This is a genomic window from Pseudomonas sp. GD03862 (assembly GCF_029840855.1).
GTDB classification, from domain to species: domain Bacteria; phylum Pseudomonadota; class Gammaproteobacteria; order Pseudomonadales; family Pseudomonadaceae; genus Aquipseudomonas; species Aquipseudomonas alloputida.
In genome coordinates this window covers 1-56,013 of record NZ_JAOCDI010000021.1, presented here as the reverse complement: position 1 = coordinate 56,013, position 56,013 = coordinate 1, and the positions used below count along the sequence as shown (strand labels likewise).

Annotated in this window: 51 protein-coding genes and 1 pseudogene (1 of these 52 only partly in view); 33 read left to right on the top strand and 19 right to left on the bottom strand. The window is 63.4% G+C overall.

Annotated features, from left to right (window positions below):
• From N5D53_RS15310 to N5D53_RS15265, 10 genes are all read left to right on the top strand, one after another.
• Positions 1-1,763: the 3' portion of a hybrid sensor histidine kinase/response regulator gene (locus N5D53_RS15310; protein ID WP_198747634.1), read on the top strand. The gene continues 526 nt to the left of window position 1, outside the view; 1,763 of the gene's 2,289 nt are visible here — the last part of the coding sequence; its start codon lies beyond the left edge, outside the window; it ends in the stop codon at positions 1,761-1,763.
• Positions 1,760-2,773 carry a Wsp signal transduction system protein-glutamate methylesterase WspF gene (gene wspF / locus N5D53_RS15305; RefSeq protein WP_010952586.1) on the top strand — a complete coding sequence of 338 codons (1,014 nt, stop codon included), beginning with the start codon at positions 1,760-1,762 and terminating at the stop codon, positions 2,771-2,773. The genes N5D53_RS15310 and wspF overlap by 4 nt, the downstream gene beginning before the upstream one ends.
• A gap of 51 nt (positions 2,774-2,824) precedes the next feature.
• Positions 2,825-3,829, top strand: a complete 1,005-nt coding sequence (wspR, locus tag N5D53_RS15300) for a Wsp signal transduction system regulator diguanylate cyclase WspR (RefSeq protein ID WP_029615556.1) — start codon at positions 2,825-2,827, stop codon at positions 3,827-3,829.
• 136 nt (positions 3,830-3,965) lie between these two features.
• Positions 3,966-5,061 (top strand): peptide chain release factor 2 gene (gene prfB, locus N5D53_RS15295; protein WP_061405587.1). Its coding sequence is split into 2 segments (ribosomal slippage): positions 3,966-4,037 and positions 4,039-5,061, totalling 1,095 coding nucleotides; the frame shifts between segments, so codons are not numbered across the junction.
• Between the two features lie 93 nt (positions 5,062-5,154).
• Complete coding sequence (lysS, locus tag N5D53_RS15290; RefSeq protein ID WP_010952588.1) at positions 5,155-6,657, top strand: lysine--tRNA ligase; 1,503 nt, start codon at positions 5,155-5,157, stop codon at positions 6,655-6,657.
• A gap of 190 nt (positions 6,658-6,847) precedes the next feature.
• The gene (locus tag N5D53_RS15285) at positions 6,848-7,552 is read left to right on the top strand and encodes a TetR family transcriptional regulator (RefSeq protein ID WP_019437363.1); all 705 of its coding nucleotides are present in this window, start codon (positions 6,848-6,850) and stop codon (positions 7,550-7,552) included.
• Positions 7,553-7,582: 30 nt separating this feature from the next.
• On the top strand, positions 7,583-8,131 hold the full coding sequence (locus N5D53_RS15280) for a hypothetical protein (RefSeq protein WP_064491441.1): 549 nt from the start codon (positions 7,583-7,585) through the stop codon (positions 8,129-8,131).
• A 135-nt stretch (positions 8,132-8,266) separates the two neighbouring features.
• Positions 8,267-9,544 (top strand): flavohemoglobin expression-modulating QEGLA motif protein, encoded by a 1,278-nt coding sequence (locus N5D53_RS15275; protein WP_003252215.1) that lies wholly within the window; start codon positions 8,267-8,269, stop codon positions 9,542-9,544.
• Positions 9,516-10,439: an alpha/beta hydrolase gene (locus N5D53_RS15270; RefSeq protein WP_020190166.1), complete on the top strand. Its 924-nt coding sequence runs from the start codon at positions 9,516-9,518 to the stop codon at positions 10,437-10,439. The genes N5D53_RS15275 and N5D53_RS15270 overlap by 29 nt, the downstream gene beginning before the upstream one ends.
• Positions 10,436-10,762, top strand: a complete 327-nt coding sequence (locus tag N5D53_RS15265) for a hypothetical protein (protein ID WP_003252219.1) — start codon at positions 10,436-10,438, stop codon at positions 10,760-10,762. Before N5D53_RS15270 ends, N5D53_RS15265 begins: the two co-directional genes overlap by 4 nt.
• 177 nt (positions 10,763-10,939) lie before the next feature.
• On the opposite strand, the gene N5D53_RS15260 is transcribed toward N5D53_RS15265, so the two are convergent.
• The 3 genes from N5D53_RS15260 to N5D53_RS15250 form a co-directional block, all read right to left on the bottom strand.
• Positions 10,940-11,731 (bottom strand): OmpA family protein, encoded by a 792-nt coding sequence (locus tag N5D53_RS15260; protein ID WP_020190165.1) that lies wholly within the window; start codon positions 11,729-11,731, stop codon positions 10,940-10,942.
• Positions 11,732-11,781: 50 nt separating this feature from the next.
• Positions 11,782-12,195: a DUF4398 domain-containing protein gene (locus N5D53_RS15255; protein ID WP_020190164.1), complete on the bottom strand. Its 414-nt coding sequence runs from the start codon at positions 12,193-12,195 to the stop codon at positions 11,782-11,784.
• A gap of 276 nt (positions 12,196-12,471) precedes the next feature.
• Positions 12,472-12,816, bottom strand: a complete 345-nt coding sequence (locus N5D53_RS15250) for a hypothetical protein (RefSeq protein WP_021785939.1) — start codon at positions 12,814-12,816, stop codon at positions 12,472-12,474.
• Positions 12,817-12,997: 181 nt separating this feature from the next.
• Here N5D53_RS15250 and ppc point away from each other — a divergent pair, with 181 nt between their 5' ends.
• The 8 genes from ppc to N5D53_RS15210 all read left to right on the top strand — a co-directional run bounded on the left by ppc (position 12,998) and on the right by N5D53_RS15210 (position 20,190).
• Entirely contained in the window at positions 12,998-15,625 is a 2,628-nt protein-coding gene (gene ppc / locus N5D53_RS15245) for a phosphoenolpyruvate carboxylase (RefSeq protein ID WP_104887127.1), read from the top strand.
• 31 nt (positions 15,626-15,656) lie between these two features.
• Complete coding sequence (locus N5D53_RS15240; RefSeq protein WP_104887128.1) at positions 15,657-15,872, top strand: hypothetical protein; 216 nt, start codon at positions 15,657-15,659, stop codon at positions 15,870-15,872.
• Between the two features lie 10 nt (positions 15,873-15,882).
• A complete protein-coding gene (adk, locus tag N5D53_RS15235) occupies positions 15,883-16,533 on the top strand; it encodes an adenylate kinase (RefSeq protein ID WP_004575467.1) in 651 nt (216 codons plus the stop codon).
• A 139-nt stretch (positions 16,534-16,672) separates the two neighbouring features.
• Positions 16,673-17,347 (top strand): tRNA (adenosine(37)-N6)-threonylcarbamoyltransferase complex dimerization subunit type 1 TsaB, encoded by a 675-nt coding sequence (gene tsaB, locus N5D53_RS15230; protein WP_014592162.1) that lies wholly within the window; start codon positions 16,673-16,675, stop codon positions 17,345-17,347.
• 131 nt (positions 17,348-17,478) lie between these two features.
• On the top strand, positions 17,479-17,769 hold the full coding sequence (locus N5D53_RS15225) for a hypothetical protein (protein ID WP_064491439.1): 291 nt from the start codon (positions 17,479-17,481) through the stop codon (positions 17,767-17,769).
• Between the two features lie 3 nt (positions 17,770-17,772).
• Entirely contained in the window at positions 17,773-18,642 is an 870-nt protein-coding gene (locus N5D53_RS15220) for a DUF72 domain-containing protein (protein WP_064491438.1), read from the top strand.
• Between the two features lie 28 nt (positions 18,643-18,670).
• Positions 18,671-19,501, top strand: a complete 831-nt coding sequence (locus tag N5D53_RS15215) for an isocitrate lyase/phosphoenolpyruvate mutase family protein (RefSeq protein ID WP_014592159.1) — start codon at positions 18,671-18,673, stop codon at positions 19,499-19,501.
• Positions 19,501-20,190, top strand: coding sequence for an extensin family protein (locus N5D53_RS15210; RefSeq protein ID WP_279840518.1), 690 nt, complete (start codon positions 19,501-19,503; stop codon positions 20,188-20,190). The genes N5D53_RS15215 and N5D53_RS15210 overlap by 1 nt, the downstream gene beginning before the upstream one ends.
• A gap of 2 nt (positions 20,191-20,192) precedes the next feature.
• Here N5D53_RS15210 and N5D53_RS15205 read toward each other — a convergent pair whose 3' ends face one another.
• Positions 20,193-20,813, bottom strand: coding sequence for a hypothetical protein (locus tag N5D53_RS15205; RefSeq protein ID WP_010952603.1), 621 nt, complete (start codon positions 20,811-20,813; stop codon positions 20,193-20,195).
• Between the two features lie 104 nt (positions 20,814-20,917).
• Between N5D53_RS15205 and N5D53_RS15200 the strand changes: the two genes are divergently transcribed.
• The gene (locus N5D53_RS15200; RefSeq protein ID WP_190870036.1) at positions 20,918-21,694 is read left to right on the top strand and encodes a class I SAM-dependent methyltransferase; all 777 of its coding nucleotides are present in this window, start codon (positions 20,918-20,920) and stop codon (positions 21,692-21,694) included.
• A 69-nt stretch (positions 21,695-21,763) separates the two neighbouring features.
• Here N5D53_RS15200 and N5D53_RS15195 read toward each other — a convergent pair whose 3' ends face one another.
• Positions 21,764-22,405 (bottom strand): TetR/AcrR family transcriptional regulator, encoded by a 642-nt coding sequence (locus N5D53_RS15195; protein WP_190870037.1) that lies wholly within the window; start codon positions 22,403-22,405, stop codon positions 21,764-21,766.
• Between the two features lie 250 nt (positions 22,406-22,655).
• Here N5D53_RS15195 and N5D53_RS15190 point away from each other — a divergent pair, with 250 nt between their 5' ends.
• Together N5D53_RS15190 and N5D53_RS15185 are read left to right on the top strand one after the other, a co-directional pair.
• Positions 22,656-23,756 carry an efflux RND transporter periplasmic adaptor subunit gene (locus N5D53_RS15190; RefSeq protein ID WP_012053558.1) on the top strand — a complete coding sequence of 367 codons (1,101 nt, stop codon included), beginning with the start codon at positions 22,656-22,658 and terminating at the stop codon, positions 23,754-23,756.
• 6 nt (positions 23,757-23,762) lie between these two features.
• The gene (locus N5D53_RS15185) at positions 23,763-26,828 is read left to right on the top strand and encodes an efflux RND transporter permease subunit (RefSeq protein ID WP_190870038.1); all 3,066 of its coding nucleotides are present in this window, start codon (positions 23,763-23,765) and stop codon (positions 26,826-26,828) included.
• Between the two features lie 444 nt (positions 26,829-27,272).
• On the opposite strand, the gene N5D53_RS15180 is transcribed toward N5D53_RS15185, so the two are convergent.
• The 3 genes from N5D53_RS15180 to plsB all read right to left on the bottom strand — a co-directional run bounded on the left by N5D53_RS15180 (position 27,273) and on the right by plsB (position 30,954).
• Positions 27,273-27,959, bottom strand: a complete 687-nt coding sequence (locus tag N5D53_RS15180; RefSeq protein ID WP_003252248.1) for a DUF4197 domain-containing protein — start codon at positions 27,957-27,959, stop codon at positions 27,273-27,275.
• A gap of 33 nt (positions 27,960-27,992) precedes the next feature.
• Positions 27,993-28,391 (bottom strand): YbaY family lipoprotein, encoded by a 399-nt coding sequence (locus tag N5D53_RS15175; protein WP_003252249.1) that lies wholly within the window; start codon positions 28,389-28,391, stop codon positions 27,993-27,995.
• 76 nt (positions 28,392-28,467) lie between these two features.
• On the bottom strand, positions 28,468-30,954 hold the full coding sequence (gene plsB, locus N5D53_RS15170) for a glycerol-3-phosphate 1-O-acyltransferase PlsB (protein WP_180689358.1): 2,487 nt from the start codon (positions 30,952-30,954) through the stop codon (positions 28,468-28,470).
• A gap of 233 nt (positions 30,955-31,187) precedes the next feature.
• Here plsB and N5D53_RS15165 point away from each other — a divergent pair, with 233 nt between their 5' ends.
• Positions 31,188-31,397 (top strand): cold-shock protein, encoded by a 210-nt coding sequence (locus tag N5D53_RS15165; protein ID WP_003252255.1) that lies wholly within the window; start codon positions 31,188-31,190, stop codon positions 31,395-31,397.
• Between the two features lie 122 nt (positions 31,398-31,519).
• On the opposite strand, the gene N5D53_RS15160 is transcribed toward N5D53_RS15165, so the two are convergent.
• From N5D53_RS15160 to N5D53_RS15145, 4 genes are all read right to left on the bottom strand, one after another.
• Positions 31,520-31,897 (bottom strand): hypothetical protein, encoded by a 378-nt coding sequence (locus tag N5D53_RS15160; protein ID WP_010952612.1) that lies wholly within the window; start codon positions 31,895-31,897, stop codon positions 31,520-31,522.
• A 17-nt stretch (positions 31,898-31,914) separates the two neighbouring features.
• On the bottom strand, positions 31,915-32,727 hold the full coding sequence (locus N5D53_RS15155; RefSeq protein WP_190870039.1) for a putative RNA methyltransferase: 813 nt from the start codon (positions 32,725-32,727) through the stop codon (positions 31,915-31,917).
• Entirely contained in the window at positions 32,727-33,878 is a 1,152-nt protein-coding gene (dapE, locus tag N5D53_RS15150) for a succinyl-diaminopimelate desuccinylase (protein ID WP_004574734.1), read from the bottom strand. Before dapE ends, N5D53_RS15155 begins: the two co-directional genes overlap by 1 nt.
• Positions 33,879-34,068: 190 nt before the next feature.
• Complete coding sequence (locus N5D53_RS15145) at positions 34,069-36,660, bottom strand: glycosyltransferase (RefSeq protein WP_190870040.1); 2,592 nt, start codon at positions 36,658-36,660, stop codon at positions 34,069-34,071.
• 119 nt (positions 36,661-36,779) lie between these two features.
• Between N5D53_RS15145 and tcdA the strand changes: the two genes are divergently transcribed.
• Positions 36,780-37,589, top strand: coding sequence for a tRNA cyclic N6-threonylcarbamoyladenosine(37) synthase TcdA (gene tcdA, locus N5D53_RS15140; RefSeq protein WP_162490563.1), 810 nt, complete (start codon positions 36,780-36,782; stop codon positions 37,587-37,589).
• 108 nt (positions 37,590-37,697) lie between these two features.
• Here the strand turns inward: tcdA and N5D53_RS15135 are convergent, their stop codons facing one another.
• The 4 genes from N5D53_RS15135 to N5D53_RS15120 all read right to left on the bottom strand — a co-directional run bounded on the left by N5D53_RS15135 (position 37,698) and on the right by N5D53_RS15120 (position 40,805).
• Positions 37,698-38,108: a SufE family protein gene (locus N5D53_RS15135; RefSeq protein WP_003252266.1), complete on the bottom strand. Its 411-nt coding sequence runs from the start codon at positions 38,106-38,108 to the stop codon at positions 37,698-37,700.
• Complete coding sequence (locus tag N5D53_RS15130) at positions 38,105-39,310, bottom strand: cysteine desulfurase (protein ID WP_104962437.1); 1,206 nt, start codon at positions 39,308-39,310, stop codon at positions 38,105-38,107. The genes N5D53_RS15135 and N5D53_RS15130 overlap by 4 nt, the downstream gene beginning before the upstream one ends.
• 81 nt (positions 39,311-39,391) lie before the next feature.
• On the bottom strand, positions 39,392-40,426 hold the full coding sequence (dapD, locus tag N5D53_RS15125; protein ID WP_019437665.1) for a 2,3,4,5-tetrahydropyridine-2,6-dicarboxylate N-succinyltransferase: 1,035 nt from the start codon (positions 40,424-40,426) through the stop codon (positions 39,392-39,394).
• A gap of 31 nt (positions 40,427-40,457) precedes the next feature.
• Positions 40,458-40,805 (bottom strand): ArsC family reductase, encoded by a 348-nt coding sequence (locus tag N5D53_RS15120; protein WP_003252272.1) that lies wholly within the window; start codon positions 40,803-40,805, stop codon positions 40,458-40,460.
• A 676-nt stretch (positions 40,806-41,481) separates the two neighbouring features.
• Between N5D53_RS15120 and N5D53_RS15115 the strand changes: the two genes are divergently transcribed.
• Positions 41,482-43,128, top strand: coding sequence for a Na+/H+ antiporter (locus tag N5D53_RS15115; RefSeq protein ID WP_020190561.1), 1,647 nt, complete (start codon positions 41,482-41,484; stop codon positions 43,126-43,128).
• Between the two features lie 103 nt (positions 43,129-43,231).
• Here the strand turns inward: N5D53_RS15115 and dapC are convergent, their stop codons facing one another.
• From dapC to map, 3 genes are read right to left on the bottom strand one after another with little or no spacing between them, the layout of a single operon-like run.
• Positions 43,232-44,428, bottom strand: a complete 1,197-nt coding sequence (gene dapC, locus N5D53_RS15110; protein WP_010952672.1) for a succinyldiaminopimelate transaminase — start codon at positions 44,426-44,428, stop codon at positions 43,232-43,234.
• A gap of 30 nt (positions 44,429-44,458) precedes the next feature.
• On the bottom strand, positions 44,459-47,161 hold the full coding sequence (locus N5D53_RS15105; RefSeq protein ID WP_010952673.1) for a [protein-PII] uridylyltransferase: 2,703 nt from the start codon (positions 47,159-47,161) through the stop codon (positions 44,459-44,461).
• Between the two features lie 41 nt (positions 47,162-47,202).
• The gene (map, locus tag N5D53_RS15100; protein WP_003252286.1) at positions 47,203-47,985 is read right to left on the bottom strand and encodes a type I methionyl aminopeptidase; all 783 of its coding nucleotides are present in this window, start codon (positions 47,983-47,985) and stop codon (positions 47,203-47,205) included.
• 345 nt (positions 47,986-48,330) lie between these two features.
• On the opposite strand from map, the gene rpsB reads away from it, so the two are divergent.
• The 9 genes and pseudogenes from rpsB to N5D53_RS15055 all read left to right on the top strand — a co-directional run.
• Complete coding sequence (gene rpsB, locus N5D53_RS15095) at positions 48,331-49,068, top strand: 30S ribosomal protein S2 (RefSeq protein WP_003252287.1); 738 nt, start codon at positions 48,331-48,333, stop codon at positions 49,066-49,068.
• Between the two features lie 185 nt (positions 49,069-49,253).
• Positions 49,254-50,117, top strand: a complete 864-nt coding sequence (gene tsf / locus N5D53_RS15090; RefSeq protein ID WP_010952674.1) for a translation elongation factor Ts — start codon at positions 49,254-49,256, stop codon at positions 50,115-50,117.
• 181 nt (positions 50,118-50,298) lie between these two features.
• Positions 50,299-51,042 carry a UMP kinase gene (gene pyrH / locus N5D53_RS15085; protein ID WP_003252294.1) on the top strand — a complete coding sequence of 248 codons (744 nt, stop codon included), beginning with the start codon at positions 50,299-50,301 and terminating at the stop codon, positions 51,040-51,042.
• Positions 51,039-51,596, top strand: coding sequence for a ribosome recycling factor (gene frr / locus N5D53_RS15080; protein ID WP_003252296.1), 558 nt, complete (start codon positions 51,039-51,041; stop codon positions 51,594-51,596). The genes pyrH and frr overlap by 4 nt, the downstream gene beginning before the upstream one ends.
• Positions 51,597-51,611: 15 nt before the next feature.
• The gene (uppS, locus tag N5D53_RS15075; RefSeq protein WP_010952675.1) at positions 51,612-52,367 is read left to right on the top strand and encodes a polyprenyl diphosphate synthase; all 756 of its coding nucleotides are present in this window, start codon (positions 51,612-51,614) and stop codon (positions 52,365-52,367) included.
• Complete coding sequence (locus tag N5D53_RS15070) at positions 52,367-53,182, top strand: phosphatidate cytidylyltransferase (RefSeq protein WP_003252301.1); 816 nt, start codon at positions 52,367-52,369, stop codon at positions 53,180-53,182. Before uppS ends, N5D53_RS15070 begins: the two co-directional genes overlap by 1 nt.
• Positions 53,179-54,369, top strand: coding sequence for a 1-deoxy-D-xylulose-5-phosphate reductoisomerase (ispC, locus tag N5D53_RS15065; protein ID WP_049587431.1), 1,191 nt, complete (start codon positions 53,179-53,181; stop codon positions 54,367-54,369). Before N5D53_RS15070 ends, ispC begins: the two co-directional genes overlap by 4 nt.
• 71 nt (positions 54,370-54,440) lie before the next feature.
• Entirely contained in the window at positions 54,441-55,793 is a 1,353-nt protein-coding gene (rseP, locus tag N5D53_RS15060; protein ID WP_104962913.1) for an RIP metalloprotease RseP, read from the top strand.
• A gap of 73 nt (positions 55,794-55,866) precedes the next feature.
• Positions 55,867-56,013 (top strand): annotated as a pseudogene (locus tag N5D53_RS15055) (outer membrane assembly protein); the annotation flags it as partial.

Below are 56,013 nucleotides of genomic sequence, written 5' to 3'. Positions count from 1 at the left end.
GCGCTGGCGAAGGTACCGAGCGGGTACTGCGTGTCACCGCCGACCGCCTCAATAGCCTGCTTGACCTGTCCAGCAAGTCGCTGGTGGAAACCCAGCGGCTCAAGCCATATCTGGCTACCCTGCAGCGCCTCAAGCGCATGCACGGCCAGGGTATGCAGGCGCTTGACGGCTTGCGCATGCAGCTGGAAGACACGGGGCAGGGCAACGAGGTGCTCGAAGCCTTGGCACAGACCCAGCGCCTGCTGGCAGAGACCCAGCAGATTCTGCAGCAGCAGGCGGCCGACCTGGATGAGTTCGGCTGGCAGGCCAGCCAGCGTGCGCAGTTGTTGTATGACACTGCCCTGGCCTGCCGGATGCGGCCGTTTGCCGACGTGCTGACCGGGCAAAGCCGCATGGTCCGCGACCTGGGCCGTTCGCTGGGCAAACCGGTGCGGCTGGTGGTGGAAGGGGAGAAGACCCAGGTCGACCGCGATGTGCTGGAAAAGCTCGAAGCACCGCTGACCCACCTGTTGCGCAATGCCGTCGACCACGGCATCGAATTGCCCGAGCGGCGCCTGCTGGCGGGCAAGCCGGACGAGGGTGTGATCCGCCTGCGGGCTTCGCACCAGGCGGGCATGCTCAGCCTGGAGCTGATCGACGATGGCGCCGGTATCGACCTGGAGCGCCTGCGCAGCAGCATCGTCGAGCGCGCCCTGTCGCCCGCTGACACGGTGGCGCGGATGAGTGAGGCGGAGCTGCTGACGTTCCTGTTCCTGCCCGGTTTCAGCCTGCGTGACAAGGTTACCGAAGTGTCCGGGCGCGGCGTGGGGCTGGATGCGGTGCAGCACTTGATCCGCGAGCTGCGCGGCTCGATCGAGTTGACCCAGGTGGCAGGGCAGGGCTGTCGCTTCCATCTTCAGGTGCCGCTGACCCTGTCGGTCGTTCGCAGCCTGGTGGTCGAGGTGGGCGGTGAGGCTTACGCCTTCCCGCTGGCCCATATCGAACGCACGCTGGAAGTGACCGCCGAACAGATCGTGCAGATCGAGGGGCGCCAGCATTTCTGGCACGAAGGCCGGCATATTGGCCTGGTGGCGGCCAGCCAATTGCTCAATCGCCCGGCTGGGCAAAGCGATGAAGCCAGCCTGCGGGTAGTGGTGATTCGTGAGCGCGAGCAGCTGTATGGCGTGGCCGTGGAGCGGCTGGTGGGGGAGCGGGTGCTGGTCGTGATGCCACTCGACCCACGCCTGGGGAAGGTGCAGGACATTTCCTCCGGCGCCTTGCTCGATGATGGCTCGGTGGTCCTGATCGTCGATGTCGAAGACTTGCTACGCTCGCTGGAAAAACTGCTCAGCACGGGCAGCCTGGAGCGCATCGAGCGCGGCAGCAGCGGAGCCCGTGGCGTAGTCCGCAAACGCATCCTGGTGGTCGACGACTCGCTGACCGTACGCGAACTGCAGCGCAAGCTGCTGGGCAACCGTGGCTACGACGTGGCGGTGGCGGTGGATGGCATGGACGGCTGGAACGCCCTGCGCAGTGAGGACTTCGACCTGTTGATCACCGACATAGACATGCCGCGCATGGACGGTATCGAGCTGGTTACCCTGGTGCGTCGCGACCAGCGCCTGCAGTCATTGCCGGTGATGGTGGTGTCCTATAAAGACCGTGAGGAAGACCGACGGCGTGGCCTGGACGCCGGCGCCGACTACTATTTGGCAAAGGCCAGTTTCCACGACGATGCGTTGCTGGATGCTGTTGTGGAACTGATCGGAGGTGCTCAGGGATGAAGATCGCCATCGTCAATGACATGCCCCTGGCCGTCGAAGCGTTGCGCCGGGCGGTCGCCCTGGAGCCCGCACACCAGGTCGTGTGGGTGGCCAGTAACGGTGCCGAGGCGGTGCAGCGTTGCACCGAGCAGTTACCGGACCTGATCCTCATGGACCTGATCATGCCGGTGATGGACGGTGTCGAGGCAACCCGGCGGATCATGGCCGAAACCCCGTGCGCCATTGTCATCGTCACGGTCGACCGTAAGCAGAACGTACACCGGGTATTCGAGGCCATGGGCCATGGCGCCCTCGATGTGGTCGACACCCCGGCGTTGGGCGCTGGCGATGCCCGCGAAGCGGCGGCGCCCTTGCTGCGCAAGATCCTCAATATCGGCTGGCTGGTCGGCCAGCAGCGGGCACCTGCCGCAAGGTCGGTCGCTGCGCCGCTGCGCGAGGCTTCCCAGCGCCGCGGGTTGGTGGCAATCGGGTCTTCGGCAGGTGGCCCTGCAGCACTCGAAGTATTGCTCAAGGGCTTGCCGGCAGCGTTTCCGGCGGCCATCGTGCTGGTCCAGCATGTGGACCAGGTGTTTGCCGCAGGCATGGCCGAATGGCTCAGCAGCGCAGCAGGCCTGCCGGTGCGCCTGGCCCGTGAAGGCGAACCGCCGCAGCCAGGGCAGGTACTCCTGGCCGGTACCAACCACCACATTCGCCTGCTACAGAATGGCCAACTGGCCTACACTGCGGAACCTGTGAATGAAATCTACCGGCCCTCGATCGATGTGTTCTTCGAGAGCGTGGCACGTTACTGGAATGGTGATGCAGTGGGCGTGCTGCTCACCGGCATGGGCCGCGACGGTGCCCAGGGCCTGAAGCTGATGCGTCAGCAGGGCTTTCTGACCATTGCCCAGGACCAGGCCAGCAGCGCGGTGTACGGCATGCCCAAGGCTGCTGCGGCTATTGATGCCGCCGTGGAAATCCGCCCGCTGGAACGCATTGCCGGGCGCTTGACTGAATTTTTCGCAAAATGACGAAATGTATTGAATCACGCCGCCAGGCCGGTAGTGATCGGGTGAACAATGATGAATGATTTACCGATCGAAGGTTTCGCGACCACCAACGAAAACTCGGCGATGGTGCTGCTGGTCGACGATCAGGCCATGATCGGCGAAGCGGTGCGGCGTGGCTTGGCCAATGAAGACAACATCGACTTCCACTTCTGTGCCGACCCGCACCAGGCGGTGGCCCAGGCCATGCGCATCAAGCCCACGGTCATTCTTCAAGACCTGATCATGCCTGGCCTGGACGGCTTGACCCTGGTGCGCGAGTACCGCAACAACCCGGTGACCCAGGACATCCCGATCATTGTCCTGTCGACCAAGGAAGACCCGCTGGTAAAGAGTGCGGCATTTGCCGCCGGGGCCAACGATTACCTGGTCAAGCTGCCTGACACCATCGAACTGGTGGCCCGCATCCGCTACCACTCGCGTTCCTACCTGACCCTGCTGCAGCGCGACGAGGCCTACCGTGCCCTGCGCGTCAGCCAGCAGCAGCTGCTTGATTCCAATCTGATGTTGCAGCGGCTGATGAACTCCGATGGCCTGACCGGGCTGTCCAACCGCCGGCACTTCGACGAATACCTGGAGCTGGAATGGCGCCGGGCGATGCGTGAACAGCAGCAGTTGTCGTTGCTGATGATCGACGTGGATTACTTCAAAGTCTACAACGACAGCTTTGGCCATCTGGCCGGTGACGAGGCCTTGCGCCAGGTCGCCGAAGCCATCCGTAGCTCGTGCTCGCGGCCGACCGACCTGCCGGCGCGCTATGGCGGCGAAGAGTTTGCCCTGGTGCTGCCCAACACCTCGCCAGGCGGGGCGCGGCTGGTGGCCGAAAAACTGCGCCAGACCGTGCTGGGCCTTGGCATCCCCCATACTGCGCCGACGGCTGATACGTTCTTGACCGTGAGCATCGGCCTGGCCACCCAGACTCCGGCTATCGGCAGCCATTGCCGGCAGCTGATTTCGGCGGCCGATAAAGGTCTTTACCTGGCCAAGAACGGTGGGCGTAACCAAGTCGGCATCGCCTGAGCTCCTGGAGACGCGCGGCCTGTGTGGGAGCGCAGGTTGCCCTATCGACATACGACCGCCCGGCGGGTCTGCCGCCATGCTGCGGACTCGGTTATACTCGCGGGCTTTTCACCGAATTCGCACGAGTAGCCCGCCCATGGAAATCCAACCGATCCTGAACACCATCAAGGACCTCACCGAGCGTTCCCAGTCAATTCGGGGGTATCTTTGACTACGATCACAAGCATGACCGCCTGATCGAAGTCAACCGCGAGCTGGAAGACCCCAACGTCTGGAACAAGCCTGAGTACGCCCAGGCTCTGGGCCGCGAGCGTGCCATGCTGGCCCAGGTCGTCGAGACCCTGGACAAGCTGTCCAACGGCCTGGGTGACTGCCAGGACCTGCTCGACATGGCCGTCGAAGAAAATGACGAAGGCGCCGTCGGCGACGTCGTGACCGAGCTGGAAAGCCTGGAAGAAAACCTGGCCCAGCTTGAGTTCCGTCGCATGTTCAGCGGCGAGATGGACATGAACAACGCCTACCTGGACATCCAGGCCGGTTCCGGTGGTACCGAAGCGCAGGACTGGGCCAACATCCTGCTGCGCATGTACCTGCGCTGGGCCGACAAGCGTGGTTTCGATGCCACCATCATCGAGCTTTCCGAAGGTGAAGTGGCCGGTATCAAAGGTGCAACCGTGCACATCAAGGGCGAATACGCCTTCGGCTGGCTGCGCACCGAAATCGGCGTGCACCGCCTGGTGCGCAAGAGCCCGTTCGACTCCGGTGCCCGTCGCCACACGTCGTTCTCGGCGGTGTTCGTATCGCCCGAGATCGACGACAAGGTCGAAATCGAGATCAACCCGTCCGACCTGCGCATCGACACCTACCGCTCCTCCGGTGCCGGTGGTCAGCACGTGAACACCACCGACTCGGCGGTCCGTATCACCCACGTACCGACCAATACCGTGGTGGCTTGCCAGAACGAACGCTCCCAGCACGCCAACAAGGACACCGCCATGAAAATGCTGCGGGCCAAGTTGTACGAACTGGAAATGCAGAAGCGCAATGCCGCCTCGCAGGCGCTGGAAGACAGCAAGTCGGACATCGGCTGGGGCCACCAGATCCGCTCTTACGTACTGGATGACTCGCGTATCAAGGACTTGCGTACCGGCGTCGAGCGTAGCGACTGCCAGAAGGTCCTCGATGGCGACCTTGACCAGTACCTGGAAGCGAGCCTCAAGCAGGGCCTGTAATTCGCACCCCCATGCCGCGCTACCTGGCCAGCCGCCGGTAGCGCGTGCCCTGCCCGGAACGGGCAACGAATACCTGATGGAAAGAATGACGACATGAGCGACCTCAAGACCGAATCGCAAGACCTGCAACAGGAAGAAAACGCCCTGATCGCCCTGCGCAAGGAAAAACTTGCCGCCGAGCGTGCCAAGGGCAATGCCTTCCCCAACGACTTCCGTCGCGACAGCTACTGCAACGACCTGCAGAAGCAATACGCGGACAAGACCAAGGAAGAGCTGGAAGCAGCCGCGATCCCAGTCAAGGTCGCCGGCCGCATCATGCTCAACCGTGGTTCGTTCATGGTTATCCAGGACATGACTGGCCGTATTCAGGTCTACGTCAACCGCAAGACCCTGCCGGAAGAAACCCTGGCCGCGGTCAAGACCTGGGACCTGGGCGACATCATCAGCGCCGAAGGCACCCTGGCCCGTTCCGGCAAGGGCGACCTGTACGTCGAAATGACCAACGTGCGCCTGCTGACCAAGTCGCTGCGCCCGCTGCCTGACAAGCACCACGGCCTGACCGACACCGAGCAGCGCTACCGCCAGCGGTACGTCGACCTGATGGTCAACGAAGAAACCCGCCACACCTTCCGTGTGCGTTCGCAGGTGATCTCGCACATCCGCAAGTTCCTCATCGAGCGTGACTTCCTCGAAGTCGAGACGCCGATGCTGCAGACCATCCCGGGCGGCGCCGCTGCCAAGCCGTTCGAAACCCACCACAATGCCCTGGACATGGCCATGTTCCTGCGTATCGCGCCGGAGCTGTACCTCAAGCGTCTGGTGGTTGGTGGTTTTGAGAAAGTGTTCGAGATCAACCGCAACTTCCGTAACGAAGGCGTTTCGACTCGTCACAACCCTGAATTCACCATGCTCGAGTTCTACCAGGCCTACGCCGACTACCGCGACAACATGGACCTCACCGAGGAACTGTTCCGCGAGCTGGCGCAACTGGTATTGGGCTCCACTGACGTACCGTACGGCGACAAGGTCTTCCACTTCGGCGAGCCGTTCGTACGCCTGTCGGTGTTCGACTCGATCCTCAAGTACAACCCGGAGCTGACCGCCGCCGACCTGCAGGACGTCGACCGCGCCCGCGAGATTGCCAGGAAGGCCGGCGCCAAGGTGCTGGGCCATGAAGGCCTGGGCAAGCTGCAGGTGATGATTTTCGAAGAGCTGGTCGAGCACAAGCTGGAGCAGCCGCACTTCATTACCGAGTACCCGTTCGAAGTGTCGCCGCTGGCCCGTCGCAACGACGACAACCCGGCCGTTACCGACCGTTTCGAGCTGTTCATCGGTGGCCGCGAAATCGCCAACGCCTACTCCGAGCTCAACGATGCCGAAGATCAGGCCGAGCGCTTCCTGGCCCAGGTGGCCGAGAAGGACGCGGGTGACGATGAAGCCATGCACTATGACGCCGACTTCGTTCGTGCGCTGGAGTACGGCATGCCGCCGACCGCCGGTGAAGGCATCGGCATCGACCGCCTGGTGATGCTGCTGACCAACTCGCCGTCGATCCGCGACGTCATCCTGTTCCCGCACATGCGTCCGCAGGCCTGAGTGAGCTGAACGAGCCGCCTTTCGAGGCGGCTTTTTCTTGCCTGAAGCTTTATGTTGTCAGTGCTGGCCCCTTCGCGGGTAAACCCGCTCCTACAAAGGCCTCAGCAGGCCCTTGCAGGAGCGGGTTTACCCGCGAAGAGGCCAGCACTGACGAAACACTGCCCATGAGGTATCCCCCGTGACACCCGCCATGCCTGACCAAGGCGCCGCCGGCATCGCCACCGCCGTCGCCGAAAGCGTGCAATACCAAGGCCGCAAGACTGCCCGCCAAGGCAGCGAACAGCGTCGCCAGTTGATTCTCGATGCCGCCATGCGCATTGTCGTACGCGACGGCGTGCGCGGTGTGCGCCACCGGGCAGTGGCCGCCGAGGCCGGCGTGCCATTGTCGGCCACCACCTACTACTTCAAGGACATCGAGGACCTGCTCACCGATACCTTTGCCCAGTACGTCGAGCGCAGTGCGGCCTACATGGCCAAGCTGTGGGCCAATACCGAGGTGGTGTTGCGCCAGTTGCTGGCACAGGGCGATGGCAGCCCGCAGGCACGGGCGCGGCTGGCTGACGACGTGGCGCGCATGACCGCCGATTACGTTCAGCGGCAACTGCTGAACCGCCGTGACTTCCTGATGGCCGAGCAGGCTTTCCGCCAGGAAGCATTGCTGTGCCCGCGACTGGCTGAGCTGGTGTGCGCTCATGAGCAGATCCTGCTGCACGGCACCCGGCAATTGCTGCAGGTCGTGGGTTCGCGGCAGCCGGAGCAGGATGCACAGATGTTGACGGCGATTATCGAGCAGTTGGAATATCAAGGCCTGCTCAAGCAAGCGAATGCGCAAGCCGATGGGCAGATGCTCGCTATGCTTACCCGATACCTGCAGCTGGTGCTGGCATCGGCCTGAGCCGAGAACGACCTTTTCAAGGAGAACCTGATGAAAGCCTGGCGTGTGGTGTTGTTGACTTTGTCATTCCTGCTGCTGGGCGGTTGTCTGGTGACCTTCCATGAGCCCTTGCCCAGCAACCAGGCAGCGCCCAAGGCCCTGCTCGGCAAGTGGAGCAGCAAGGACGCCTGGGGGGAGCCGTTGAAACTGGTGATCAGCCGTAGCGGTGGCGACGCCTACAAGGCGGTGGCCACGGCCAAGGGCAAGGCCCCTGAAGAATACGTGTTCACCGTGTCACGCCACGGCAACCGCTGGTACTTGTCGGCTGGCGTGCCCAAGCGCCTGGGCGGCAATTTCCTGATTGGCGGCTTCGATATCGTCGATGGCAAGGAACTGGTGGTCTACAACCTGGATGTCGAGCAGGTACAGCAGGCGGTGGGCAAGAAGGAACTGAGCGGTCGTAGTACCGAAGTGCCGGAGGACAACGGCGACGGCGTGCTGATCGACAGCCCGGCGGCGCGGGTGCTGGCCTACCTGGACGACCCGGCCAACTCCGACCTGTTCGTCGAAGTGGCGCGGTTCCAGCGCTCGGGCAAATGACCGTGTTGGCGTCTTCGCGGGCTTGCCCGCTCCCACAGGTATTTCACAGGTATCTGATCCTGTGGTGCCCCTGTGGGAGCGGGCAAGCCCGCGAAGAGGCCGGTACAGGTTTCGTGTACTAGAAAGGAGTCCCTGGTGGACGAATACCAGCAAACCATCCGCGCCCTGTCCGACCGCATCGTCGCGGCACAGACGCCGATCCGGGTCCTTGACGCGGTGAAGTGGGACGACAACATCCGCCAGGGCTTTCTCAAGGCCAAGGGCAAGGAGCCGCCGGCGGTTGATCGCGCCTACTACCAATCGCGCCCGCTGTCGTTCGACTCCAGCGCGGTCAAGGCCGAGTTCCAGGGCATCGAGCGCGACATCATTCGCCAGTTGGGCCAGTTCAACCCGGTCGGGCAGATCATGAAGCGCATGTGCCGCGAATACCGCATGGTGGTGCGCATGCTTGAAGCGCGCGGTACCGAGGACTTCGGCCTGATCTCCCAGGAGCTGTACGGCGCCGCCTCGGATGCCTTCCACGCCGGTGACCCGACCCTGGCCGACCTTGGCCTGATGCTGTCGGACTACCTGAACAACATCGATGGCCGTGGTGACCTCAAGGATGAGCCAAAGAATCTCACCGCCAAGGAGGCGGTGGAGATCCTCCAGCACCGGCTGAACAACGTGTTCGGCGAGGCCGAAGGGACCATTCGCGTGTTCGAGTCCGACGGTATCGTCGCCGACGCCGCAGCCGGTGCCGACTACATCAAGGTGCGTGCCGATGCCATGTTCAACGCCCGCGATGTGCGCGCCCTGGAGGTGCACGAAGGGTTGGTGCACGTCGGTACCACGCTCAATGGCCTGAACCAGCCGATCTGCACCTTCCTGGCCAAGGGCCCGCCCTCGTCGACGGTAACCCAGGAGGGCCTGGCGATTCTCATGGAGGTGATCGCCTTTGCCTCCTACCCCAGCCGCCTGCGCAAGCTCACCAACCGCACCCGTGCCATCCACATGGTTGAGGAGGGGGCAGACTTCATGCAGGTCTACGGTTTCTTCCGCGAGCAGGGCTTCGAGATGGCGCAGAGCTACAGCAACGCCAGCCGGGTGTTCCGCGGCTCGGTACCCAACGGCCTGCCATTCACCAAGGACTTGTCCTACCTCAAGGGCTTCATCATGGTTTACAACTACATTCAGTTGGCCGTGAAGAAGGGCAAACTGGAACAGATCCCGTTGCTGTTCTGCGGCAAGACCACCCTGGAAGACATGCGCACCCTGCGCCAACTGGTCGAGGAAGGGTTGGTCGAGCCGCCCAAGTACCTGCCTGAACAGTTCCGCGACCTGAGTGCGCTGTCGGCCTGGATGTGCTTCTCCAACTTCCTCAACCACCTGAGCCTGGATCGCATTGAAGCCGACTACGCGAACATTCTCTGAGCACTGCCGCCTGCTCGTCCTCGGCCTGGTCCTGCTGAGCCTTGGCGGCTGCAGCAGCCTGTTGTTCTACCCCGAGCGTGGTCAGGCCTTCACCCCTGAGCGTGCCAAGCTGGAATACCGCGATGTCACGCTGACCACTGCTGATGGCATCCGCCTTCACGGTTGGTGGCTGCCAGCCAAGGCCGGGGTCGAGGTCAAGGGCACGGTGCTGCACCTGCACGGCAACGGCGGTAACCTGCCAGGGCACCTGGGGGGTAGCTACTGGCTGCCGGAGCAGGGCTACCAGGTGTTGATGATCGATTACCGCGGCTATGGCTTGTCTCAGGGCCAGCCGAGCCTGCCGGAGGTGTACCAGGACATTGCTGCAGCCATGGCCTGGCTGCAGCAGGCGCCCGAGGTCAAGGGCAAGCCGCTGGTACTGCTGGGGCAGAGCCTGGGCGGTGCCATGGCCATTCATTACCTGGCGGCCCACCCCGAGCAGCGTCAGCGCTTCAGCGCCCTGGTGTTCGATGGTGTGCCGGCCAGTTACCGCGCGGTGGGGCGCTTTGCGCTCAGCACTTCCTGGATGACCTGGCCATTGCAGGTTCCGCTGTCGTGGCTGGTGCCGGACGGCGACAGCGCGATCCGCTCGATCGAGCGATTGAGCAGCCCGCCCAAGTTGTTTTTCCACAGTATCGACGACAACCTGGTGCCGATGGACAACGGCATCCGCCTGTATCAGCACGCGCCACCACCGCGGGTGCTGCAACTGACCCGAGGGGGTCACGTGCAAACCTTCGCCGACCCTACCTGGCGCCAGGTGATGCTGCGGTTCCTCGATGATCCCAGCCATTTCAACGGCCTGCGGCGGCTTGCCGAAGTGCCCAATTTCCCTGACGAGAAGAACAAGCAATGAGTGAAGAACGCAACGCCATCCCGCTGATCCTGACCGGCGTCGGCAGCATCATCGTGACGGTAGGGGCTTTGTGGTATTACGGTTACCTGCATTTCGCCAAGCCCGAAGATGCCCTGCTGCTGCAGGACTTCACCATGCTCAAGACCATCCCCGGCGAGGACTACAAGGTATCGCTGGACCCGGCACCGCAAGTGGCCCAGTGCGTCGACGGCGTGCTGGTGCTGTTCGACACCCAGCAGAAAGGCCTGACCGGCGTGCTGGTGGACAACCGCAAGCGCGCGGTGCGCTGCATGGGCGAAGAAACACCGCAGCAGGTGCAGTGAGCCATTATCCTTGCTGCCTGAACTCGCCTCTTCGCGGGCACGCCCGCTCCCACAGGGTCGCGCAAAACTCGAAACTGGCGCCGTACCTGTGGGAGCGGGCGTGCCCGCGAAGAGGCCCGAACAGGCAAAAGAAAGCCCCGCGTCGATCGCGGGGCTTGTCCTTTCAGCTAGCCAGCCTTAGCGCTGAACCTGGCTCACCGAGCGTGGTGCCACCGGCTGGTTGTCGTTGGAGATGGTCACCTCCACCCGACGGTTCTGCGCACGTCCCGAGTTGCTCGAGTTGTCCGCTACCGGGTACTCCTTGCCATAGCCCTGGGAAACGATACGCGCCGGATCTACCCCGGCACGTACCAGTGCCATGCGCACGCTGTTGGCGCGGCGTTCGGACAGTGTCTGGTTGTAGTTGGCCGAGCCGACGCTGTCGGTGTAGCCCTCGACGATCACCTTGCGTTCCGGGTTTTCCTGAAGGAACTGGGCCAGCTTGGTGATGTTCGGGTAAGCGCTGCTCTTGAGTTCGGCCTTGTTGAAGTCGAACAGCACGTCGCCGAAGGTCACCAGCGTTCCGCGGTCGGTCTGCTTGGCGTTGAGGCTGTCCTGCAGCTTGGCGATCTGCGCGTCGCGGGCATCCAGCTTGGCCTGCGCGCGCTGGGCCGAGGCGTTTTTCAGTTCAGCTTCGGCAGTACGCAGGGCAATGGTCTGCTTGGCCACTTCGACGCGCTGGTTGGTCAGGTAGGCCAGTTGGTCGACTTTCTTCTCGTCTTCACGGTCCATGTACGCCTTGTCGGCCTTGTTCAGCCAGTCCTGGGCGTCCTTGGTCTCCAGTGCCGCGACCTTGCTCGCTTGCGGGTCGCTCTGCAGCGAGGAGAAGTTGGTGCGGGCCGCTTCCAGATTGGCATTCGGATCGTGCGAGCAGGCAGCAAGACCGACGCTCAGGGCCAGCAGGGCGGGAATCATGACGTGTTTGCGCATAGTGTTCATCCTTTGATCGTGTGCGAAGGCTAAGGTTGGCGGGGCAGGGCTCACTGAACGCTGCGCAGGCCTTCCTCACGTACGTCCTGAACGCCCTGGCGGGCATCCTGCACGGCCTTCTGGGCTTTGGCTGCCTGGGCCTTGCGTTCGGCGAGGCGTGCATCCCACTCGGCCTGTTGGGCCAGGCGCTTGGCCTCGTCGTACTTCTTGTCGTGCATGGCGATTTCGGCTTGCTTGAACTTGTCCTGAGCCGCTTTCATTTCAACGGCAGCGAACTCGGTACCGCCAGCGCTGACGGCGGAGTTCACGGCGGACTGGGTGACGGCATACTGCTCGGTGGGCGGATTGCCCGCACAGCCGGCCAGGACCAGGCTACTGCCCAGCGCCAGCGCGGCCAGCTTGAACCCGCGCACATGAGTGGATGACAGTTTGCTAGTGCGGGTCTTCATGGTGGTCAGCTCCATTGGATCACTCCTGATAACGACGATGTCCGTAGCAGTCCATCGCTCAATCCCTGACATAACCGCGCGCTTCAGTTCAACGGTGCACGAGGGCAGTGTGCAGGGTTTTAGCGTGATGGCTATTGGCTCCGACTCGAAGGTTTTTCGAATAGTTCAGAAAAAAGCGCCGTGATCGGATAACTATTTCTGACTGATCGGTCAGTGCGATTTGCCTGGAACTTTCCCAGGCTGGAGCGGTATTCCGGGCCTTGAGCAGGCCCGGAATGCTGGCGCGCAGGATTATTTGTCGCTGTCGACTGTCGCGTTGCTCAAGTTGTGCAGGTGCTGGCGCGACAGGGAGAGAAAGCGCGGCGTAGGACCAACGTCTTCGTACAACGGGTCGCCTTCTTCGTCGGTGGCGATGACCTGGCGACCCTGTACATAGGGGAAGCTGGCTTCCAGTTCTTCAAGGGCGGCGGCGACCAGTTCGCCGAGCAGTTCTTCGGCGGTGCGCTTGGGGTACATGTCGATCAGCGCGGCCAGGCGCGCTTCGGACTCCAGGTCCAGGTGCAGGACATGACCGGTACGGCTGAGGGTGCCGGCGGCATTCTGTTCCCAATGCTGGGCGAGTTCACGGATTTTCATGATGACCTCTGTTGACGCCTGGAAAGGCTGCACTGCATGGGAGTGCTGTGCTTTCACTTTAGTTTGGTTTGGCCGATCACGGCTTGCCATCGTCGCCCGGCTGTGGGCACTCTTGGGGGATACCGCTCGCTCCTGCACAGGGCGCGCTGAGGCTGATAGGGATGCAACGGAGAGGGCGCCAATGACCGATATCGATGTGCGTTTGCGTGAAGATGTCCATGTGTTGGGTGAGCTGCTTGGCGAAACCATTCGCCAGCAGCATGGCGATGCGTTCCTGCAGAAAATCGAGGACATCCGCCACAGTGCCAAGGCCGACCGTCGCGGCCCGGGTGAGCAGCTGAGCTCGACCCTGGCGGACCTGGCCGAAGAAGACCTGCTGCCCGTAGCGAGGGCCTTCAACCAGTTCCTCAACCTGGCCAACATGGCCGAGCAGTACCAGTTGATCCGCCGCCGCGACGCCGACCAGCCCGAGCCATTCGAAGCGCAGGTACTGCCCGAGCTGCTGGGGCGCTTGAAGCAGGCAGGCCACAGCAACGATGCCCTGGCCCGGCAACTGGCCAAGCTCGATATCCAGTTGGTGCTCACCGCACACCCCACCGAAGTGGCCCGTCGCACGCTGATCCAGAAGTACGACGCGATCGCCGGCCAACTGGCCGCACAGGACCATCGTGACCTGACTCCGGCAGAACGCCAGCAAGTGCGCGAACGCCTGCGCCGGCTGATCGCCGAGGCTTGGCACACCGAGGAAATCCGCCGTACCCGGCCTACGCCGGTAGACGAAGCCAAGTGGGGTTTCGCAGTGATCGAGCATTCACTGTGGCATGCCATCCCCAGCCACCTGCGCAAGGTCGACAAGGCCCTGCTGGAGGCCACTGGCCTGCGCCTGCCGCTGGAGGCCGCGCCGATCCGCTTTGCCTCGTGGATGGGTGGGGACCGTGATGGCAACCCCAATGTGACGGCTGCCGTCACCCGCGAAGTACTCCTGCTGGCGCGCTGGATGGCCGCCGACCTGTTCCTGCGCGACATTGATGCACTGGCCGCCGAGTTGTCCATGCAGCAGGCCAACGACACCCTGCGCAAGCAGGTTGGCGACAGCGCCGAACCCTACCGCGCAGTGCTCAAGCAACTGCGCGACCGCCTGCGTGCGACACGCGCATGGGCGCATTCGGCCTTGACCAGCAACCAACCGGCCGGTGCCGACGTGCTGGTGGACAACCGCGAGCTGATCGCGCCGCTGGAGCTGTGCTACCAGTCACTGCACGAATGCGGCATGGGCGTGATCGCCGAGGGGCCGCTGCTTGACTGCCTGCGTCGTGCGGTGACCTTCGGCCTGTTCCTGGGCCGCCTGGACGTACGCCAGGACGCTGCCCGCCACCGTGATGCGCTGACCGAGATTACCGATTACCTGGGCCTGGGGCGTTACGCCGACTGGGATGAGGAGCAGCGCATCGCGTTCCTCCAGGCCGAGCTGAAAAACCGCCGGCCCCTGCTGCCTGCGCATTTCAAGCCGCAAGCGGACACCGCCGAAGTGCTGGCGACCTGCAGGGAAGTGGCCGCTGCGCCGGCCGCCTCGCTGGGGTCTTACGTCATCTCCATGGCCGGTTCCGCCTCGGATGTACTGGCGGTGCAACTGTTGCTCAAGGAAGCCGGCCTGACCCGCCCCATGCGCGTGGTACCACTGTTCGAGACCCTGGCCGACCTCGACAATGCCGGCCCGGTCATGCAGCGCCTGCTTGGCCTGCCGGGCTACCGCGCGGGCCTGCGCGGCCCGCAGGAAGTGATGATCGGCTACTCCGATTCGGCCAAGGACGCCGGCACCACGGCTGCTGCGTGGGCGCAGTACCGGGCTCAGGAAAACCTGGTGCGCATCTGTGCCGAGCATCAGGTCGAGCTGCTGCTGTTCCACGGCCGTGGCGGTACGGTCGGGCGAGGCGGCGGTCCGGCCCATGCCGCGATCCTGTCGCAGCCACCGGGTTCGGTGGCGGGGCGTTTCCGCACCACCGAGCAGGGTGAAATGATCCGCTTCAAGTTCGGCTTGCCGGGCATTGCCGAGCAAAACCTCAACCTGTACCTGGCTGCCGTGCTTGAAGCCACGCTGTTGCCACCACCGCCCCCGCAGCCGGCCTGGCGTGAAGTGATGGACCAGTTGGCCGCCGATGGTGTCCAGGCCTACCGCAGCGTGGTACGGGAGAATCCCGATTTCGTCGAGTACTTCCGTCAGTCGACGCCAGAACAGGAACTGGGGCGCCTGCCGTTGGGCAGCCGCCCGGCAAAACGTCGCGCCGGGGGCATCGAAAGCCTGCGCGCCATCCCGTGGATCTTCGGCTGGACCCAGACCCGGCTGATGCTGCCGGCCTGGCTGGGCTGGGAAACGGCGCTGACCAATGCCTTGGCCCGAGGTCAGGGTGAGTTGCTGGCACAGATGCGCGAGCAATGGCCGTTCTTCCGCACCCGCATCGACATGCTGGAAATGGTGCTGGCCAAGGCCGATGCGCAAATTGCCGAGGCCTACGACGAACGTCTGGTGCAACCGCACCTGCGTCCTTTAGGTGCGCACCTGCGCGACCTATTGTCGCAGTCATGCCGGGTGGTGCTGGGCCTGACCGGGCAGCCGGTGCTACTGGCGCACAGCCCCGAGACACTGGAATTCATTAGCCTGCGCAATACCTATCTGGACCCGTTGCACCGCCTGCAGGCAGAGTTGCTGGCCCGCTCGCGCAGCCGCGAAGCCGCTCTGGACAGCCCGTTGGAGCAGGCCTTGCTGGTGACCGTGGCGGGTATTGCCGCCGGGCTGCGCAACACCGGCTAAGGGCAAGCCCGGGTCATGTCTGGCGCGTGCCATGCAGGGCCGGCACTATGACGGGGAGGGTGGTTGCGCCTGGCGCAACCGCCTGCCCGGTCAGCCGCAAGTGGCGCATTCCTGCAACTTTGGGACGCTTGTCTGGCTGCCGGGCGCTGTGTATCTTGAGCAGCCTTCTGACCGATTTATGGTCATACCCGATTTTCCGGACTTGGCCCTGGTCGCCGAATCCATTGAATTTCATAAAAAAATTTGAGGAGCACGAGATGCGCGTAATTCTGCTGGGAGCTCCCGGGGCCGGTAAAGGTACTCAGGCAAAGTTCATCACCGAAAAGTTCGGTATTCCACAGATCTCCACCGGTGACATGCTGCGTGCCGCCGTCAAGGCTGGCACCCCGCTGGGCCTGGAGCTGAAGAAAGTCATGGATGCCGGCCAGCTGGTCTCCGACGAGTTGATCATCAGCCTGGTGAAGGAGCGCATCGCTCAGCCTGATTGCGCCAACGGCTGCCTGTTCGACGGCTTCCCACGCACCATCCCGCAGGCCGAAGCCATGGTCGCTGCCGGTGTCGACATCGATGCCGTGGTCGAAATTGCCGTGGACGACGAAGAAATCGTCGGCCGCATGGCTGGCCGCCGCGTGCACCTGGCCTCGGGCCGTACCTACCACATTCAGTACAACCCGCCGAAAGTGGAAGGCAAGGACGACGAGACCGGTGAAGACCTGATCCAGCGTGACGACGACAAGGAAGAAACCGTTCGCCATCGCCTGTCGGTCTATCACAGCCAGACCAAGCCGCTGGTGGATTTCTACCAGAAGCTGTCGGCTGCCAATGGCGGCAAGCCGAAGTACAGCCACATCGAAGGTGTCGGCTCGGTTGAAGCCATCACCGCCAAGGTCCTGGCAGCCCTGAGCTGATCCGGCGCCTGACGCACCTCGACAACGGCCCGCTTGCGGGCCGTTGTCGTTTGTAGGCCGCACAGCGCCCCCTCAGGACACAACGCCGCTGCTGCTCTATACTGCCGCTCTTTTTCATTCGCACCTGGATACCCGTTCGATGACCACCCTGCTGGCCCTGGATACCGCCACCGAAGCCTGTTCCGTCGCGCTGCTGCATGACGGCAAGGTGACCAGCCACTACGAGGTGATCCCGCGCATGCATGCCCAGAAGCTGCTGCCGATGATCAAGCAACTGCTGGCCGACTCTGGCGTGGCACTGAATGCGCTGGATGCCATTGCCTTTGGCCGTGGCCCGGGCGCGTTCACCGGCGTTCGTATTGCCATCGGTGTTGTGCAAGGCCTGGCCTTCGCCCTCGAACGCCCGGTGCTGCCGGTGTCCAACCTGGCCGCTTTGGCCCAGGGTGCATTGCGCGAGCAGGGCGTGCAGCAGGTGGCCGCTGCCATCGATGCGCGCATGGATGAAGTTTACTGGGGCTGCTACCAGGCCACGGCGGGCGAAATGTGCCTGGTCGGCCGTGAAGCCGTATTGCCGCCCGAGCAGGTGGCGCTGCCGGCAGGCAGCAATGGCGAGTGGTTCGGTGCCGGTACCGGGTGGGGCTATGCCGAGCGCCTGGCGGTACAGGTGGCGGCGAGCAACCCGGCTGCCTTGCCCAATGCTCTGGACATTCTCAGCCTGGCCACCTTTGCCTGGGCCCGTGGCGAGGCAATTGTCGCCGAGCAGGCGCAACCGGTTTATCTGCGCGATAATGTAGCCACGCCCAAGAAGCACTGAGTGCTGTTCGTCGGTTATCGCCGAACACGCTAAAACCTTTTGCGCGATCTGTGGTCCAGTTATCACTCAAGCATTAGCGACGGAACCCTGATGCTGCTAAATTGCCATCATTGGTCCTGAGTGCTCATGCCATGCGTATCGACGGTTTCTCATCGCAGTCCTACCCGCTCAAGCGCACCTCGCGCAAAGCAGCGGTGCGTGACGAGGCCATCGACGATGCCGAGGTGATCGAGGAGGCAGAAGCCGCCCCGCAGGAAGCCACCGCCCGCCGCCCTGGTGGTGGCATGCCAGCCCGCCAGCAGGATATGGTTTTCCCTCGCGCCCGTGACCGCCGCACCGCCACCGCACTGGCCAGCTACCTGAGCACTGCCGGCTTTACTGACTGGGACATGGAAGTACTGGGGCTCGACCTGTACATTTGATGGATGAATCCCTCACCACTGCCTTACTTTCTCGGTTGCCCGTCGTGGAGCGAAAACGCCTGGCGCGACTACCTGTACCCCGCTGACGCCAACAGTAATCAAATGCTTGGCTTCTACAGCCAGGTGTTCAACGCCGTCGAAGGCAACACCACTTTCTACGCACGTCCCGCTCCCGGCACCATTGCCCGCTGGGCGCAGGTCATGCCCGAGCACTTTCGCTTCACTGCCAAGTTTCCGCGGGATGTCAGCCATGAGGGCGACCTGCGTGACCAGCTTGAACCTGCCTTCGACTTCACTCGGCTGATGGCCCCGCTGGGCCAGCGCGTATCACCCTACTGGTTGCAGTTGCCGGCCCAGTTCGGCCCGGCGCGCCTGGGTGAGCTTTGTCACTTCCTCGATCAGATCGCCGTGCCCGTGGCTGTGGAAGTGCGCAACCAGGCCTTTTTTGCCAAGGGTGAGGAAGAACGCCTGCTCAATCGCCTGCTGCACGAGCGCGGTGTGGAGCGTATCTGCCTCGACCCGCGTGCGCTGTTCAGTTGTACCTCGCGCGACCCTGCCGTGCTGCATGCGCAGTCGAAGAAGCCCAAGGTGCCTCCGCGGCCGGCAGCCTTCAGCCAGCACCCGCAGGTTCGCTTCATTGGCCATCCTGAACTGGAGGCCAATCACACCTTCCTTAGCCCTTGGGTAGAAAAAGTCGCCGCCTGGATCGAAGAAGGCCGCAATCCCTATATCTTCCTGCACACCTCGGACAATCGCCAGGCTGCGGCGCTGGCCCAGCGTTTCCATCAACGCCTGATGGCACGCTTGCCGGGCCTGGCACCTTTGCCGGAATTGCCGCGCGCCCCTGAGGTCGAACAATTGGGGCTACTCTGACCTTTCCCTGACTGCCGGAGGTTGAACCATGGATGTGCAAACCCTGCGAGCTGAGGCCTTCAAGGCGTTACACGAGCGCGACGGCGCGTTCGTCATCCCCAACCCGTGGGATGCCGGCTCCGCCAAGTTGCTCGCCAGCCTGGGTTTCGAGGCGCTGGCTACCACCAGTGCAGGCCTGGCCTTCAGCCTGGGCCGGCCAGACGCCGAAGGCGCCTTGAGCCTGGACGATACACTGGACAATGCCGGCGAGATCGTCGATGCCACCGCGCTGCCGGTGGCCGCCGATCTGGAAAACGGTTTTGGCGACTTGCCCGAAGACTGTGCCCAGACCATTCTGCGTGCCGCCGAAATTGGCCTGGTGGGCGGCTCCATCGAAGATGCCAGTGGCCGCAGTGATGCGCCCATCTATGACTTCGGGTTGGCTGTGGAGCGCGTGCGCGCCGCTGTGCAGGCTGCGCGAAGCCTGCCATTCCCGTTCACCTTGTGCGCCCGGGCAGAAAACCTGCTGCACGGACGCATGGACCTCGACGACACCATCCTGCGCCTGCAAGCCTATGCCGAAGCCGGTGCCGACGTGCTCTACGCGCCTGGGTTGCGCACCGTGGAGGAAGTCCGTGCCGTGGTGCAGGCAGTCGCACCGCGTCCTGTGAATGTGCTGATGGGCATGGCGGGCGTGCCGCTGAGCGTCAACCAGTTGCAGGACCTGGGCGTGCGCCGCGTCAGCGTTGGCTCGTCGCTGGCCCGTGCTGCACTCGGGGCCTTCTACCGGGCGGCGCAGGAAATTCGCGATGAGGGCACGTTCGGCTACGGTGAGCAGGCAATGCCGTTTGCCCAGCTGAACGACCTGTTCCGCCGCTGATGAGGGCATTGCTGGCGCTACTGGCCGGCCTGCTGACGGTGGCCGGCCTGGCCTGGCACTTCGGCTGGCGCCTGCCTGTCACATGGAACCCCTGGGCGCCGCTGGACGTACGCCAGCCGCCCAACCTGCTGACCCCCTACAAACTGTCGCGCCTACGCGATGACCCAACGCTGTGCCGGCAGGCGCTGGAAACCAGCCACCTGCGTTACCGGGCACAAGCCGAGAGCCCGGCGTCGGCCAACTGCCCGCTGCAGAACGTATGGCGCATCGAGGGCGGCCAGGCGCGGCTGAGCAGCAGCTTTCTGGCCAGTTGCCCGTTGGCGGTGGCCTATGCACTGTTCGAAAACCATGGCTTGCAGCCGGCGGCGCAGGAAGTGTTTGGGCAACCGGTGACGCAGGTCGATCACCTGGGCAGCTTTGCCTGCCGCAACGTCTACCACCGCAAGCAGGCCCGTTTGAGCCAGCACGCCACGGCCAATGCGCTGGACATCAGCGGTTTTCGCCTGAAGGACGGCCAGCGCATTATCCTGGCGCGTGACTGGCAGGCGGGCGGGCAGAAGGCGGAATTCTTGCGTCAGGTGCAGCAGGCCGCTTGCGAGAGCTTCAGCACGGTACTGGGGCCGGATTACAACGCTGCGCACCGCAACCACTTTCACCTGGACATGGGGCGCTGGCAGATCTGTCGTTAGCCTCAGGCGTACGCGCGCACGTTGTTCAGCACCACTGGGCGCGCCCAGTGGATGTCGAACGCCAGGTCATTCTGCTGCTTGGCCAGGGTGGCGTCGTCGAACGGTTCCGGGGCCGGGTCCAGCAGGTTGCTTTCCAGCTCGGCGATGGGCAGGAACAGTGACCGTGGCGTGGGGCCAGGGCCGGGTTCGGCGATCGGCTGACCCTGGTTCATCACCACCGGGCGCAGCCAGCTGTTGTTGATGTCGAGCTGGCGCTGTTGCTCGATCAGTTCCATGGCGCTGAACGGCTCGGGGGCGGGCGGCAGCAGCTTGGCTTCAAGTTCGGCCTTGGGCAGAAACAACGGTTCGGGTGGCGCCACGATGGTGTCGTGCACCGGGCAGGCGCGCTGGGCGTCGATCAAGGCCAGTGCACGGGCGCCGCCGATGGGTTCGCCGCTGTCCTGGTCGTATTGCACGAACGACTGGCTGACGCCGTCTACGGGCTCTTCCTGCTGCTCGGCCATGGCCCGGGCAAAGAAATCCTGCCACAGGTGGCTGACGCCCCCGAGTGCCTGGGTGTTGTGCTGACTGTAGTTGCCGACGGGCGACAAATAGGTCAAGCCGATGGGAAGAGTATCTGACATGGCAGTCGTGCGCGCTGTGCTCTGGCAGAATAGCGGGATATTGCCTGTATCGGCCGTGGCTGCCGATTCATTAAGGGCTTGGTTTGATTTTTCGGGTGTGAACGATGGAAGAGCAAGGCACGGGTATCAGGGTCGAGGCGATGACAGCTGAGTATGCGCAACAGGCCACGGCGTGGGCTGAACGCCTGGGCCTGCCGCTGCAGGACGATACCGCTGCTTTCGCGGTGCAGGTGGGCGCCGATGGCTTGCAGATTCAGCAACTTGGCCCGCAGGCGCCTGGGCCGGTGCGTGTGGACTTCGTCGAAGGCCAGGCTGCGCATCGCCGCCAGTTTGGCGGCGGCAACGGGCAGATGATCGCCAAGGCCGTGGGCATTGCCCAAGGTATCCGGCCGCAGGTGCTGGATGCCACGGCGGGGCTGGGCAAGGACGCGTTCGTGCTGGCCAGCCTTGGCTGCCAGATGACCCTGATCGAGCGCCAGCCGCTGATTGCCGCGCTGCTGGAGGACGGCCTGGCGCGGGCGCGAGCGGATGAAGAAGTGGGCCCGATTGTCGGGCGCATGCGCCTGCTGACCGGCAACGCCATCGAGCGCATGCGCGCCTGGGAAGGAGAGGCGCCGCAGGTGATCTACCTCGACCCGATGTTCCCGCACCGCGACAAGAGCGCCCTGGTGAAAAAGGAAATGCGTGTGTTCCGGCCTTTGGTGGGCGATGACCTGGATGCCCCGGCGCTGCTTGAAGCCGCCCTGGCGCTGGCCAGCCACCGGGTGGTGGTGAAGCGCCCGCGCAAGGCACCGATCATCGACGGGCCGAAGCCGAGCCACAGCCTGGAAGGCAAGTCGAGCCGGTATGACATTTATCCGAAGAAGGCGTTGAAAGCCTGACGTTTGTGTGGCCTGCCCAGGCCTCTTCGCGGGTAAGCTCGCGAAGAGGCCTGCAAAGATATCCAGGTATCAGGGTTTGAATGCCTTCAAGAACACCCCCACCACCTCGCGCACATGCGCCTCGGCTTCATCGCCTTCCAGCGGCCCCGCACATCCCAGTAGCAAGCGGTAATCCGGTGCCCCTTTGACCAGGCAGAAGAAGTGCTCCGCGGCGCGCAGCGGGTTGTCGATGCGCAGCAGCCCGCGCTCATGTGCCCCACGCAGTAGCGCTTCCATGCCTGCGAGCACGCGCTTGGGCCCGGCCTCGTAGAAGTACTCGCCAAAACTCGGGTCCAGGCTGCCCTGGGCCATGATCAGGCGGCTGAGCTTGATCGCTTCGTCACTGCTGATAAGCGCCTGGAAGTTGCGGGCAATCGTCAGCAGCACTTCTTCCACCGGTACCCCCTCGGGATACTCGAACAGCAGGTCAGGCAACTGGATCTGGCAGGTGGCCATGACCGCCGAACAGAACAATGTCTGTTTGTCGGTGAAGTGGCTGTACACGGTGAGCTTTGAAACACCTGCCGCCGCAGCGACCGCATCCATGCTGGTGTTGGCGTAGCCAAGGCTGAGGAACAGGGCCTTGGCCGCTTCAAGGATCGCCTCGCGCTTGGCCAGGTCCTTGGGCCGGCCTGGGCCGATGGGTGCGTCGTTGAGCATTGTGGTCTGCATCTGGTTTAAGAATCCCCATCTTAACGGGTCAGCCGCGATACGGCTAAACCTAGCTCACATTTACCTGCGGCCTGCCAGCGCTCAGTTGATCGACAGGGTGGGCGTTCAGCCGCCGCTTGATCTCACAGGCGCCAGAGGGCTCCAGCCAGGTCGTCGAAAAGCCAGCGCATGCCCTTCCCGGCATCGTTGCGCTGATTTAATATACCAGCCAGTACAAATATTAAATGTGCACTCCGCGAAAGGATTCATCATGTTGCGCCATGCCTTGTCCATCGCTCTGCCCGCCGCTGCTGCCCTGCTTCTGGCGGCGTGTGGCCAGGAAGCTGCCCCACCCGCCGCGCCGCGCCCGGCGCTGGTGGTGCAGCCACAGCCGGCCGAAGCCGCTGCCGACAGTTACCCCGGCGAAGTGCGCGCGCGCTTCGAGCCGGAGCTGGCCTTCCGCATTGGCGGCAAGGTCAGCAAGCGCCTGGTGGAGGAGGGGCAGCGGGTCAAGGCCGACCAGCCGCTGGCCGAGCTGGACCCGCAGGACGTGCGCCTGCAACTTGAAGCCAATCGCGCCCAGCTGGCGGCTGCCGAGGCCAACCTGGCATTGGTGCGCGCCGAGCGCGACCGCTACCAGAAGCTGCTGGAACGGCAGATGGTCAGCCACTCCCAGTTCGACAACGCCGAAAACCTTTACCGTGCAGGCCTTGCCCGTCTGAAGCAGGCCAAGGCCGAGTTCGATGTGGCGGGCAACCAGGCCGAATATGCCGTATTGCGTGCGCCGCAGGCCGGGGTGATCGCCAAGCGCCAGGTTGAAGTGGGCCAGGTGGTCGCCGCCGGGCAGACCGTGTTCACCCTTGCCGCCGATGGCGAGCGAGAAGTGGCCATCGGCCTGCCGGAGCAGCAGTTTGCCCGCTTCGCTGTGGGCCAACCGGTGAGCGTGGAGCTGTGGTCGCACCCGCAGGCGCGTTTCCAGGGGCGCATTCGCGAGCTGTCACCGGCCGCCGACCCGCGCTCGCGCACGTTCGCGGCGCGCATCGCCTTCACCACGGCCGCCGTACCGGCCGAGCTGGGCCAGAGCGCCCGGGTGTTCATCGCCAAGGACGGGCTGATCCCGCTGGCGGTACCGCTGTCGGCAGTGACTGCGGAAAACGGTCAGGCCTATGTCTGGCGGGTGAACAAGGAAAGCCGCCTGGAGCGGGCGACCGTGCGCCTGGGGGCTTATGGCAGCGACAGCGTGCCGGTGCTCGAAGGCCTGGACCCGGGTGACTGGGTGGTTGCCGCTGGTGGCCATGTACTGCGCGAGGGCCAGGAGGTACGCCCCGTGGACCGCAGCAACCGTGTAGTGAACCTGACGGCCAAGGAGTAAGTCCCGATGGGTTTCAACCTTTCTGCCTGGGCGCTGCGCAACCGCCAGATCGTCCTGTTCCTGATGATCCTGCTGGCCGCCATTGGCGCCATGTCGTACACCAAACTTGGCCAGAGCGAGGACCCGCCATTCACCTTCAAGGCCATGGTCATCCGCACCCTGTGGCCAGGCGCCAGCGCTGAAGAAGTGGCGCGGCAGGTGACCGAGCGCATCGAGAAGAAGCTGATGGAAACCGGTGAGTACGAGAGAATCGTCTCGTTCTCTCGCCCCGGCGAATCGCAGGTTACTTTCATGGCCCGCGACTCGCTGCACTCCAAGGACATCCCCGAGTTGTGGTACCAGATCCGCAAGAAGGTTGCGGACATTCGCCACACCTTGCCGCCGGAGATCCAGGGCCCGTTCTTCAACGACGAGTTCGGCACCACCTTCGGCAACATCTATGCGCTGACTGGCGAAGGCTTTGACTATGCGGTGCTCAAGGACTACGCCGACCGTATCCAGATCCAGCTGCAGCGGGTCAAGGATGTGGGCAAGGTCGAGCTGATCGGCCTGCAGGACGAGAAAGTCTGGATCGAGCTGTCCAACCTCAAGTTGGCCACCCTCGGCGTGCCCCTGGAAGCCGTGCAGAAGGCGTTGCAAGAGCAGAACGCGGTGAGCACCGCCGGTTTCTTCGAGACGCCCAGCGAGCGCTTGCAACTGCGCGTGAGCGGGCGTTTCGACAGTGTCGAGCAGATCCGCCAGTTCCCCATTCGCGTGGGTGATCGCACCTTCCGGATTGGTGATGTCGCCGAGGTGCACCGTGGCTTCAACGACCCACCTGCACCGCGCATGCGCTTCATGGGCGAGGATGCCATTGGCCTGGCGGTGTCGATGAAAGACGGTGGCGACATCCTGGTACTGGGCAAGGCCCTGGAAGGCGAGTTCGAGCGCCTGGCGCATAACCTGCCTGCCGGCATGGCGCTGCGCAAGGTTTCGGATCAGCCGGCGGCGGTGAAGGCCGGCGTGGGCGAGTTCGTGCAGGTGCTGGTCGAGGCGTTGATCATTGTGCTGCTGGTGAGCTTCTTCTCGCTGGGCCTGCGCACTGGCCTGGTGGTGGCGCTGGCCATTCCGCTGGTGTTGGCCATGACCTTTGCCGCCATGCACTACTTCGGCATCGGCCTGCACAAGATTTCCCTTGGCGCGCTGGTGCTGGCCCTGGGCTTGCTGGTGGACGACGCGATCATTGCCGTGGAGATGATGGCGATCAAGATGGAGCAGGGCTATGACCGCCTCAAGGCAGCCAGCTATGCCTGGACGAGTACGGCCTTCCCGATGCTCACCGGTACGCTGATCACGGCAGCAGGCTTTCTGCCGATTGCCACCGCGGCCTCCAGCACGGGCGAATACACCCGGTCGATCTTCCAGGTGGTCACCATCGCTTTGCTGACCTCTTGGGTGGCGGCCGTGGTGTTCGTGCCTTACCTGGGCGAGCGCCTGCTACCCGACCTGGCCAAGCTGCATGCGGCGCGTCATGGCAAGGACGGCCATGCACCAGACCCATACGCCACCCCGTTCTACCAGCGCGTGCGACGGCTGGTGGAGTGGTGCGTACGGCGGCGCAAGACGGTAATTCTGCTGACCATCGCTGCCTTTGTCGGCAGCATCCTGCTGTTCCGCTTCGTACCCCAGCAGTTCTTCCCGGCTTCCGGGCGCCCGGAGCTGATGGTTGACCTGAAGCTGGCCGAAGGTGCCTCGCTGGCCAATACCGCCGAGCGGGTCAAGCAGCTGGAGGGGCTGCTCAAGCAGCAGGACGGTATCGACAACTACGTGGCCTATGTGGGCACCGGTTCGCCGCGCTTCTACCTGCCGCTGGACCAGCAACTGCCGGCAGCCAGCTTTGCCCAGTTCGTGGTGCTGGCCAAGTCGATGGAAGACCGCGAGCGCCTGCGCAGTTGGCTGATCAGCACTGTGGACCAGCAGTTCCCCGACCTGCGTGCCCGGGTCACGCGCCTGGAAAACGGCCCGCCTGTGGGCTACCCGGTGCAGTTCCGGGTCACTGGCGAGCATATCGAGAAGGCCCGTGCACTGGCCCGTGAAGTGGCGGACAAGGTGCGCGAGAACCCGCATGTGGTGAACGTGCACCTGGACTGGGAGGAACCCAGCAAGGCGGTGTTCCTCGAAATCGACCAGGACCGCGCCCGTGCGCTGGGCGTGAGCACTTCGCACCTGGCGAGCTTCCTGCAAAGCTCGCTGATCGGCACCACGGTCAGCCAGTACCGCGAGGACAACGAACTGATCGAGATCCTGCTGCGCGGCACCCTCCAGGAGCGCAGCGAGCTGGGCAACCTGGGTAGCCTGGCATTGCCCACCGACAATGGCCAGAGCGTGGCGCTGTCGCAGGTGGCGACCCTGGAGTACGGCTTTGAAGAAGGCATTATCTGGCACCGCAACCGCTTGCCGACGGTGACCGTGCGTGCCGATATCTACGACCAGGAGCAGCCGGCGACGCTGGTGAAGCAGATTCTGCCGACCCTGCAGGAAATCCGCGCCAAGCTGCCCGATGGCTACCTGCTGGAGGTGGGCGGCACGGTGGAGGACTCCGAACGGGGGCAGAAATCGGTGAATGCCGGCATGCCACTGTTCATTGTGGTAGTCCTGAGCTTGCTGATGATCCAGCTGCGCAGTTTCTCGCGCACGGTGATGGTGTTCCTCACCGCGCCGCTGGGGTTGATCGGTGTGACCCTGTTCCTGCTGGTGTTCCGCCAGCCATTCGGCTTTGTCGCCATGCTTGGCACCATTGCCTTGGCGGGGATGATCATGCGCAACTCGGTGATCCTGGTGGACCAGATCGAGCAGGACATCGCAGCGGGGATGGAGCGCTGGCAGGCGATCATCGAGGCTACGGTGCGGCGCTTCCGGCCGATCGTGCTGACCGCGCTGGCGGCGGTGCTGGCCATGATCCCGTTGTCGCGTAGTGTGTTCTATGGACCGATGGCGGTGGCGATCATGGGTGGGCTGATCGTGGCCACGGTGCTTACACTGCTGTTCCTGCCGGCGTTGTATGCGGCGTGGTTCAGGGTGAAGAAGGGCTGAAGACCGCAGGGGGAGGGCTTGGCCCTCCCTTCGCGGGTGAACCCGCTCCTACGACGGCCTGTGTCCAACCCCGCCGCCGTGTAGGAGCGGGTTTACCCGCGAATACGGTGGCGGCAGCAACGGTGAGCGGCTGGTGAAAATTGGCCAGCAGGCCCGGCCCTTTCGCGGGTGAACCCGCTCCTACAGAGGACCGCGCAGGCTTTTCGATCATTGTAGGAGCGGGTTTACCCGCGAATACGGTGGCGGCAGCAACGGTGAGCGGCTGGTGAAAATTGGCCAGCAGGCCTGGCCCTTTCGCGGGTGAACCCGCTCCTACAGAGGACCGCGCAGGCTTTTCGATCATTGTAGGAGCGGGTTTACCCGCGAATACGGTAGCGGCAGCAACGTTGAACGGCTGGTGAAAATTGGCCAGCAGGCCCGGCCCTTTCGCGGGTGAACCCGCTCCTACAGCGCGCCGAAGACCTTCTTGGCCAGGCTGGTAGCCGCAGCTGCCGGGTTCTGGCGAATGCTCTGCTCCTGCTTGCCGATCATCTCGAACAGGCCATCCAGCGCCTTCTCGGTCACGTAGTTCTCGATATTGGCGTCATCCTTGACCAGCCCCAGGCCTTTGGCCTGGGCGGCGAAGGCATTGTACTGCTGGGCCACGCCAACCTTGTCGGTGGCCTGCTTGACGATTGGCAGGAACTTGGCGCGGATCTGCTCGCGGCTGCTCTTGTTCAGGTACTGGGTGGCCGAGTCGTCACCGCCGCTGAGAATGCCCTTGGCATCGGTCACGCTCATGTTCTTGACGGCATCCACCAGAATCGCCTGGGCCTGCGGCACGGCGGCCTCGGCGGCTTTGTTCATGCTGGTTTCCAGGGCTTCGACCTGTTCACCCTTGCCGAACATCTTCATCGCCTTGGCGGCTTTGCCCAGGTTGCCTGGCAGCTCGATGCGCACGTCCGGATTATTGCTGAAGCCGCCTGGGGTGCTCAGTTGCTTGACGGCCAGTTGCGCACCTTGGGTCAGGGCATCTTTCAGGCCGCCGGTGGCGTCTTTCTGGCTGAGGTCGCCCAGCGACAGGGCCAGGGCGCTGGCCGACAGCAGCAGGCCGGCGCACAGGGTGGTGAAGCGCAGGGAAGTGCGGATCATGAAGCTTTCCTTGTAAACGGATGAGTGCGGGTATCAGCGAACCTGATCTACCTTGATGCGTACCGATTGCGGGTCACTGCCATCAAGCGCGACACCGTGGTGTTCGGTATTGATGAACAGCAACTTGCCATTCAGCTCGATGCGCGCGCTCACCGCATAGCGGTGGCCAGGCTTGACCTGCGCGGGGTCATAGGTGAGATGGAACGGCAGCGGCACGTTGCCTTTGACCGGACCGGCCTGGCGCGCCAGGGTCACGGCAGGGGCGTCCATCAGCGACACATCCTGCAGTTCCACGCTCAGGGTGGCGGCAGGCGGCAGGGCAATGCGCTGCAGGTAGAAGACTTCGCCGTCCAGGCTGGCCTGGTTGGGTGGGGTTTGGCTGGAGCAGGCTGCAAGCAGGGATGCGCAACACAGCATAAAGAGCTTTTTCATGGAATCTCCGGTGTCCTTGGAGCTGGCTTGTGGCCAACCCCACGGACTTTAGCGGATTTTGCCGACCGATGAACCGTTAGAGGGTCGAAGTTTCCAGCCCGTCGTCACGGTGCAGGGCCACCTGGCGGATCGACAGGCGCAGCTCGGCCGACAGTACTCGCTTGGCCACGCCCTCGGCCAGCTCGCCGAGCTTGTCGTGATAACCCAGCTTGCCTTGCGCGTCGGCGTGCAGCACGCCTTGCTGAAGCAAGGTCTGGATGAAGTGGCGGAACAGCGTCTTGTCGAAGAACTCCGGTGCGTTCAGGCCATGCAGGATCGACAGGCGCTGGGCCATCATCACGCACAGGTCTTCCAGCGCTTCGGCGCTCAGGCTGTTCTGCCCGCTGTTGATCAGCAGCGAGGTGGCCATGTAGAAGCGCTGCAGGGTCTGGGTGATGGTGCGGGCGAGCAGGGTCAGCAACACGAACTGCCGCGAGCTGGGCGCCGGGCGCACGTACAGGTCGTTGTCCTGGCGCAGCAGGCCCTGTTCCACCAGCGCGACCAGCCATTGGTCGATGACCTCGTCCAGCTGTTCTGGCGTCCAGCGCAGGAACAGTTCGGCCTGCAGATAGGGATAAAGCGCATGCACATACTGGCCCAGCAGTTGGCGGCTCATGCGGGAACTGCTGAGGAAGAAGCTGGCCAGCAGCGCCGGCAGGGCGAAGATGTGCAGCACGTTGTTGCGGTAGTAGGTCATCAGCACCGCGTTGCCTTCATCCAGGTAGAGGATGCGGCCCAGGGCGTCCTTCTGCTCGGCCACCAGGTTCATGCTGCGCACATGTTCGATCAGTGCCTGGCCGTCGCCCTCGGGCAGGGTGGTGTGCGGCGAGTAGGGCACTTGGCGCAGCAGCGCCAGGTACAGGTCGAGAACGCGGGTCAGGGCGCGCTCGTCCAGGGCAAGGCGGCTGGTCGACAGCAGTGCCAGGGCCACCAGGTTGACCGGGTTGATGGCGGCCGCCTCGTTGAGGTGACGGGCCACGGTTTCTCCAAGGCGGGCGGTGGTGGCGTTGAGCCAATCCGGCCGGTACTGCGGACCGTGATCCTGTTCACGCCAGCCGGGCTGCTGCTGGTCGAGGAAACCAGCCAGGCGGATGGGTTCGCCGAAGTTGACGTAGACCTGGCCAAAGCGCTGCTTGAGTGCACCGAACACCTTGAAGATGTCCAACACCGACTCCTTCTTCTTGCTGGCGCCGCGCAGTTCGCCCAGGTAGGTACGGCCTTCGAGCACGCGTTCGTAGCCGATGTACACCGGCACGAACACGATTGGCGTACGCGACGAGCGCAGGAAGCTGCGCAGGGTAATGGCCAGCATCCCGGTGCGCGGCTGCAACATGCGCCCGGTGCGCGAGCGGCCGCCTTCGACGAAGTACTCGACCGGGAAGCCCTTGGTGTACAGGGTGTGCAGGTACTCGTTGAACACTGCCGTGTAAAGCGGGTTGCCCTTGAACGTGCGGCGCATGAAGAAGGCGCCACCACGGCGTAGCAGGTTACCGACCACAGGCATGTTGAGGTTGATGCCCGCAGCCACGTGCGGCGGGGTGAGGCCGTTGCGGAACAGCAGGTACGACAGCAGCAGGTAGTCGATGTGGCTGCGGTGGCACGGCACGTAGATCACTTCATGGCCAGGGGCGATACCCTGCACCTGTTCGATGTGGTTGACCTTGATGCCGTCGTAGATCTTGTTCCAGAACCAGCTGAGCACCACTTCGAGGAAGCGGATGGCGGTATAGGTGTAGTCCGAGGCTATCTCGTTGCCATAGCGCAGTGCCTGGGCCTCGGCTTTGGCCAGCGGCAGGTTCTCGCGCTGAGCTTCGTCGGCAATCGCCTGGCGCACTTGCGGGGCATGGACCAGGCCTTTGACCAGGGTGCGTCGGTGCGAGATGTCCGGGCCGATGACGGCAGTCTTGAGGTTGCGAAAGTGCACGCGCATCAGGCGCTGGGCCATGCGCACGGTGCGCTCGTGACCTTTGTTGTGCTGCACCAGTTCGCGCAGGTGGATTGGCGCGGAGAACTGTACCCGGGTCTTGCGCCCCAGGATCAGTACGGTCAGCAGCCGGCGCAGGCGCCCGGTTACCGCCCAGCTGTCGGCGAACAGCAGCTTCCAGGGGCTGGACTCGCTGGCCGGGGTCTGGCCCCAGAACACGCTGACAGGAATGATCTGCGCATCTTCTTCGGCATGCTGGCTGACGGCAGCCACCAGGCGCTCGAGCGTGGGCGGGGCGCCGCTTTTGTCCTGGCGGCCGAGCCAGTCCGGGTCGGGGGTCAGGTAGAAGAACGCGGCGGGTTCCTGCAGTGGGCCCACGGCTACCGGCAGCACCGGGCGCGGCAGCCCCGCCTTGGTGCACTCGTGGTCGAGCACGGCCAGGTCGGTGAGCGCGGGCGAGGGCAACGCATAGAACACCGGCCGGCTGCGGTCGAGGTTGAGGGTCATGGAAGACTGGTTGATGGTCTCGGAGCGCACCCACAGGTACAACAGGCGACGCAGGCCGCCGAATATCAGGCGGTGCAGGGGGGAACGGGTCATGGGGTGTGTGCCCTGGGTGTGATGTTCAGGTGAGTATTCTGCTATTTAGTCTGCCGTATCGGCGTAAGTTCAGCAAAATTCGGCCAACGACGGGACCGTCATCAATTTTTTTTGTTCTGTGTCATATACTCGGCCTGCCACTTGCAGGATATTTCAGCAAGCGGCGTTGGCACGGGGCATGTGACCTCGTGCCTGCAAGGCGATCTTCACAATAAAAATCCGGAGTAGTTCAGATGTCGTCTCGTGAGACTGGGAATGTAAAGTGGTTCAACGATGCCAAGGGTTATGGCTTCATTCAGCGCGAAGGTGGTGCGGATGTGTTCGTCCACTATCGGGCGATTCGCGGTGAGGGGCATCGTACCCTGGTCGAAGGGCAGCGGGTGGAGTACGCCTGCGTGCAGGGCCAGAAAGGCCTGCAAGCCGAAGACGTAGTGGGCCTCTGAGCCTCTGGTTTCAAGCCGTAGGAGCGGGCTTGCCCGCGAAGCAGCCACTACGGTGGCTGCCACGGGCGAGGCCCGTGTTCGCGGGTAAGCACGCTCCTACAGAAACGAGCAAGCCTGCCGTTTCATGATGTACGCCAGGTGATTTCCTCTTCACCGTCGGCGCTGATGCGGACCCAGCGGTCAGCATCTTCTTCCCCGTCTTCCTCGACCCAGCCACCCGGCGCGCAGCGCACTTCCACACCCAGCGCGGCAAATGCGGCGCGGGCGCAGGCAACGTCATCGGCCCACGGCGTCTGGTCGCTTTCCAGGTACAGGCTGTTCCATTTCCCTACAGCCTTGGGTAACCAAGTGACCGGAATGTTACCGGCCTGGCATTTGAAGGTATGGCCTTTCTGCTTCCACTCGGTGCACGGGCCGATTGCCTGGGCGAGCCACTCGGCAATCTGCTTGTGGTCGACGTCGGCGTCCTTCAGGTAGATCTCGATATCAGGTTGACGCATAAGGGCTCCGGGTGTGCTCAGTCTTGGCGCACGAAATAGTCATAACGCATGGAAACCGTGACCTCGAACGGCTCGGGCTGGTCGATCACCCGGGCACGTTTTTCGGCGCTGGCGCGCCAGCCGTGTGGGGTCATGGCCAGCAGGTCGGCGCGGGCCTTGGGCGCGGCCAGGCTCAGGCGGAACTCGAGGGTTTCGCTGTGGGCGTGGGCCATGCCTTCAGGGACCAGGGCCAGGTGCTTGTCGTCGGCATAAGGGCGTACTTCATCGTAGAGCACTTCACGCAGTTCCATCAGGTGGCCGCTGGTCGGGCCGACCCGCATCAGGCCGCCGCCGGGGCTGAGCAAGCGCTTGGCCTCGGCCCAGTCCAGCGGGCTGAAAACGCTGGCGATGAACTGGCAGCTGGCGTCGGTCAGCGGCACGCGGGCCATGCTGGCGACCATCCAGGTGACCGCCGGTGCTCGGCGGCAGGCGCGCTTGACCGCTTCGCGGGAGATGTCCAGCGCATAGCCGTCGGCGGCCGGCAAGGCCTGGGCGATCTGTGCGGTGTAGTAACCCTCGCCGCAGCCGATGTCCAGCCAGGCGCCAGGCTGGCGCTCGGCGGCCAGCTCGGCCAGGCGGCGGGCGACTGGCGCGTAATGGCCGGCGTCGAGAAAGTCGCGGCGTGCCTCGACCATCGCCTGGTTGTCACCGGGGGCGCGGCTGTTCTTGTGCTGCACCGGCAGCAGGTTCAGGTAACCCTGGCGGGCGCGGTCGAAGCGGTGGCCGGCCGGGCACACCACACCATTGTCGAGCCGGCTCAGCGGCGCCTGGCAAAGCGGGCAGGCAAGCATCAGGCGAGCAACCGGACCAGGGTCTGGTAGTAGATTTCGGTCAGCAGATCGAGGTCGCTGGCCAGGATCCGCTCGTCAACCTGGTGGATGGTGGCGTTGACCGGGCCGAGTTCGACCACCTGGGTGCCCATGGTTGCGATGAAGCGGCCATCGGAGGTACCGCCGCTGGTGGAGGGCTGGGTATCGCGACCGGTGACGCCCTTGATGCTGGCCGCCACGGCGTCGAGCAGCTCGCCTGGTTCGGTCAGGAACGGCAGGCCCGACAGTGCCCAGTCGACCGACCAGTCCAGTTCATGCTTGTCGAGAATCGCCGACACTCGGGCCTGCAGGCCTTCGACGGTGGACTCGGTAGAGAAGCGGAAGTTGAACAGCGCGGTCAGCTCGCCCGGGACCACGTTGGTGGCGCCGGTGCCGGAATTGAGGTTGGAGATCTGGAAGCTGGTTGGCGGGAAGAACGCATTGCCCTCGTCCCAGTGCTCGGCAGCCAGTTCCGCCAGGGCCGGGGCGGCCAGGTGGATCGGGTTGCGCGCCAGGTGCGGGTAGGCCACATGGCCCTGTTTGCCGCGTATGGTCAGCTTGGCGCCCAGCGAACCGCGGCGACCGTTCTTGACCACGTCACCCAGCAAGGTGGTGCTGGACGGTTCGCCGACGATGCACCAGTCCAGGCGCTCGTTGCGCGCTTTCAGGCGCTCGACCACCGCTTTGGTGCCGTGGTGGGCGGGTCCTTCCTCGTCGCTGGTGATCAGAAACGCGACCTTGCCGCGGTGGTTCGGGTAGTCCTGCACGAAGCGCTCGCTGGCGATGACCATGGACGCCAGGCTGCCCTTCATGTCGGCGGCGCCACGGCCGCAGAGCATGCCGTCGGCGTCGATCAGCGCCTCGAACGGTTCATGCTGCCATTGCTGGACCGGGCCGGTAGGCACCACGTCGGTGTGGCCGGCAAAACACAGTACCGGGCCGTCCTGGCTGCCGTGGGTGGCCCAGAAGTTGTCGACATCTTCAATGCGCATCGGCTCCAGCTGGAAACCGACGGCGCCCAGACGGTTCATCATCTGCGCCTGGCAATCGGCGTCGACGGGGGTGACCGAGGGGCGACGGATCAGGTCGCAGGCCAGTTGAAGGGTAGGCGAGAGCTCGGCAGGGGCCGTCATGGGGGACTCCGGGGCAAGGCAAGGCGGGGAAATCTGAGGGGCGTTATCTTATATCAAATGGTTTCGGGCAGCACGGCCCATTCGCGGGCACGCCCGCTCCCACAGGTACTGCACAGCTCTGAACGCCTGTGCCAAGCCTGTGGGAGCGGGCGTGCCCGCGAATGGGCTGCACAGGTCAGCCCAGGCAACTTCAAGCCTGCTGCGCTTCGGCGGCCTTTTCTGCGGGCTTGGGCAGCGACGACAGGAACGCCATCACCAGCGCTGCTACATAAGGCAACGACTGCACCAGCAGCATCGCCACCCAGAAGCGCATGTCCGAACTCGGCAGCCCCTGCACCAGGTAGATACCCAACGCCGCGCCCCACAGCAGCACCATGATGAACAGCTCTTCACGGGCTTCGGAAATCGCCACCAGCAACCCATGGCTGTCAGCGTTCTTCGGCGTGCGGAAGAACGGCATGCTGCTGGTGAAGAAACCATACAGTACCGCCTTGGCGATGGTGTGCGACAGTGCCAGCCCGGCCAGCGCAGCTGCGAAGGCATCTTTGAGGTTCACCCCCACCGCTCGGCGGTACAGGAAGATGATCTTGCCGACCTTGAAGAAGAACAGCGCCAGCGGCGGGATGGCGAAGATCATCAGGGGCGGATCGACCCGATGCGGCACGATGATCATCGCCGCCGACCACAACAGCGCGCCGATGGTGAAGAAGATGTTCATGCCATCGGCGATCCACGGTAGCCAGCCGGCCAGGAAGTGGTAGCGCTGGCCACGGGTCAGCTGGCTGCCTTTGCCGCGCAGCAGCGCGCCGGCGTGGTGCTTGATGATCTGGATGGCGCCGTAGGCCCAGCGGAAGCGTTGCTTCTTGAAGTCGATGAAGGTGTCGGGCATCAGGCCCTTGCCGTAGCTGTTGTGGGCGTAGGCGGCGGACAGGCCTTTCTCGAACACGCGCAGGCCCAGTTCGGCATCCTCGCAGATGCACCACTCGGCCCAGCCCAGTTCTTCCAGCACACTGCGCCGGGTCATGGTCATGGTGCCGTGCTGGATGATCGCGTCACGGTCGTTGCGGGTGACCATACCGATGTGGAAGAAGCCCTTGTATTCGCTGTAGCACAGCTTCTTGAAGGCGCTTTCGTGCTGGTCGCGGTAATCCTGCGGTGACTGCACCACGGCAATTTTCGGGTCGGCGAAGTGCGGCACCATGTGCTTGAGCCAGTTGCGGTCGACGCAGTAGTCCGAGTCGATTACCGCGATCACTTCGGCGTCCTTTGCCGTGTGCGGGATCAGGTAATTCAGCGCGCCACCCTTGAAGCCGGCCAGTGGCGCGACGTGGAAGAACTTGAAGCGCTCGCCAAGCTTCTCGCAGTGGGCCTTGAGCGGCTCCCACACGGCCGGGTCCTTGGTGTTGTTGTCGATCACCAGCACTTCGTAGTCGGGGTAGTCCAGGGCGGCCAAGGCGTCCAGGGTCTGTTTCACCATCTCAGGTGGCTCGTTGTAGCACGGCACATGCACCGACACCTTGGGCCGGTAGGCACTGTCGGCCTGCACGGGCAGGAACTCGCGGCGGCGCTTGTGTATCCAGACCGCCTCGGCCAGTTCGTGGGCCTCGGTGAGCAGCACGATGAACACGCCCAGCGCGCCGAGGGCCAGCAGCACGCCCACGGTCAGGCTGAACCAGGTGCTGTATTGCTGGCTGTAGTCGTAGGCGATCCACACCAGTACCGACCCGCACAGGAAGGTGATGAACGTCAGGAAGGTACGGCCACGCTGGCGCAGGGCCGAGCCATCGATGAACAGCACCATCAAGGCGATCATTGCCAGCACCACCGACGCCACTGCCAGGGCCCGCCACTGCGGGATCGCCACCACGGGGCCGTCGAAGTTGAACTTCTGCTGGCGCTCGGCGTTGTAGACGCCCCAGTAGGCGCCTACCGAACCTTCGTCGCTGGCCTTCCAGGGTTGGTCATAGGCTTCAATGACAAAGTAGTTGTAGCCACGGCGGTTGAGGGTGTTGACCAGGGTGCGCAAGTAGATGGCCTGGTCGGCCTGTGTGGCATCGGCACCACCGCGCATGCGGCCGTTGCTCGGCCAGCCGACTTCCGACAGCAGCAGGGGTTTGCGCGGGAACTGGTGCTTCAGTTCACGGGCGCGCTCGAGGACGAACTCGACCGAATCCTTCATCGGCACGAACTCCCAGTAGGGCAGGATGTGCGCGGCAATCAGGTCGACGTGCCTGGCCAGCTCAGGATGTTCCTTCCAGATGTGCCATTGTTCACTGGTGGTCACGGGCACCTTCACGGCTGCGCGTACCCGGTCCAGGTATTTGATCAGGTTTTCCGGTGTGACCTCTTCACGGAACAGCGCCTCGTTGCCGACCACCACCCGCACCACGCTGCGCGATGTGTTGGCCAGCTGGATGGCCGTGGCGATTTCGCGCTCGTTGCGCTCCAGGTCCGGGCTGATCCATATCCCCAGCGTCACCCGCAGGCCGAACTCTTCGGCCAGGCGCGGGATGTCGGCCTGGGTGCCTTCCACGGTATAGATACGGATGCTGTCGGTCAGTTTGCTCAGTTGCTCCAGGTCCTGGCGCATTTCGTCGTCAGTGGGGTACTGACCCTTCTGTGGGCTTTCGCCCAGGCGGAACGGCGAATACGAAAAACCAGAGATCTGTTCTGGCCAGGCGGGGGCGGAGACCGGGCGGTTGATCAGTGCCCAGAACCCGGTGAACAGTGCGGCGATGGTCAGCACCACTACCAGGTTCAGGCCGAATTTACGTGAAGACATCGTCGTCCATTCATGTCGAAGTGATAGGACATTAAAGCAGGGTTGGCAGTCTCTTTCCTAACGATGCAGGCCAAGGGTCCACTGGCATATAATGCGCGCCGGTTTTTTGGGGTATGAACATGAGCACAGAAGATCCACGCTTTGCCGGCGTTGCCCGGCTGTATGGCGACCAGGGGCTGCAACGTCTGGGCCAGGCCCATGTGGCTGTGGTCGGTATTGGCGGGGTGGGCTCGTGGGTGGCCGAAGCACTGGCACGCAGCGGCGTGGGCGAGATTACCCTGTTCGACCTGGACGATGTCTGCGTCAGTAACACCAACCGCCAGGCCCATGCGCTGGAAGGGCAGGTGGGGCGGCCCAAGGTCGAGGTCATGGCCGAGCGCCTGCGGGCGATCAACCCGGCGTGCACGGTGCATGCGGTGGCCGACTTCGTCACCCGCGAGACCATGGCCGAGTACATCACCGAGCACCTCGACTGCGTGATCGACTGCATCGACAGCGTCATGGCCAAGGCGGCGTTGATCGCCTGGTGTCGGCGGCGCAAGATTGCCATTGTCACTACCGGTGGCGCGGGCGGGCAGATCGACCCGACGCAGATCCAGATCGCCGACCTGAACAAGACCTTCAACGACCCGTTGGCTTCGCGGGTGCGTTCCACCCTGCGCCGCGACTACAACTTCTCGCGGAATGTCAGCCGCAACTATGGCGTGCCGTGCGTGTTCTCCAGTGAACAGCTGCGTTACCCCAAGGGCGATGGCAGCGTCTGCCTGCAGAAAAGCTTCGTGGGTGAGGGCGTGCGGCTGGACTGCTCGGGTGGCTTTGGTGCAGTGATGATGGTGACCGCGACCTTTGGCATGGTAGCGGCGAGCAAGGCGATAGAAAAACTGGTGGCTGGAGCGCGCCGGCCGTCGGAACGGGTCAAGCCTGAATAGACCGTGTGGGCATCCTCGCGGGCCCGCCCGCTACAGGTGTTGCATCTCTCTCAAGCATGATGCCGTACCTGTGGGAGCGGGCAGGCCCGCGAAGAAACCAGCGCCGATTCAGCGGTTGGACGCCAACTCCGCCATCCGCTGCAACACCGCATGCAGCCCATTGCTGCGCGACGGCGACAGTTGGCGTTCCAGCCCGAGCTGGGTAAACCACTCGCGCAGATCAATCCCGGCCAGCTCCTCACTGGCCAGTCCCTGCACCCGTACCAGCAACAGCGCCAGCAGCCCACGCAACAAGCGGGCATCGCTGCTGGCCTTGAACCGCCACACGCCCTCGATCTGCTCGGCCACCAGCCACACCAGGCTCTCGCAGCCATGCACCCGGTTGGCCTCGGTCTTTTCGGCATCAGCCAGCGGCTCCAGGCGGTCACCCCACTGCATCAGCAGCCGCGCACGCTGTTCCCAGCCTTTGCCCTGTTGAAACGCTTCCAGCGCTTGGTGCGCCTGTTCCGGCAGGCTCATCGCAACAGCTCCAGGCCTTGGTCCAGCGCGTCGAAGAAACGCTGCACGTCATCGCTGTCGTTGTACAAACCCAGCGATACCCGTATCGCGCCTTCCAGCCCCAGCCCCTTCAGCAGTGGCATGGCGCAGTGGTGACCGGCACGTACGGCAATGCCCTGTTCAGTCAGCAGGTGAGCGATATCGGCGTTGTGCACGCCCTCGATGACGAAACTGGCCAGGGCCGTCTGCGGTGCGCCCAACACCCGCACGCCCTCGCGGTCGCCCAGGCCACGCAGCAGGTGCTGGTGCAGGCTGGCTTCATGCGCTGCGACCGCATGGGCATCGAGGCTGGCCAGATAGTCCAGTGTCGCACCCAGGCCGATCACCCCGGCAATCGGCGGCGTACCCGCTTCGAAGCCCAGGGGCGCGGGACGGAAGCTGGCGCTGTGGTACTCGGCCAGCTGCACCATCTCGCCACCGAACTGCCAGTGGCGCAACAGCTCCAGGGCCTGGGCGCGGCCATAGAGCACGCCGACGCCGTCCGGACCGTACAGCTTGTGGCTGGAAAACACATAGAAGTCGCAGCCCAGTTGCTGCATGTCCTGGCGACCATGCACCACGCCCTGGGCACCATCGACCACCGTCAGCGCGCCTTGGGCGCGGGCATGGGCCAGCAGCGCTGGCAGCGGTTGCCAGGTACCCAGCACGTTGGACAGCTGGCTGATGGCGAGCACTCGGGTGCGAGGGCCGATCAGTTGCAGTGCCTGGTCCTGGTCGATACGACCAAGGGCGTCCAGTGGCAGCACCACCAGGCGCAGGTTGCGCCGGTGCGCCAGCTGTTGCCAGGGCAGCAGGTTGGCATGGTGCTCCAGGGCACTGATGGCAATTTCGTCACCGGCTTCGAGGCGGTGCTCCAGGCCATAGGCCAGCAGGTTCAGTGCCGAGGTGGCGCCGTGGGTGAACACGATCTGCCGCGAGTCTGCGGCATTGAGCCAGGCGGCGACCTTGTCGCGGCTGGTTTCGAAGGCCTGGGTCGCCAGCGCACCTGGCAAATGCTGGGCACGGTGCACGTTGGCCGCGCCATGGCCGTAGTAATGGCTCAGGGCATCGAGCAAGGCTTGCGGCTTCTGGGTGGTGGCGGCGCTGTCCAGATAGGTCTGGTGCTGCCGTTGCAGGGCGGCGATGGCGGGGAAGTCGGCACGCCAGGGAGAGGGCTGGAACATGTTTGCGAGGCCTGGAATGAAAATCGGGTCTGGTGCATTGGCGCCAGACCCGATCTTAACACCTCAAACCCGGCAGGGTTCTCAGTTGTGAGCGTGCAGCGCTTCGTTCAGCTCGATGGCCGACTTGTGGGTCTTGCATTCTACCGCGCCGTTCAGCGAGTTGCGGCGGAACAGCAGGTCGGTCTGGCCGGCCAGGTCGCGGGCCTTGACCACTTTGACCAGTTCGTTGTTCTCGTCCAGCAGGTTCACCTTGGTGCCCGCGGTGATGTACAGGCCGGCTTCGACGGTGTTGCGGTCGCCCAGCGGAATACCGATACCGGCGTTGGCGCCGATCAGGCAGCCCTCGCCGACTTTGATGACGATGTTGCCGCCACCGGACAGGGTGCCCATGGTCGAGCAGCCGCCGCCCAGGTCCGAGCCCTTGCCGACGAATACGCCAGCGGAAACGCGGCCTTCGATCATGCCCGGGCCTTCGGTACCCGCGTTAAAGTTGACGAAGCCTTCGTGCATGATGGTGGTGCCTTCGCCAATGTAGGCGCCCAGGCGCACACGGGCGGTGTCGGCGATGCGCACGCCGGCCGGGACCACGTAGTCGGTCATTTTCGGGAACTTGTCCACCGAGAACACTTCCAGCAGCTCGCCCTTCAGGCGTGCTTCCAGTTGCAGCTCGGCCAGTTCGCCCAGGTCAACCGCGCCCTGGTTGGTCCAGGCCACGTTCGGCAGCAGCGGGAAGATGCCGGCCAGGCTTACGCCATGCGGCTTGACCAGGCGGTGCGACAGCAGGTGCAGCTTGAGGTAGGCCTCTGGGGTCGAGCTCAGTGCGGCGTCTTCGGCCAGCAGGGTGGCGACCAGCGGCTTGTGGCTCTCTGCCAGGCGGGTCAGCAGGGCGGCCTGCGCGGCGTCCACGCCCTTCACGGCTTCGGCCAGTTGTGCGGCCTGGGCGTTGCTGAAGGCGATGGCCTGGTTGCCACCTTCGTAACCGAGAACAGGGGCGACTGCAGCAACCAGTTCGGCGCTCGGATTGAGCAGTGGTTGTGCGTAGAACACTTCCAGCCAGGCGCCCTGGCGGTTCTGGGAGCCGACACCGAAGGCCAGGCTGAACAGGGTATTGGACATGTGATTACCTCGTGCGAAATAGGGTAGGGGCTCAGGCCAGGGCAGCGGCGTACAGGTCGGGCTTGAAGCCAACCAGGGTACGCGCGCCAAGGTCGAGCACCGGGCGTTTGATCATCGACGGCTGGGCCAGCATCAGCTCGACGGCCTTGGCCTGGTCGAGGTCTGCCTTGCTGGCGTCGTCCAGCTTGCGGAAGGTGGTGCCGGCACGGTTGAGGATGACTTCCCAGCCGTGTTCGTCGCACCAGCGGTTCAGGCTGTCACGGTCGATGCCTTGGGTTTTGTAATCGTGGAATTCGTAGGCGATGGCTTTGTCTTCGAGCCAGGTACGCGCCTTTTTCATGGTGTCACAGGCTTTGATGCCGTAGAGCGTGTAGGTCATTGTGTACATTGGGGTTACAAGTCGCCCCAATCTCTCCGTTTTTCGATGTCAGTCGCGCGATTATGCGGGAACGAGGCAGGGAGCGCCACGGGTGTGCAAGTCTTGGGTTTTGATGGGGCGTGGTTAGGTCTGCCTTGAGTCTTGCAGCGCCTTTGAGATCGAGCGCCGTCCCGGCTTAAGACATTCAGCGCGTGCGAGATCGAGCGCCGCCTGGTTCCCGGCTTAAGAGATTCAGCGCCTTTGAGATCGAGCGCCGCCCGCGCGGCGCTTCGCGGGTAAACCCGCTCCTACGTTTGTTTCGGGCCAGTTATGCCTGTGGCATTTGCGCGCGAACGCCTTGGCGCACGCCTCGATATCGCGTCGTACAAACAAGGCGGTCGCGCGGGTCTGGCACAGGCGATACTGGCCCGAAACAAACGTAGGAGCGGGTTTACCCGCGAAGCGCCGCGCGGGCGGCGCTCGATCTCACAGGCGCTGAATGTCTTAAGCCGGGAAACTGGCGGCGCTTGATCTCAAAGGCGCTGCATCAAACCTACGTATCATCATGTTACATATTCCCCCGTCACCTGCGACTATCGTGCAGCGGCCCCGAACCGTCGGTCGCCGCTAACATATTGTTCCAATGGCGATGTTTCGCCTTGCTATCGTTTCTGGTTCACAAAGGAAGCTTTCCCGGATGCAGTCCGCCTACACCGTTCTCATCCTGCTGACGCTGGTCAGCCTGTCGAAGCTGGTCGGCCGTGTGATCCCACTGCCATTGCCGCTGGTACAGATTGCCGCCGGTGCCTTGCTGGCGTGGCCGACGCTGGGCCTGCATGTAGCCCTTGACCCCGAACTGTTCCTGTTCCTGTTTCTGCCTCCGCTGCTGTTCGCCGACGGCTGGCGCATCCCCAAGCGTGAGTTATGGCGCATTCGTGGCCCGGTAGTGGCGCTGGCCGTGGGGCTGGTGTTGTTCACCGTGGTCGGTGCCGGTTATTTCATCCACTGGTTGCTGCCGAGCATCCCGTTGCCGGTGGCCTTCGCCCTGGCCGCAGTGCTTTCGCCGACCGACGCCGTGGCCGTTTCGGCCATTGCCCAGGACCGCCTGCCCACTCCCCTGATGCACATGCTGCAGGGCGAGGCGCTGATGAACGACGCGTCGGGCCTGGTAACCTTCAAGTTCGCCTTGGCGGCGGCGATCACCGGGGTGTTTTCGTTGGCTGACGCCAGCTTCAGCTTCGTGTTGGTCGCACTGGGCGGCCTTGCGGTGGGCGTGGTACTGAGCTGGTTGATCGGTCGCCTGCGCATGTGGATGATCACCCGGGGCTGGGACGATCCGGCTACCCATGTGGTGTTCATGTTGCTGCTGCCGTTCGCAGCCTACGTGCTGGCCGAGCGCCTGGGCGTTTCGGGTATTCTCTCGGCAGTGGCGGCCGGCATGATGCAGAGCTGGCTCGACCTGCTGCCGCGTCAGACCAGTACCCGCCTGCTCAATCGCAGTGTCTGGTCGTTGCTGGAGTTTGCCTTCAATGGCCTGATCTTCCTGTTGTTGGGCTTGCAGTTGCCAGACATCATCAAGGCTGTGGTCAGCCACGAAGCGACCCTCTGGCCGACATTGGCCTACCGCTGCCTGGACGTGGTGGCGATCTTTGCCGCACTGATTCTGTTGCGGTTCATCTGGGTCCAGAGTATCTGGCGCTCGATCGGCGTGGTCCGTCGCTGGCGCGGCAAGCCGGCACTGGTGCTGATGCCTACGGCGCGTTCCTGCTGGTTGCTGACCTTGGGTGGTGTGCGCGGCGCTGTCACCCTGGCGGGTGTCATGTCGATCCCGTTGCTGATAGGGGCTGGTACAGCGTTCCCGGAGCGTGACCTGCTTATCTTCATTGCTGCGGGGGTAATCCTGCTGTCGTTGATCAGTGCCTGCCTTGCCCTGCCGCTGTTACTGCGCGGGGTGACCAAGAGCCCGGACGAGCGCTTGCACCAGGAAGTGCAGGAAGCCTGGCGGCGCACAGCCGAGGCGGCGATTCATGCCTTGGAGGCAGAAGAGGTGATCGACAGCAACGCACCGCAGGATGCTGCGCAGGCAACTTTGGCGACCGAGCTGAAGGCGCGCTTGATGGCTGAATACCGGGATGAGCTGGAAAGCTACGACGACAGTGCCGAAGCCAAGGCTCTGGCCGCACAGATGGACTTGCTGGAGCGGCGTTTACGCTTGCGTGCCCTGAGGGCGCAGCGGCTGGAGCTGTACAACCTGCATCGTCAGCACCTGGTGGGCGATGAGGTGGTGCGGCAAGTACTGGGTGAGCTGGATATGAGTGAGGCGAACCTGGGTTCAGTCAAGTAGACCCTATCAAGGCCCTTCGCGGGCGCGCCCGCTCCCAGGTACTGCGCTGCGCTTGAAATCAGCGCAGTACCTGTGGGAGCGGGCGTGCCCGCGAAGGGGTTGATCAGCGGTTTTGCAGGAAGGCGCGAATGCGCTCCGCCGCTTCGATGCATTCGGCCAGCGGTGCAACCAGTGCCATGCGCACGCGCCCGGCACCCGGGTTCACCCCATCCACTTCACGCGACAGGTACGACCCCGGTACCACGGTCACATGCTGGGCTTCGAACAGGTCGCGGGTGAACTCGGCATCGTCGCCCGGTACCTTGGCCCACAGGTAGAAACTGCCGTCCGGGCGCTGCACGTCCAGTACCGGCTGCAGAATATCCAGCACGGCATCGTACTTGGCCCGGTATTGGTCGCGGTTCTCGCGTACATGCGCCTCGTCCTGCCAGGCGGCGATGCTGGCCAGCTGGGTTTGCACTGGCATCGCGCAGCCGTGGTAGGTGCGGTACAGCAGAAACGGCTTGATGATCTGGGCATCGCCCGCGACGAAGCCCGAGCGCAGCCCTGGCAGGTTGGAGCGCTTGGACAGGCTGTGGAACACCACGCAGCGCGCAAAATCGCTACGGCCAAGCTCGGCGCATGCCGACAGCAGGCCTGGCGGTGGCGCATCCTCGTCGAAGTACAGCTCGCTGTAGCACTCGTCGGCGGCGATCACGAAGTCGTGTTCGTCAGCCAGGGCAATCAGCTTCTTCAGGGTGTTCATCGGCACCAGCGCACCGGTAGGGTTGCCCGGCGAGCACAGGAACAGGATCTGGCAACGCTTCCACACCTCGGCCGGTACGGCGTCGAAGTCCGGGTTGAAACCGTTGTTTTCCAGGCACGGTAGGTAGTGCGGGGTGGCACCGGCCAGCAGCGCTGCGCCTTCGTAGATCTGGTAGAACGGGTTGGGGCTGATCACCAGGCCGTCATCGGCGCGGTTGACCACGGCCTGGGTGAAGGCGAACAGCGCTTCACGGGTGCCGTTGACCGGGAGGATGTGGCGGTCGGCGTCCAGCCAGCCGGCGGGCACGCCAAAGCGTCGTTCGCACCACTGGCCGATGGCCTGGCGCAGGGCTGGCAAACCAAGGGTGCTGGGGTAAACCGCCAGCTTGTCGAGGTTGTCGGCCATGGCCTGGGCGACGAACGCCGGCGATTCGTGCTTCGGCTCACCAATCGACAGGGCGATGGCGCGTTTGTCCGCCGCAGGCTTCACGCTGCCCAGCAGGGCGCGAAGCTTTTCGAACGGATAGGGCTGAAGCTGGGTCAAGGCATGGTTCATCGGCGCAAGGTCTCGTCAATCGTCTAATCGTTAAAAGGTCACGCGGGTCTGGCTGGTGTCGCTACCTTGGCCGGCCTGCAGTTGCTGCACGATGGCTTCCTGCAGGCGGCTGCACAGCTGCGGGTCTGACAGCGGCTGGTTGTCGGCATCGGTAATGAAGAACACGTCTTCTACCCGCTCGCCGAGGGTGGCGATCTTGGCGTTTTGCAGTGACAGGTCGAACTCCAGGAAGATCCGCCCCAGCCGGGCCAGCAGGCCCGGGCGGTCTGGTGCGGTGATTTCGAGGATGGTCACCGGCCGCTGGGCATCGTTGAGGATGGTCACTTGCGGCGGGAAGTCGAAGTGCTTGAGCTGCCGCGGTACCCGGCGCTGGATGATGGTCGGGTAGTCCTCGGGGTTGCGCAGCGCTTCGGTCAGGCCATCGCGAATCTGCTTGACCCGCTGTGGGTTGTCGCCGATCGAGCCACCGTCGTTGTCCAGCACAATATAGGTGTCGAGGGTGAACTGGCTGCTCGACGTGATGATCCGTGCGTCGTGGATGTTCAGGTTCAACTGCGACATGGCCGCCACCGTCACGGCGAAGAAATCGTGCTGGTCGGGGGCATAGATGAAGATCTGCGTGCCGCCTTCGAACTCGCGCTGGGTGGTTTCCTTGATCAGCACCAGCGGCCCGCCATCGGCCGGTTGCTGCAGGATCGCATCCGTGTGCCAGGCGACGTCGGCGGCGGTGTGCTTGAGGAAATAGTCATCGCCCAGTTGCGCCCATAGCTGCTCGACGTCGTCCGGGTCGGTGCCCTCGCGCACCAGGATGTCCAGCGCTGACGACTGGGTCTGGCGAATCTGCTCTTCGCGGTCCAGCGGGTTTTCCAGGCCGCGGCGCAGGGCACGCTTGGTCTCGGTGTACAGCTGGCGCAGCAGGCTGGCCCGCCACGAGTTCCAAAGGCTCGGGTTGGTGGCGTTGATGTCGGCCACGGTCAGTACGTACAGGTAGTCAAGGCGCGTCTCGTCGCCCACGTGCAGGGCAAAGTCGTTGATCACCTGCGGGTCGGACAAGTCCTTGCGCTGAGCGGTGGTCGACATCACCAGGTGGTTCTGCACCAGCCAGACGATCAGGCGGCTGTCCCAGGCCGGCAACTGGTGCCGTTCGCAGAACTTCTGTGCGTCCACTGCACCGATTTCCGAGTGGTCGCCCTGGCGACCCTTGCCGATGTCGTGGTACAGCCCGGCCAGGTAGATCAGCTCGGGTTTGGGCAGGCGCCCCATGAGCTTGCTGGCCAGCGGGAATTTCTCGGACACCGGCGTGTATTGCAGCTTGCGCAGGTGCTTGATGAGGTTGAGGGTATGCGCATCGACCGTATAGATGTGGAACAGGTCATGCTGCATCTGCCCGACGATCAGGCCGAACTCTGGCAGGTAACGGCCAAGAATGCCGTAGCGGTTCATCCGGCGCAGGTTGCGGTGGATGCCGATTTCGCACTTGAACAGCTCGATGAACAGGCTGGTATTGCGGATATCGGTGCGGAACGTGTCGTCGATCAGGTGGCGGTGTTCGCGCAGCAGGCGCACGGTATCGGCACGCACGCCCTTGATCTCGGGGTGTTGGGCCATCAGCACGAAGATTTCCAGCATGGCGAATGGCGTGCGTTTGAACACGTTCGGGTGGGTGGCCTCGATATAGCCGTCATGCAGGCGGAACCGCGCATTCAGCGGCTGGGTGCTGCCACTTTCCTCATCGGCGAGGATAACCTCTTCGAAGTGCTGGATGATCAGGTCGCACAGCTGACTGATGCTCATCACCACCCGGTAGTACTGCTGCATGAACTGTTCGATCGCCCGCTTGGGGTTTTCATCGCTGTAGCCCAGCAGCGTGGCGATGCTGCGCTGGTGGTCGAACAGCAGGCGGTCTTCGGCGCGTCCGGCCAGCATGTGCAGGGCGTAACGGACTTTCCAGAGGAAGTCCTGGGACGAAGCCAGCAGTTCATTCTCGCTTTCCAGCAAGAAGCCTTCGCCGGCCAGTGCGTGCAGGTTGAGCGTTCCGTACTGGCGGCGGGCCACCCACAGGACCGTCTGGATGTCACGCAGGCCACCTGGCGAACCCTTGACGTTGGGTTCGAGGTTGTACTCGGTGTCGTTGTACTTGTGGTGGCGGGCCTTGAGTTCGGCGCGCTTGGCCAGGAAGAACTCCTTGCTCGGCCACATGTGCGCGGTGCTGGTGACTTCCAGCATGCGCTGGCGCAAGGCCTCGGGACCGGCGATGGTGCGACTTTCCATCAGGTTGGTGATCACCGTCAGGTCGGCGCGGGCCTGTTCGGCGCACTCGTCGACGGTGCGCACGCTCTGGCCGACTTCCAGGCCAATGTCCCACAGCAAGGTCAGAAAGCGCTCGATGGCGTCGCGGTACTGCTCGTGCTCGGCAGCGCCCAGCAGAATCAGCAGGTCGATGTCCGAGTGCGGGTGCAGTTCACCGCGCCCGTAGCCGCCCACCGCAACCAGGGCAATGCCGCTCTGGTCGCCCCAGTCGAACTGGTTCCACGCCTGTTGCAGGATATTGTCGACGAGCCAGGCGCGGGCCTCGATCAGCGGACGGATGTCGCTGCCGGCGCGAAAACGTTTGTCGAGCACCTCGCCGGCCAGGCGGATGGCTTTCTTGAAGGCGGCGATGGGGCTCGCCTTGAGGGCCAGTTCCGCCTGGAACTGGCCACGGTCGAACAGCTCGGGGTCCACCTGGGGCATCGCGTCACGTTCCTGTCGTGGGGTGGCCTGTCGGGGTGCGGTCAGGCCGAAGTGCGCGGGATGGTGTCGTCCTTGCGCAGGGTGAAGATCTCGTAGCCAGTGGCGGTCACCACCAAAGTGTGTTCCCACTGGGCCGAGAGCTTGCGGTCCTTGGTGATGGCGGTCCAGCCGTCGCCCAGCACCTTGGTGTCGGCCTTGCCCTGGTTGATCATCGGCTCGATGGTGAAGGTCATGCCTTCCTTCAGCTCCATGCCCGTGCCAGCGCGGCCATAGTGGAGGATCTGCGGCTCTTCGTGGAACACCTTGCCGATGCCATGACCGCAGAACTCGCGTACCACCGAGAAACCGTTCTTTTCCGCGTGCTTCTGGATCACTTCACCGATGTCGCCCAGGCGGCAGCCCGGCTTGACCAGCTCGATGGCCTTGTACATGCATTCCTGGGTGACCTTGGACAGGCGCTCGGCCCAGACCGGCACGTTACCGACGTGGAACATGCGGCTGGTATCGCCGTGGTAGCCGTCCTTGATCACGGTGACGTCGATATTGAGCGTGTCACCGTCCTTGAGCGGCTTGTCGTTGGGGATGCCGTGGCAGACCACATGGTTGATCGAGGTGCAGATCGACTTCGGGTAGCCCTTGTAGTTGAGCGGTGCCGGGATGGCCTGCTGAACGTTGACGATATAATCGTGGCACAGGCGGTCGAGCTCTTCGGTGGTGACACCGGGCTTGACGTGTTCTTCGATCATTTCCAGCACTTCGGCGGCCAGGCGGCCAGCGATGCGCATCTTCTCGATGTCTTCTGCGGTCTTGATGGTGACGGTCATTACAGGCTCTCTACGGCGCCGTGCCGGCGCGAACAAACGGGAAAGGCCGGATTCTAGCAGAGCAGGGCGCCGATCGGTCGGGATAAAGGCGGCCATGCTGTTGTCTACAGCTGGCATTCTGGCGCGAAAGCCGGGGTGCTGCAAAAAGTGCTGACAGACGCAACAGTATCCGGGTTCCGTTCGCTCGCGGTCTGTGGTATAAAATGCGCCGCTTTCGGGGACGACCCCGTCAGCACTTAACCCACACACGTGTCGACACGATGACCTGGGTGCCCCGAGTTGCAGAATTCGCGGGTTGGTCATTGGGATACGTGGAGGCCCAACCCGACTTATCAAGGAACTATCATGTCCCAAGTCAACATGCGCGATATGCTGAAGGCCGGTGTGCACTTCGGCCACCAGACCCGTTACTGGAACCCGAAAATGGGCAAGTACATTTTCGGCGCGCGTAACAAGATCCACATCGTCAACCTGGAAAAAACCCTGCCAATGTTCAACGACGCTCTGTCGTTCGTAGAACGCCTGGCCCAGGGCAAGAACAAGATCCTGTTCGTCGGCACCAAGCGTTCCGCCGGCAAGATCGTCGCCGAGCAAGCCGCTCGTTGCGGTTCGCCGTACGTTGACCACCGTTGGTTGGGCGGCATGCTGACCAACTACAAGACCATCCGCGCTTCGATCAAGCGTCTGCGCGACCTGGAAACCCAGGCCGAAGACGGCACTTTCGCCAAGCTGACCAAGAAAGAAGCCCTGATGCGCTCCCGCGACCTGGAAAAACTGGATCGCAGCCTGGGTGGCATCAAGGACATGGGCGGTCTGCCAGACGCTCTGTTCGTTATCGACGTTGATCACGAGCGCATCGCGATCACCGAAGCCAACAAACTGGGTATCCCGGTCATCGGCGTTGTCGATACCAACAGCAGCCCGGAAGGTGTTGACTACATCATCCCAGGTAACGATGACGCCATTCGCGCTATCGAGCTGTACATGACTTCGATGGCTGACGCAGTCATCCGCGGCCGCAACAACGTTGCCGGCGGCACCGAAGTTTACGCTGAAGAAGCGGCTGCACCTGCTGCTGAGTAATAGGCGCTAGCGTCTACTTGGCACGCAAAAAGGGGGCTTTGCCCCCTTTTTGCCACCTTGAAATCCTGCTGTCAGCATCGGCCCCGCATCATGGGCCTGCTGAAATGAAAACAGCGGATTTGCAGAATTGAACGCCCGTGATTGACGGGTGGAATGGTTGAAAAACTTTCCAAGAGGATTTTGAAATGGCAGCAATTACTGCAGCGCTGGTAAAAGAACTGCGCGAGCGTACCGGCGAAGGCATGATGGATTGCAAAAAGGCCCTGGAAAAGGCCGGCGGCGACATCGAGAAAGCCATTGACGACATGCGTGCCTCGGGCGCCATCAAGGCCGCCAAAAAGGCTGGCAACGTCGCTGCTGAAGGCGCTATCGCCGTCAAGACCGACGGTACATCCGCCGTCCTGCTGGAAGTGAACTCGCAGACCGACTTCCTGGCCCTGCAAGACGACTTCAAGAACTTCGTGGCCGAAAGCCTCGAAGAAGCCTTCGCCCAGAAGCTGACCGACGCCGCTCCGCTGATCGCCTCGCGTGAAGCTGCTCGTGAAGCCCTGGTTGCCAAGTGCGGCGAGAACGTCAACATCCGTCGCCTGGTGCGCGTTGAGGGTGACGTTGTCGGTGCCTACCTGCACGGCAACAAGATCGGCGCTGTCGTCGTTCTGAAAGGCGGTGACGTGGAGCTGGCGAAGAACATCGCCATGCACGTTGCAGCTTCGAACCCTGAGTTCCTGGATTCGTCGGAAATCTCCGCCGAGGCCATCGAGCGCGAGAAGAATGTCTTCCTGCAGCTGAACGCCGACAAGATCGCCGGCAAGCCGGAAAACATCGTTGAGAACATGATCAACGGTCGTATCACCAAGTTCAAGGCCGAAGCCTCGCTGAAAGAGCAAGCCTTCGTCATGAACCCGGAAATCAAGGTTGGCGAGCTGGCCAAGAAAGCCGGTGCTGAAATCGTTTCCTTCACCTACTTCAAAGTAGGCGAAGGCATCGAGAAGCCAGTCGACGACTTCGCTGCTGAAGTTGCCGCTCAGGTCGCTGCTGCCAAGCAGTAAGACAGCCCCGTCTGTCGCCCCAAAGAGGCTGCCCGCTCACGCGCGCAGCCTCTTTGTCAAAACGGGGAGGGGTTTATACGACTCCCTCTTCGCTGGCACCGAAGCGGTGCCACGCTACAGTTAGCAGGCTGCAAACAGCCCGCACGAATTTTCTAAAAGTACGCCGCAGGAGAGACTCGCAATGGCTCAGCAGGTGAGTGGTCGCCAACCTCGCTATAAACGCATTTTGCTCAAACTTAGCGGCGAGGCCCTGATGGGCTCGGAAGACTTCGGGATCGACCCGAAAGTGCTGGATCGCATGGCGCTTGAAGTTGGCCAGCTGGTAGGGATCGGTGTCCAGGTCGGCCTGGTGATCGGTGGTGGCAACCTGTTCCGCGGCGCCGCGCTCAGCGCAGCCGGCATGGACCGCGTCACGGGTGACCACATGGGGATGCTGGCTACCGTGATGAACGGCCTGGCCATGCGCGATGCGCTGGAACGCTCGAACATCCCGGCCCTGGTCATGTCGGCCATTTCCATGGTGGGTGTCACCGATCATTACGATCGCCGCAAAGCTATTCGTCACCTCAACTCCGGGGATGTGGTAATTTTCTCCGCCGGTACCGGCAACCCGTTCTTCACCACCGACTCCGCGGCCTGCCTGCGCGCCATCGAAATCGATGCTGACGTGGTGCTGAAGGCGACCAAGGTCGATGGCGTGTACACTGCCGATCCATTCAAGGACCCGCATGCCGAGAAATTCGATCACCTGACCTACGATGAGGTTCTGGATCGCAAGCTGGGTGTGATGGACCTGACCGCAATCTGCCTGTGCCGTGACCACAAGATGCCATTGCGGGTATTCAACATGAACAAGCCTGGCGCCCTGCTGAACATCGTGGTGGGTGGCGCTGAAGGCACACTGATCGAGGAAGGCCAAGCATGATCAACGACATCAAGAAAGACGCGCAGGAGCGCATGGGCAAGTCCATCGAAGCCCTGTCCCGCAACCTGGCTGCAATCCGCACCGGTCGCGCTCACCCAAGCATCCTGGACAGCGTCAAGGTTACCGCCTGGGGTAGCGAAATGCCGCTGAACCAGGTCGCCGCGATCACCGTCGAAGATGCCCGCACCCTGAAGATCGTCGCTCACGACAAGAACCTCAGCGCTGCCATCGAAAAGGCCATCCTCACCTCCGATCTGGGCCTTAACCCGTCCAGCGCCGGTACCACCATCCGTGTGCCGATGCCGGCCCTGACCGAGGAAACCCGCAAGGGCTACACCAAGCAGGCCAGCGGTGTTGCCGAGGATGCCAAGGTAGCCGTGCGCAACGTGCGCCGCGACGCCCTGGCTGACCTGAAAAAGCTGACCAAGGACAAGGAAATCAGCGAAGACGAAGAGCGTCGCGCCGCGGACGAGATCCAGAAGCTGACCGACAAGTTCGTCGCCGAAGTGGATGCTGCCTTCAAAGCCAAGGAAAAGGACCTGATGGCCGTCTAAGGCCGGGGTTTTTTAATGGAAAAGACCAAGCCAGCGGCGCCGTCCTCGGTGCCGCGTCATGTCGCGATCATCATGGATGGCAACAACCGCTGGGCGAAAAAACGCCTGCTGCCCGGCGTGGCCGGGCACAAGGCGGGTGTGGATGCCGTTCGCGCGGTCATCGAAGTCTGTGCCAAGTCAGGGGTCGAGGTACTGACCCTGTTCGCCTTCTCCAGCGAGAACTGGCAGCGCCCTGCCGAAGAGGTCGGTGCGCTGATGGAGCTGTTCTTCTCGGCGCTGCGCCGTGAGGCCAAGCGCCTTGACGAGAACAATATCAGCCTGCGCATCATCGGCGACCGTTCGCGTTTCCATCCTGAGCTGCAGGCCGCCATGCGCGAGGCCGAGGCAGTGACCGCTGGCAACAACCGCTTCATTCTGCAGATAGCAGCCAACTACGGTGGCCAGTGGGACATCGCCCAGGCTGCCCAGCGGCTGGCGCGGGAAGTGCAAGCCGGGCACCTGCGCCCGGAAGACATCACGCCGGGCCTGCTGCAGACCTGTCTGGCAACCGGCGACCTGCCGCTACCGGACCTGTGCATTCGCACCGGTGGCGAGCACCGCATCAGCAATTTCCTGTTGTGGCAGCTGGCCTATGCCGAGTTGTATTTCTCCGACCTCTACTGGCCGGACTTCAAACACGAGGCCATGCGCAATGCCCTGGCCGATTTCGCTTCGCGCCAGCGCCGCTTCGGTAAGACCAGCGAGCAGGTCGAGGCTGGAGCTCGTGCTTAATGCTTAAACAACGCATCATTACTGCGCTGATCCTGCTGCCGGTCGCGCTGGGTGGTTTCTTCCTGCTCAATGGCGGGGATTTCGCCCTGTTCATCGGCTTCGTAGTGACCCTCGGTGCCTGGGAGTGGGCACGCCTTGCCGGGCTGATGGCCCAGCCGCTGCGCATTGCCTATGCAGCGGTGGTCGCGGGGGCGCTGATGCTGCTGTACATCCTTCCGGAACTGGCGCCCTGGGTACTGGGCGCTGCGGTGATCTGGTGGGGGCTGGCCACCTGGCTGGTGCTTACCTACCCGCGCAGCAGCGACCTGTGGGCCAGTGCTGCCTGTCGGTTGCTGATCGGCCTGCTGGTGTTGCTGCCGGCCTGGCAAGGGTTGGTGCTGCTCAAGCACTGGCCCCTGGGCAACTGGCTGATCCTGTCCGTCATGGTGCTGGTGTGGGCCGCGGACATCGGTGCGTACTTCTCTGGCCGGGCATTCGGCAAGCGCAAGCTGGCTCCGCAGGTCAGTCCGGGCAAGAGCTGGGAAGGCGTGTACGGTGGCCTGGCGGTCAGCCTGTTGATTACCCTGGGTGTCGGCATCAGCCGCGACTGGGGCTTTGGTCAGATCCTGCTGGGCCTGTTGGGCGCTGCGTTGCTGGTGATGTCCTCGGTGGTCGGTGACCTGACCGAGAGCATGTTCAAGCGTCGCTCCGGTATCAAGGACAGCAGCAATCTGTTGCCCGGGCATGGGGGTGTGCTCGATCGCATTGACAGCCTGACTGCGGCAATCCCGATCTTCGCCGTCCTGTTGTGGGCTGCCGAATGGGGTGTGATGTGAGTCGCCCGCAGCGTATTACCGTACTCGGGGCCACCGGCTCCATTGGCCTGAGCACGCTGGATGTGATTGCGCGTCATCCTGACCGTTATCAAGCGTTTGCCCTCACTGGCTATTCGCGCATCGACGAGCTGTTGGCCTTATGTGTGCGTCATCGCCCGGCATTCGCTGTGGTGCCGAGCACTGAGGCGGCGGTGAGGTTGCGTGCGAGTCTGGCTGCGGCCGGTTGCACCACCGAGGTACTGGAAGGTGAGGCCGGGCTTTGCCAGGTGGCGTCGGCCGCTGAAGTGGATGCAGTGATGGCAGCCATTGTCGGTGCTGCCGGCCTGCGCCCCACGCTGGCGGCGGTCGAGGCAGGCAAGAAGGTGTTGCTGGCCAACAAGGAAGCACTTGTGATGTCCGGCGCACTGTTCATGGAGGCGGTGCGGCAAAAGGGTGCCGTGCTGCTGCCGATCGACAGCGAACACAACGCTATCTTCCAGTGCATGCCAGGCGACTACGCCCGTGGCCTGAGTGCTGTCGGTGTGCGCCGGATCCTGCTTACCGCGTCCGGCGGGCCGTTCCGCGAAACGCCGGTCGAGGCGCTGCTGGACGTGACTCCGGAGCAAGCCTGTGCGCACCCCAACTGGTCCATGGGGCGCAAGATCTCCGTGGATTCGGCCAGCATGATGAACAAAGGCCTCGAGTTGATCGAAGCCTGCTGGTTGTTCGATGCCGTGCCGTCCAAGGTTGAGGTGGTGGTGCACCCGCAGAGCGTGATCCACTCGCTGGTCGACTACGTGGACGGTTCGGTACTCGCGCAGTTGGGCAACCCGGACATGCGTACGCCAATCGCCAACGCGTTGGCCTGGCCGGAACGGATCGATTCCGGGGTTGCCCCTCTGGACCTGTTCGCCATCGCCCGTCTGGATTTCCAGGCGCCCGACGAACAACGCTTCCCTTGCCTGCGCCTTGCGCGGCAGGCTGCCGAGGCCGGCAACAGCGCGCCTGCCGTGCTCAATGCGGCCAACGAAGTCGCGGTCCAGGCATTTCTTGAACGGCGCATCCGCTTCCCGGAGATCGCGGGTATGATCGAACAGGTACTCGACCAGGAACCCGTCGTACCGCTGCCGTCGCTGGATGCGGTATTTGCCGCCGATCAGCGTGCCCGGGAGCTTTCCCGTGAGTGGCTGAGGCGTCACGGCCGCTGATGCAGGCCCGCCAAGGTTCGTGAGGGGGCTGGGCAGGATGCCGGCCCGCTGAACATCATTCGGAGATGGACATGACAGCGCTCTACATGATTATCGGCACCCTCGTGGCTCTGGGTGTGCTGGTCACTTTCCACGAATTCGGTCACTTCTGGGTGGCGCGCCGCTGCGGCGTCAAGGTGCTGCGTTTCTCGGTGGGTTTCGGCACGCCGCTGCTGCGGTGGCATGACCGCCACGGCACCGAGTTCGTTGTTGCGGCCATTCCTCTGGGTGGCTACGTCAAGATGCTCGACGAGCGCGAAGGCGATGTGCCGCCAGCGCTGGCCGGGCAGTCGTTCAACCGCAAGTCGGTGCGCCAGCGTATTGCGATTGTCGCGGCAGGCCCGATCGCCAATTTTCTGCTGGCTATCCTGTTTTTCTGGGTGCTGGCGATGCTGGGTACCCAGCAAGTCCGCCCGGTTATCGGCGCGGTCGACAGTGGCAGCCTGGCAGCATCTGCAGGGCTGACCGCGGGTCAGGAAATTGTTTCTGTAGATGGCAAGCCGACCAACGGTTGGTCGGCGGTCAATTTGCAGCTGGTTCGTCGTCTGGGCGAGAGCGGTACCTTGCAGATTGGCGTGCGCGATGAGGGCGCCAGCGCCGAGCGCCAGCTGCAGGTCAAGCTGGACAGTTGGCTCAAGGGCGCCGACGAGCCGGACCCGATTCAATCCCTGGGGCTGCGCCCTTGGCGCCCGGCGATCACCCCGGTGCTGGCCGAGATCGATCCGAAGGGGCCGGCTGCCGCTGCGGGCCTGAAAACCGGTGACAAGCTGCTGGCTCTGGATCATGTGGCGGTTACCGAATGGCAGCAGGTAGTCGACCGCGTGCGCGCCCGCCCGGATGCCAAGGTCGTGGTGCGAGTGGAGCGCGACGGCGCTGCCCTGGAGCTGCCGGTGACCTTGGCCCGCAAGGGGGAGGGCAAGGCAGTCGGTGGCTATCTCGGCGCTGGTGTCAAAGGTGGCGAATGGCCTGCCAACATGCTCCGCGAAATCAGCTACGGCCCGCTGGATGCGGTGGGTGAGAGCTTGTCGCGTACCTGGAACATGAGCGTCCTGACCCTTGAATCGCTGAAGAAAATGCTGTTCGGGGAGCTCTCGGTAAAAAACTTGAGTGGACCGATAACCATTGCTAAAGTGGCGGGCGCTTCAGCCCAGTCCGGCGTGGGGGATTTCCTGAATTTCCTGGCCTACCTGAGCATAAGCCTGGGGGTTCTTAACCTGCTGCCCATTCCAGTACTGGACGGGGGGCATTTGCTGTTTTACCTGGTCGAGTGGGCGCGCGGTCGTCCGCTGTCGGATCGGGTGCAAGGTTGGGGGGTTCAGATCGGTATCAGTTTGGTCATAGGGGTGATGTTGCTCGCCCTGATCAACGATCTGGGTCGACTATAAAGCTTCGCTCAATTGCGAACCTGCCGTTCTGTGACGGCAGGTTGTTTATTGCCAGTTGGAATAAAAGGACTTCATGAAACGTCTGCTGCTAACTGCGGTCATGTCCGCACTGATGATCGCTGAAGTTCACGCCGAGTCCTTCACCATCTCCGATATTCGCGTCAACGGCCTGCAGCGGGTTTCCGCTGGCAGTGTGTTCGGTGCCTTGCCACTGAACGTT

Coding starts and splice junctions, on each gene's coding strand:
- N5D53_RS15265 (WP_003252219.1), top strand. CDS start 10,436: ATGAGTGAAGAACGCAACGCCATCCCGCTGATCCTGACCGGCGTCGGC.
- rseP (WP_104962913.1), top strand. CDS start 54,441: ATGACAGCGCTCTACATGATTATCGGCACCCTCGTGGCTCTGGGTGTG.
- N5D53_RS15135 (WP_003252266.1), bottom strand. CDS start 38,108: ATGAGCCTGCCGGAACAGGCGCACCAAGCGCTGGAAGCGTTTCAACAG.
- ppc (WP_104887127.1), top strand. CDS start 12,998: ATGACCGATATCGATGTGCGTTTGCGTGAAGATGTCCATGTGTTGGGT.
- N5D53_RS15165 (WP_003252255.1), top strand. CDS start 31,188: ATGTCGTCTCGTGAGACTGGGAATGTAAAGTGGTTCAACGATGCCAAG.
- N5D53_RS15155 (WP_190870039.1), bottom strand. CDS start 32,727: ATGCTTGCCTGCCCGCTTTGCCAGGCGCCGCTGAGCCGGCTCGACAAT.
- lysS (WP_010952588.1), top strand. CDS start 5,155: ATGAGCGACCTCAAGACCGAATCGCAAGACCTGCAACAGGAAGAAAAC.
- N5D53_RS15185 (WP_190870038.1), top strand. CDS start 23,763: ATGGGTTTCAACCTTTCTGCCTGGGCGCTGCGCAACCGCCAGATCGTC.
- N5D53_RS15285 (WP_019437363.1), top strand. CDS start 6,848: ATGCCTGACCAAGGCGCCGCCGGCATCGCCACCGCCGTCGCCGAAAGC.
- N5D53_RS15280 (WP_064491441.1), top strand. CDS start 7,583: ATGAAAGCCTGGCGTGTGGTGTTGTTGACTTTGTCATTCCTGCTGCTG.
- wspF (WP_010952586.1), top strand. CDS start 1,760: ATGAAGATCGCCATCGTCAATGACATGCCCCTGGCCGTCGAAGCGTTG.
- N5D53_RS15120 (WP_003252272.1), bottom strand. CDS start 40,805: ATGACCTACACGCTCTACGGCATCAAAGCCTGTGACACCATGAAAAAG.
- N5D53_RS15220 (WP_064491438.1), top strand. CDS start 17,773: ATGAATCCCTCACCACTGCCTTACTTTCTCGGTTGCCCGTCGTGGAGC.
- tsf (WP_010952674.1), top strand. CDS start 49,254: ATGGCAGCAATTACTGCAGCGCTGGTAAAAGAACTGCGCGAGCGTACC.
- map (WP_003252286.1), bottom strand. CDS start 47,985: ATGACCGTCACCATCAAGACCGCAGAAGACATCGAGAAGATGCGCATC.
- N5D53_RS15195 (WP_190870037.1), bottom strand. CDS start 22,405: ATGCAGACCACAATGCTCAACGACGCACCCATCGGCCCAGGCCGGCCC.
- N5D53_RS15115 (WP_020190561.1), top strand. CDS start 41,482: ATGCAGTCCGCCTACACCGTTCTCATCCTGCTGACGCTGGTCAGCCTG.
- N5D53_RS15205 (WP_010952603.1), bottom strand. CDS start 20,813: ATGTCAGATACTCTTCCCATCGGCTTGACCTATTTGTCGCCCGTCGGC.
- rpsB (WP_003252287.1), top strand. CDS start 48,331: ATGTCCCAAGTCAACATGCGCGATATGCTGAAGGCCGGTGTGCACTTC.
- N5D53_RS15105 (WP_010952673.1), bottom strand. CDS start 47,161: ATGCCCCAGGTGGACCCCGAGCTGTTCGACCGTGGCCAGTTCCAGGCG.
- dapD (WP_019437665.1), bottom strand. CDS start 40,426: ATGTCCAATACCCTGTTCAGCCTGGCCTTCGGTGTCGGCTCCCAGAAC.
- N5D53_RS15250 (WP_021785939.1), bottom strand. CDS start 12,816: ATGAAAATCCGTGAACTCGCCCAGCATTGGGAACAGAATGCCGCCGGC.
- N5D53_RS15260 (WP_020190165.1), bottom strand. CDS start 11,731: ATGCGCAAACACGTCATGATTCCCGCCCTGCTGGCCCTGAGCGTCGGT.
- N5D53_RS15145 (WP_190870040.1), bottom strand. CDS start 36,660: ATGTCTTCACGTAAATTCGGCCTGAACCTGGTAGTGGTGCTGACCATC.
- N5D53_RS15070 (WP_003252301.1), top strand. CDS start 52,367: ATGCTTAAACAACGCATCATTACTGCGCTGATCCTGCTGCCGGTCGCG.
- N5D53_RS15255 (WP_020190164.1), bottom strand. CDS start 12,195: ATGGAGCTGACCACCATGAAGACCCGCACTAGCAAACTGTCATCCACT.
- tcdA (WP_162490563.1), top strand. CDS start 36,780: ATGAGCACAGAAGATCCACGCTTTGCCGGCGTTGCCCGGCTGTATGGC.
- N5D53_RS15180 (WP_003252248.1), bottom strand. CDS start 27,959: ATGATCCGCACTTCCCTGCGCTTCACCACCCTGTGCGCCGGCCTGCTG.
- N5D53_RS15210 (WP_279840518.1), top strand. CDS start 19,501: ATGAGGGCATTGCTGGCGCTACTGGCCGGCCTGCTGACGGTGGCCGGC.
- frr (WP_003252296.1), top strand. CDS start 51,039: ATGATCAACGACATCAAGAAAGACGCGCAGGAGCGCATGGGCAAGTCC.
- N5D53_RS15200 (WP_190870036.1), top strand. CDS start 20,918: ATGGAAGAGCAAGGCACGGGTATCAGGGTCGAGGCGATGACAGCTGAG.
- dapE (WP_004574734.1), bottom strand. CDS start 33,878: ATGACGGCCCCTGCCGAGCTCTCGCCTACCCTTCAACTGGCCTGCGAC.
- N5D53_RS15130 (WP_104962437.1), bottom strand. CDS start 39,310: ATGTTCCAGCCCTCTCCCTGGCGTGCCGACTTCCCCGCCATCGCCGCC.
- N5D53_RS15225 (WP_064491439.1), top strand. CDS start 17,479: ATGCGTATCGACGGTTTCTCATCGCAGTCCTACCCGCTCAAGCGCACC.
- tsaB (WP_014592162.1), top strand. CDS start 16,673: ATGACCACCCTGCTGGCCCTGGATACCGCCACCGAAGCCTGTTCCGTC.
- uppS (WP_010952675.1), top strand. CDS start 51,612: ATGGAAAAGACCAAGCCAGCGGCGCCGTCCTCGGTGCCGCGTCATGTC.
- N5D53_RS15160 (WP_010952612.1), bottom strand. CDS start 31,897: ATGCGTCAACCTGATATCGAGATCTACCTGAAGGACGCCGACGTCGAC.
- pyrH (WP_003252294.1), top strand. CDS start 50,299: ATGGCTCAGCAGGTGAGTGGTCGCCAACCTCGCTATAAACGCATTTTG.
- N5D53_RS15175 (WP_003252249.1), bottom strand. CDS start 28,391: ATGAAAAAGCTCTTTATGCTGTGTTGCGCATCCCTGCTTGCAGCCTGC.
- wspR (WP_029615556.1), top strand. CDS start 2,825: ATGAATGATTTACCGATCGAAGGTTTCGCGACCACCAACGAAAACTCG.
- adk (WP_004575467.1), top strand. CDS start 15,883: ATGCGCGTAATTCTGCTGGGAGCTCCCGGGGCCGGTAAAGGTACTCAG.
- N5D53_RS15190 (WP_012053558.1), top strand. CDS start 22,656: ATGTTGCGCCATGCCTTGTCCATCGCTCTGCCCGCCGCTGCTGCCCTG.
- plsB (WP_180689358.1), bottom strand. CDS start 30,954: ATGACCCGTTCCCCCCTGCACCGCCTGATATTCGGCGGCCTGCGTCGC.
- dapC (WP_010952672.1), bottom strand. CDS start 44,428: ATGAACCATGCCTTGACCCAGCTTCAGCCCTATCCGTTCGAAAAGCTT.
- N5D53_RS15215 (WP_014592159.1), top strand. CDS start 18,671: ATGGATGTGCAAACCCTGCGAGCTGAGGCCTTCAAGGCGTTACACGAG.
- N5D53_RS15240 (WP_104887128.1), top strand. CDS start 15,657: ATGCAGGGCCGGCACTATGACGGGGAGGGTGGTTGCGCCTGGCGCAAC.